The organism is Catenuloplanes niger, assembly GCF_031458255.1.
Lineage (GTDB): Bacteria > Actinomycetota > Actinomycetes > Mycobacteriales > Micromonosporaceae > Catenuloplanes > Catenuloplanes niger.
Genome location: NZ_JAVDYC010000001.1, coordinates 6,139,893 through 6,197,563, shown reverse-complemented (window position 1 = coordinate 6,197,563; position 57,671 = coordinate 6,139,893). Strand labels below are relative to the sequence as shown.

Sequence of the window (57,671 nt, the reverse complement as noted above, 5' to 3'; positions counted from 1 at the left end):
GTCGTCTTCGTCTCGAGCGTGCGCAGCGTGCGCTTGTCGTCGCCGGTGCCGGAGGCCCTGGTGACCGAGTATGCACGCGGTTCCGTGACCCGGTAGGCGATCAGCGGAGACAATCCGTCGTCGCGGTTGCGGCGGGCCAGTTCCTGAGCCGCCGGTACGGTGACCGCCCGGGTCAGCCACTTGTCGTCGGCGTCGGTGGCCTCGGAGTAGGTGAGTTCCTCGGCGATCCGGCCGGCGAACGGCTCCTCGTCCTTGGCGATCTCGACGCCCGCGGCGTCCTTGACCGAGACCGTGTTGCCCATGCCCCGGAAGAACCGGGTGACGGACTTGGTGGTCTTTCCCGCGAAGTCCGGTGCCTCGGTGCCGGTCAGGACCGTGACCTTCTCGAAACCGGCGAACTGCGAGTACGTCCGCGTCGCCTTCTTCGTGAACTCCTGCTCCGCGAGCTTCCAGCCGGCCTTGTCGTACTCGTAGCGGGTGACGGTGTTGGCCGTGCCGTCGACGTTCGGGAGTTCCTCGACCGACTCGACCACGTATTTGTGGAACCAGTCGATCTGTTCGGCCTCCGGGTCCGGGTGCCAGTAGTTCGGGTAGCACAGCCGCGTGTTGTTCTTCAGCGCGGCAGTGTCCGCCTTACCGGGCAATCCGGTGCCGGTGGCGCAGTCGCCCTCCGGCTTCCGGTAGTTGATGACCGTCTCGCCGCCGTACTCGTTGATCACGCGGCCGATGCGGAGACGGGAGAAGCCGGGGCGGTTGTCGTTCTTGACCCGGTTGGGCATGTCCTCGGTGTTGGACTCGAACTTGACCGCGTTGAGCGTGATGTGCTCGTTCGCGGCCGTGTTCAGGCCGTAACCGGTGCGCGTGATGGACTTCAGCCACAGCGCGGTGTTCGGGCCGGTCTTCAGGACCGGGAAGGTCTGGTCGAGCTTGTACTCGTCGACGACCTGCCGGGTGCCGCTGCCGGCCACCCGCAGCGCGGACGTGGTGATCTTGTCCAGGCGCTTGGTGGACCAGAAGGTCGGTGCGGCGTTCCAGCACATCTTCTTCGCCTCGCAGCGAAGGTCGGCCGGCGTGTCGTACCAGATGCGGTATTTGCCGGGGTCCTTGGATTTGAAGTTCTCCGCGGAGCAGGTGAGGCTGCCCTCGGCGTAGCACCGCTCGGAGACGCTGAACGACACGCTGGCCGGCGCGGTCGCCGTGAAGATGGAGTCCTTGCGCTGGCCGTAGTCGATGCGCGACAGGTAGCCGGCGCGGTCGTAGGAGACCGGGGCCTTCCAGTTGAAGTTACGGGCGTAGTAGCCCTTGTCCTCCTTGGTCCACCAGAAGCTCATCGCGTTGCCCTGGAGGTCCTCGACGTAGTCGAGCGACCAGCGCCACGCCTCGGTGCACCAGGACTTCGTCCACTCGCTGTTGTAGCAGGGCTCGCCGGCGTGGTTGCTGTAGACCGGCATGGTCAGCACCGAGTTGGTGACCGCCTTGCCGTCGGTCCAGCCGGGGAGCTTGTTCAGGCCGAAGTGGTAGCGGGTGCCGTCGCGGGTGGTGACGATCCAGTACTCGCCGTTCTTGTCACCGTTGCCGCGGGTCGTGTCGAACTTCTGCTCGATCTTGGAGCCGTCGCCGTTCGCCGTGGTCCAGGTGTTGTTCGCCCAGACCAGCTCGGTGGTGGTGCCGCCGAGCGAGAGCGTGGCGTTCTGCGAGCCCCAGCACATGTCGCCGGTCTTGTGCTTGGCGTTGTTGGAGCCGGCCTTCTTGGAGTCGTGCCGGCAGCCCGCGTACGTGCGGGTGATCTGGCCGGCGCTGTAGTCCCAGCCGTCGCCGATCCAGGAGGCCTGGTTGTTCGTCGACGAGGTGCGGCCGTCGACCGACTGCGACGAGTAGCCCAGGTTGATCTGCGGCGCCATGCCGCCACCGGTCTGCGGGACCGTGACCTGGTACGAGTAGGTGAACGCACCGGACGACGAGCCCGCGGCCCAGGAGCCGGAGGACAGCAGCGGCGTCGCGGTGAAGTCGCCGGAGACCGAGGCGCCGGTGTCCAGCGCGCCGACCACCCCACCGGCGTCGGCCGCGGTGGCGGCGCGGGCACCGGCGTCGGGCGCGGGCGTGCCGAGCAGGCCGGCGACGGGCACGCTGCCGGTCACGATCCGGCGCTCCCCGGCGGAGGCGGCGCGCGCGTTCGATCCCGAGGCGGCCCGCTCGACCGTGACCTCGCTGGAGAGCAGCTGAGACGGGTCGGCCGGCTCCTCCTCACCCTCGCTGGGGGCGCAGTCGCCGGTGCCGACCGCGTCGTAGACGCAGTCGGGCAGCAGCATCAGGCCGAAGCGGTCGGCGGCCTGCGGTCCGTACAGGTCGGCGAAGGTGGTGTAGTCGACGCTCAGCGCGACGGACGCCGCCGGGTCCGCCGTGACCGGCGGTGAAAGCTTCATGATCAGGCCGGGTACGCCGGCGTCCTGCGACGCCTCGGGCGCGGCCAGGTCGACGGTCCACTGCCCGTCCAGCGCCTCGGGCTCGGCGCCCTCCGGGACACCCAGCGACACCGGCAGGTCCGCGACCTTGACCAGCTCGCCCGGGTTGACGTCGGTCAGGTCGACCGTGCCGGTGCCCTCGCTCCACGGCGCGACGTTGGTCGGCGCGTACGGGTCGACCGGCACCTCGGGCGCCGGCTCGAGCGTCTGGTCCGCGGACTCGTCCTGGTCGACCGGCGCGGTCTCCGGCAACGGCGGCAGGTCGACCTGCTGATTGCGGTCGGCGCCGGACGGCGGCACCGCCAGTCCCTGCGTTCCCGTCCCGGCGACCACCAGTGTGGTCGAGAGCAACGCGATCAGTGTCGCGCGTGCCGGCCGTGACCAGCGTCGGCCGCGTTTACGCGGCCACAACGGACCCATACCACCATGCATCGGTGCGTCTCCCCGTGTAGGCACCACAAACGACACGCCACTCAAGGCGCGTGCCTGGGCACTGTGCGACATGGCGATCATCCGGACAAGTACACGGAGGGTCACCGACCGTTGCGTCGAGAGATTTAGATCACACGATGTTTGGCTTCAAAGTCAGACCCTCCAGACAGAAAAGACATAGAGGGCACTCAACGTTGTACGCGCAAATCCCACGCACAAAACGGTCAGAGCGGATACAACCGGGCGTCACGCAATCGATTCATGGAGCTACATAACGGCCTGATAACACCCTGGGAACACCCTGGGTATGCGATCGTGTGCCCGCTCTCTGCCCCGCGGACCCGGCCGGGACCGCTCGGGCTGTCCAATGTCGTCGCCTGGCCCCTGGGGAGTAAAACGCTGTGACCGTCCCTTTCGTGCGCACGCGCACGCGGCGAACGTTGACCGCGGGCGCGCTCGCCGCGGTGCTCATCGCCGCCCTGTCACCACTGTGGATACATCGAGACGAGACGCCGGTGGCCGCGCCGCCGGCACCACCGGTCCCCGCGCCCCGCGACGAGCAGGCCGCGATGACGGAGGCGGCCAGCACCGGCGCTGACGTCCTGGTCGAGACCGCGACCACGCAGACCTCGCAGACCTGGGCGCTGCCGACCGGCAAGCTGCGCACCGACATCACCGCGCTGCCGACCCGGGCGAGGAACGCGTCCGGCGACTGGGCGCCGATCGACATCACGCTGGCGAGCTCCGGCGGCGCCGTCCGGCCCGCGAACGCGCCGGCCCCGGTGCGCTTCGCCGAGGGCGGTACCAGCGGTAAGGAGAGTGTGCTCGCCGAGGCGGAGGTCGGCGAGCACACCATCACGTACACCTGGCCCGGTCCCCTGCCGAAGGCGGTGCTGGACGGACCGCGGGCGCTCTACCCCGAGGTGCTGCCGGGCGCGGACCTGCTGCTGGTGGCGCGCGAGGAGGGCGGGTTCGCGAACCTGCTGATCGTCAAGACGCCCGAGGCCGCGAAGCAGGCGGCGGTGCGCACCGTCACGTACGGCCTGCGCTCGACGACCGCGGTCTTCCGGGCCGACAAGGTCACCGGCGGCGTGCAGGTGCTGGACAAGGCCGGCAAGGAGATCACCGCGATCCCGACGCCGTTCGGCTGGGACTCGGCCGGTGCCGACCCGGAGCTGCCGCCCGGCACCCCGGCCCGCACCTCCGTGGCGACCAGCGCGGACGTGCTGCGTCTCTCCGGCCTCAGCGGCATCGAGCCGGGCGCGAAGTCGGCGCAACTGCCGATGAAGCTGGACGGTGAGAACACCGGCGACGCCGTGCTCCGGCTCGACGCGGGCGCGACCGGGCTGCTCACCGGCAAGGACGTGCGCTTCCCGGTCTTCCTCGACCCGACCATGAACAGCGGCGTGCTGGCCTGGACGTTCGTCTCCAAGCAGCACCCGAACAGCAACTTCAACAACGGCACGAACTTCAACAACGGTACGTCCGAGGCGCGCGTCGGCCACGAGGACGAGACCGGCATGACCACCCGCTCGTTCTGGCGGATGGGCTTCGACACCGCGATCAAGGGCGCGACCATCGAGTCCGCCACGTTCAAGGTGCTCAACATCCACTCCTGGTCGTGCACCACGCGCCAGTTCGAGCTGTTCTGGACCGGCCCGATCTCCACGGCCACCACCTGGAACAAGCAGCCGACCTGGAACACCAGCCCCGGTTCGAACAAGCGCAACTTCGCGCACGGCCGCGACGCCTGCAAGGACGACTACGCCTCGTTCGACGCGCGGGCGTTCGCGCAGAAGGCCGCGGACGCGGGCGCGAACAACCTGACCATGGGCATGCGGGCGACCAGCGAGGCGGACACGCAGACCTGGCGCAAGTTCACCGCCAAGTCGGCCACGCTGTCCGCGGTCTACAACCGCAAGCCGAACGCGCCGGGCACGCTCACCAGCGCGCCGGGCGGCGGCTGCTCCACCACCGGCATCACGGTCGCCCGTACCAACCTGGTGCTGACCGCGACCGCGAGCGACCCGGACGGCAACCTCAAGTCGCTGCACTTCCGGTTCTGGAAGTCCGGCGCCACCGTGCCGACGACCGGCACCGCGACCACCTCGCTGGCCAGCGGCAAGGGTTCGGTGACGATCGCGTCGACCACGCTGGTCGACAAGACCACCTACCTCTGGACCGTGTACGCGACGGACGCCGAGGGCCTGCTGTCCGCGGACTACCCGGCCACCACCGCGCCGTGCAAGCTGACCATCGACGCGTCCGGCCCGCCGGCCCCGGCGGTCACCAGCGTGGACTTCCCGGAGGCGACCGACGACGGCGCCACCTGGGCCACGAAGCCGTTCGGTCAGGTCGGCACGGCCACGTTCACCTCGCAGGGCGCGGCCCGGTTCACGTACGCGTTCGAGGGTGTCACCGAGGTCTCCAAGACCTCGGCCAACGCGGTCACCGTCACCGACCTGAAGCCGCCGCACGCCGGGCCGATCAACATGATCGTCAAGGCGTACGACTCGGTGGGCAACGTCAGCCAGCCGACGGTCTACTCGTTCTACGTGCCGCCGCGCCCGGAGGCGGACGGCCCCGGTGACGTCAGCGGCGACGGCCGCGCCGACCTGCTGGCCATCGACGGCGCCGGCAACCTGCGCAGCTACCCCGGCGGCATGACCGGCGAGCTGGACCTGTCGCTGGCCGCGGGCTACCGCAACGGCACCCAGCTCAACCCGACCGGGCACTGGACCGACTCGGCCGGCAAGGCCGCGCTGATCGCCAAGTTCGGCGACGCGTACCCCGGCGACGGCGTCACCGATGTGTTCGCCCGGACGCCGGACGGCCGGTTCTGGCTCTACCCCGGCGACGGGTACGGCAGCTTCGACGTCGACGACCGGATCTCGGTGATGCTGCCGTCCGGCACGCCAGCGCCGTCCACCTGGACGCAGCTCAAGGCGGTCGGTGACGTCACCGGCGACGGCCGCCCCGATCTGTTCGTCCGGTCCGGGACCGCGTTCTGGGCGCTCACCGGGTACACCGGCGCGAGCTTCGCCGAGGCCGTGCAGATGGAGACGACCGGCTGGGACCGCCGGGAGATCGTCAACGTCGCGGACATCGACCTCGACGGCACGCCCGACCTGCTCTTCCGCCACCTGGACACCGGCATCATGTCGCTGCGGCACGGCAAGCCCGGCACGATCGCGAAGAGCGTCGACCTGGCCTCGCTGAAGTCCGCCGCCGCGTCCCGCCAGGGCGACGTGCAGTACGGCACCGGCTGGTCCGAGGCCGCGATCACCGCGGTCGTCTCGGTCCCGGACCAGAACGGCGACGCGATCCCGGACCTGTGGGTCCGCCGGGCAACCGACGGTCAGGTGCGCGTCTACTACCCCAGCAAGGTCAACACCAACGGTGAGGTCAAGATCGTCCTCCCGGTGAACGTGAGCGCGTTCAAGGCACTCGCCTGACCCTGTTCCGCTACGGGCCCGGTGGCGCTGCCGCCGGGCCCGTTCCGTTCCGCGCAAGGAGAACCGCCGTGCGAAGACTGGCCGTACTGCTGGCCGCCGTCCTGACCGCCGTGCTCGCGCCCGCCGCCGCGGCGTCGGCCGCCCCGAAGAACCTGCAGGTCATGTCGTGGAACATGTGCGGCTCGCTGAACTGGGGCTGTGACGCGTACGGCGGGCCGCAGGACAAGATCGACGTGGTGAAGCACCACGTCGAGACGAACTACGTGCACGCCGCGCTGCTGCAGGAGGTCTGCGAGAACGACCTCACGCTGCTGATGAACCAGCTGGGCAGCGGCTGGAGCACGTCGTTCGCGCCGTACCGGTACTCGACGGACGGCGTGCGCCGCACCAGCGTCTGCGGCGGCACCCGGACCGACCGGATCGGCACCGCGATCGTGGTCAAGGCCGGCTTGTCCAGCCCGCAGAACTACGAGATCACGCACGCCTGGAACGGCCTCGCCCGGCCGTTCCACTGCGTGACCGCCACCTACTGGGACGCGCGGCTCTGCAACGTGCACCTCGACCCGTCCAAGAACAACCCCGACCACCCCGACTGGGAGTACGCCGACGACCAGATGAAGGACATCCAGAACATCGTCCAGGCCTTCCCCACGCTGGTGATCGGCGGCGACTTCAACGTGCAGCCCCAGGACCGGCCCGGCAACGCCCGCGAATGGCTGTGGGCCGACGGGTTCTGGGCGACCGGGGCCGGCACGCCCGGTTACCGCGAGTGCGACCAGACCGGCGCGGTCCGCGACGGCCGGGACACCTGGACCGGCAGCGGCCTCAGCGGCAAGCTCGACTACGTGTTCAGCACGGAGGCGAAGCGCTGGTGCGCGGTCGGCGACTCCGCCTACTCCGACCACCACGTGGTGATCTACAGCGTCTCGGTCGACTGACGTTTCACCCTGTCGGGATGTGGCGTGTCGTGCCCGCCCTGCTACCACGGTGCGCCACATTGAGAGCGGACCCGACGATGGGAGTCGCACGATGTGCACCGAGGAATGCCTGCGCCACGCCGCATCCCCACAGGCCGCGGTGTCCCGCCGCGCCGCGCTGACCGGCCTCGCCGCGGCCGCGCTCACCGTCGGCCCGGCCCGGCCGGCCGCCGCCGCAGCCGCCGTGCCGGGCCGGCACACGGTGCGGGACCTGACGCACCCGTTCACCACGACGTTCCCCACGTTCGCGCCCGGTGAGGAGGCGCGCCGCGGCCCGTACAAGGCCATCCCGGACGACGGCTACTACATGCAGGAGTGGCGGATCGTCGAACACACCGGCACGCACGTCGACGCCCCGGTCCACTTCGTCCCCGGCGGCCGCACCGCCACCCAGCTCACCCCGGACGAACTGGTCCTGCCCGCCGTCACGATCAGCGTCGCGCGCCGCGCCGCCGGCGACCCCGACACCGTGCTCACGGTCGCCGACCTGCGCGCCTGGGAACGCGAGTGGGGCCGCATCCCCACCGGCGCCGCCGTCCTGCTGCACACCGGCTGGGACCGCCACGCCGCCAACCAGCGCTACCGCAACGCCGACGCCCAGGGCACCATGCACTTCCCCGGCTTCGGCGCGGACGCCTGCGAATGGCTGCTCAGCGCCCGCCACATCCGCTGCCTCGGCATCGACACGCTCAGCCTCGACCCGGGCCGTTCCACCGACTACCCGGTCCACTTCACCCTGCTCGGCGCCGACCGCTACGGCATCGAGAACCTGACGCGCCTGCGCACCGTCCCGGCCCGCGGCGCCACCCTCGTGGTCGGCCTCGTCCCCTGGGAACAGGGCTCCGGCGGCCCGGCCCGCATCCTCGCCCTGGCCTGACTCCTCGGCGGGAGAGCAACTCCTCACGGCTGAGCCGCCACCGGCCTGAGCCGGAATCCGGCGGGTGACCCACGTCTCAGCTGCCACCGGGCGTACCGCCGGCCGGGTCTTCGGTTTGTGAAACGGGTGAAGGATCCGCTGTGGGCGCGGCTGTTGCTGGGCTTCGGGCTGGTGCTGTCGGTGGGGAGCGGGAGCACGCTGGCCGTCACCCGGACGCTGATCAGTCAGGCCGAGGAGTCGATCACGCAGACGGACCTGATCGGGGGTACGGGGGACGCGGCGCGGCCGGCGGGCAACGATATCGACGGGGCGGTCAACATGCTGCTGGTCGGCATCGACGCGCGGGAGGGCGACCAGGATTTCCGGGCTGACACGATCATTGTGTTGCACGTTCCGGAGACGCACGACCAGGCCTATCTGATCTCGATCCCGCGGGACTGGATGGTGGACATCCCGGCGAACGACGAGTTCGGCTTTCCCGGCGCCACGGAGAAGATCAACGCTGCGTTCTACTACGGCTCGCGGCTTCCCGGCACGGACCTGGAGAAGCGGGGGCGCGGCACCGAGGTGCTCGCCGCGACGCTGCGGAAGCACACCGGGATCGAGTTCAACGGCGCGGCGGTGATCGACTTCGGTGGGTTCCACAGCATCGTGCACGCGCTCGGCGGTGTCGACATGTGCGTCGCGGAACCGGCCGAGTCGGTTCACCTGGGCGTCGACGCGAAGGGCAAGCTGGTCCAGGGCTGGTACAACGACCAGGTCGATCCGCCCCGGCTGGAAGGGCTGCCGCCGGGCAGCGTGCCGCTGGTGCACGAGCCGGGGTGTCGTTCGATGGACGCCACCCGGGCGCTGGACTACGCGCGGATCCGGAAGAGCCTGGACAACGGCGACTACGGGCGGCAGCAGCACCAGCAGCAGCTGATCAAGGCGATCGTCAGGAAGGCGACCTCGTCCGGCGTGCTGACCGACCTGGGCAAGCTGAACGAGCTGGTCGCGGCGGCCGGTGAGGCGTTCATCCTGGACACCCGTGGCACGCCGGTGGCCGACTTCTTCTTCACGCTCAAGGGCGTGGCCGCGAACGACCTGACCCTGATCAAGACCAACGCGGGTACGTTCAACACGTCCGCCGAGACCGGCGCCGAGCAGCTGGACGCGGAGTCGCTGCGGATGCTCGCGGCCGCGAAGGACGGCACACTGGCCACGTTCCTGATCGAGCATCCGCAATTCATCGCGAACTCGCGCTGAGCCGCGAGCCATCGATGGACGGGAATGACCGGGCCGGCCGTGCCGTGGCAGCATGACCGCCATGATCAGACCAGGTTCGGCGGCACGGGGGCTGTCGGCCAGGGTCGCGGCGTTCGGTGTCGCGCTCCTCGCCGCGGTCGTCGTTCCCGCCTCCGGCGCGCACGCCGCGACGCAGTTCGAGGCCGAGACGCTCACCGTCGACCCGGCGTACGGGTCCGCCTACCGGGATCGGGCCGCGTCCGGCGGCTGGGCGCTCGCGATCTGGAACAACGCGGCCGCGACCGGCGGCTTCACCGCGGCCGCGCCGTTCACCACGCTGTCGGTGAGCGCGATGGGCGGCGTCTGCGGCAGCACGGACGCGGCGCCGCGGATGGAGGTCGCGGTCGACGGCACGGTGGTCGGCCGGACCGCGGTGACCGGCGCGTGGCGCGACTACCGGTGGACCGGGTCGTGGGGCGCGGGCAGTCATTCGATCTCGTTCCGCTTCCTCAACGAGTACGGCGACGGCGGCTGCGACCGGTTCCTGGAGGTGGACACGTACCGGATCGGCGGGGGTCCGGGTTTCGTCACCCGTTCCGGCTCGCGGCTGATGCTCGGCGGGCGCCCCTTCACGTTCGCCGGCCTCAACGCGTTCGGCATGAGCGGCTGCGACAACGGCGGCGTGCCGTGGACCGACGCGCAGCTGGACTCCTATTTCGCGCAGCTCGCGCCGAACACGGTGACCAGGACCTGGGCGTTCCGGCCGTACGGGCTGCCGGTGCTGGACCGGATCGTGGCCGACGCGATCATCAAGGCGTTCTTCGACGAGGCCGCGGCCGCGGTCAAGGCCGCGGACCCGAACCATCTGGTCGCGACCGGCACGATGTACCAGGCGTTCTACGGCACGTCCGACTTCGCCTACCTGCACGCCGGTCCGGAGGTCGACATCGCGTCGATCCACGAGTACGAGTACGACTGGCAGAACAGCAACGCGATCGTGACCGGGCACCTCGCCCCGGTGCTCGCGCGGATGCAGTCGATCGGCAAGCCCCTGATCATCGGCGAGTCCGGGCTGCGGGCCGCGGCGTCCGGCTGCCGCACCACGCTCACCGGCCGGGCCTCGGTGATCACCCAGAAACTGGACGCGTACCTGGCCCGCCCCGGCGTGGCCGGCGTCAACGTCTGGGGCGTGGTGCTCCACGACCCGGTGTCCGCGCAGGATCCGTGCCCGTTGGAGGGCCGCCTGACCGACCCGATGTTCGCCGCGATCCGGGCGAAACAGACCGCGCTCAACGGGTGATCTTCACCGGGGGCACCGGCGGCACCGGCCCCGGGGAGGGCTAAGGTCGCGGCCATGCGCCGATTGATGTCGATAGCCGTCACCGTCGGAGTGGCCGCGGGTGCGCTCGCCACCGGCCCTCTGATGACCGCGGACGCCGCGGTCGCCGGTGACCCGTTCGCGATCACGAACGGGCTGTTCGTCAATCCCGCGTCGCCGTCCGCGCGCTGGGTCGCCGCCAACCCCACGCATCCGGACGCCGCGTCGATCCGGGCGAACATCGCCGGCGCGCCGATGGCCCGCTGGTTCACCGGCACCAGCGACGCGCGGATCGGCCCGGCCGTCGCGGCCTACACCGGCACCGCGGCCGACGCCGGCGACCGGCTGCCGGTACTGGTCGCGTACAACCTGCCCGGCCGGGACGCGTGCGGCGAGGAGTCGGCCGGCGGCGCCGCGAACGCCGCGGCGTACATGGAGTGGATCTCGACGTTCGCGGCCGCGATCGGTGACCGCCCGGCGATCGTGGTCATCGAGCCGGACTCGCTCGGCGACTTCGAGTGCATGACCGCGGCCCAGATCGCGGAGCGGAACACGCTGCTCAACTTCGCCGGCCGGATGTTCGCCGAGAAGGCGCCGAACACCTGGGCGTACCTGGACGCGGCGAACCCGAAGTGGGTGACGCCGACCGTCATCGCGCAGCGGCTGAAGGCGGCCGGGATCACCCGGGTCCGTGGCTTCGCGGTCAACGTCTCCAACTACGTCGACACCGCGTGGGCCACGGACTACGCCGGCATGATCCAGGATCGGCTCGGCACCGCGGCGCCGTACGTGATCGACACCAGCCGCAACGGCAACGGCTCCGGGGACGGCTGGTGCAATCCGGCCGGCCGCCGCGTCGGCGCCCGCGCGACCACCGACCGCGCGGCCCTGCAACTCTGGATCAAGAACCCGGGCAACTCCGACGGTACATGCGGCGTCGCCCCGGCGACGCCGGCCGGCACGTTCGACCCGGCCCTCGCGAAACACCTGATCACCGGCGCCTGACCGGTACGGGCCCGCCCGCGCCCACGGGCCCGTACCGGCCGCGCGGGTCAGTCCATCGCCAGCGCGACGGTCGGGCTGACCCGGGCGGCGCGGCGGGCGGGGAGGACGCCCGACACGGCGGTGAGCAGGCCCAGGACGAGGATCACCAGCGCCAGCTGACCCCAGGGCAGCGCGAGCGGCGCGTCCAGCCCGGCCGCGGTGAGCATCAGCCACGCGAACGGGACCGCCAGCGCCAGGCCGAGCAGCGCGCCGACCACGCCGTAGAGCGAGGCCTCCAGCAGCAGCGTCGCCCGCAGCCGCCCGCGGCTCATGCCGACCGCCCGCAGCAGGCCGGCCTCGCGCAGCCGTTCCACGACGGACAGCGCGGTGGTGGTGCCCACCCCGACCACCGCCACCAGCACGGTCATCCCGACCAGGCCGAGCGCGGCCGCGGTGATCAGCAGCAGCTGCGCCGCGAGGTCGTCGCGCTCGTCCGCGAGCACGGTGACACCGCCGCCCGGGACGATCGCCCGCGCGGCCCGGACCGCGGCGCTGCGATCGCCGGCCGCGTCGGCCAGCACCACGGTCGGCTCCGGCGCCGTGCCGAGCGCGGTCAGGTCGGCCGGGTCGAGCAGCAGCATCGACTCCATCGGCAGCCCGCCGACGGTCGCCACCACGGTCACGGTCACGCTCCTGCCGTTCCGGCTCAGCGTGATCTCCTGGCCGTACCCGGCCTCGAGGAAACCCGCCGACCAGTCCGACGCGATCGCCCGCCCCGGCCCGGCGTCGCCCAGCGCGCCCCGCGTGACCCGGATGTCGTCGCTGGTCGGCAGCGACGCCAGCGGCAGGTCGGCCACGGTGAACGTCGACGGGCCGGACGCCACCTCGGCCACCCGGAACGGCAGCACGCCGGTCAGCTCCGGTGCGGTCTCGAGCGCGCCGACCGGGATCGACGCCCCCTCCGGCGCCGCGATCTGCAGGTCCGCGGGCGCGCTCAACGCCAGCTCCTGGTCCATGGTGATCCGCGTGGTGGACAGCGCGATCAGCGCGGCCGCGGTCAGCGTCACCGCGAGCGCGACCACGACGCTGACCGACGCGGCCCGTCTCGGCGCGCCGCCGACCCCGCCGACCGCGAGCCGCCCGGCCGGGCCGAACGCGCGCAGCGGCAGGCCGACCAGCCACAGCACCGGCCGCAGGATCGTCGGGCCGAGCACGATCAGCGAGAAGAACGCGAGCGTGCCGGCCGCGACGGTCGCGGTCATCGCCAGCTCCGGGCTGCCGCTGTCCGGCACGTCCGGCGTGGGCAGGCTCGCGATCGCGAGCCCGAGCAGCAGCACCGCCAGCACCGTGAGGACCAGGCCGAACGCCCACCGGCCCCGGCCGAGCGCGCTCCGCGCCCCGGTGACGGACGCGCTGCGCAGCGCCTCCAGCGGCGACACCCGGCCGGCGTTCACGGCCGGGGACAGCACCGCGACCAGCGCGATCAGCGTCGTGCCGAGGACGACCAGCAGCGCGGGTACGGCCGGCAGGCCCGGCGACGCGATCTCGGCGTCCAGGAACACGCGCGCCGCCGGCCCGGCCGCGAGACCGAGCAGGTAGGCGATCAGCACGCCGGTCCCGCCCGCGACCAGGCCGGTGAGCGCGCCCTCGACCGCGAGAGCCCGGGTCAGCGCGCCGCGCCCGGCACCGATCGCGCGCAGCAGCGCCAACTGCCGCATGCGCTGCGCGAACACGATCCGGAACGTGGCCGTGGCGACCAGCGCGGCCGCCGCGGCCGCGATCGCGACGAACAGGCCGACCAGGTAGAACAGCTCGTCCATCGAGGCGGCGGCGTCCCGGGCCTCCCGGTCGCGCAGCTCGGCGCCGAGCACCACATCCGGCGTGACCAGCGTGGACGACTGCTGCCCGCCCGCGGTCAGCGTCCCACCGCCGCCCTGGTCCGGCACCCGTGGCAGGGTGCGGCGCAGCTCGCCGGCGACCGTGGCCGGGTCGGCGCCGGGTGCGAGGTGCACCTCGATCCGGCTGGACATGGACGCCGCGCCGTCGGCCGTGAGCATCGCGTCGACCAGGTCGCTCGTGGTGTAGGCGCGGCCGGCGAAGCCCTCGCCGGCCGCGGGCCGCACGATGCCGGTGACGGTGAGCGTGCGCGGCGGCGCCGTCGAGTCGGCCCGGACCTGCACCGTGCCGCCGACGACCAGCCCCATCCGTTCGGCCGTGCGGGACGTGACCGCGATCTGGCCCGGCGCCGCTGGATAGGTCCCCTCGGCGAGCGTGACCTCGGACAGCGGCCCGCTCCCGGGGTCGCCGGTGACCGTCAGCCAGGAGCCGGACGCCGCGGGTACGTCGTAGAACGCCTCGTTGCGCGCCGTGGCCGACTCGACGCCGCGCGTCCGCCGCACCACGTCCAGCGCCGCCGCCGACGTGCCGGTCCCGTCGCCGACCACGATGTCCGCGGCGGCGGACGTGCCACTGAAGGTGTCCAGGATGGTCTGGTGGGTGATGCGTTGGGCGAGGACGGTGCCGAAGACGACGGTGGCGGCGACGATCAGTGCGAGGCCGGTGAGGAGGAGGCGGGCGGGGCGGCGGGTGAGGCCGGCGAGTTGGGTGCGCAGGACGGTCATCGGGCGCCGGCCAGGTGGTGGAGGGCGTCGGTGACGGATTCGCGGGTGGGGTGCAGGATCTCGCCGGAGATGCGGCCGTCGGCGAGCATGACGACGCGGTCGGCGTAGGAGGCGGCGATGGGGTCGTGGGTGACCATGACGACGGTTTGGCCGTATTCGCGGACGGCGTTGCGGAGGAAGGAGAGGACTTCGGTGCCGGTGCGGGAGTCGAGGTTGCCGGTGGGTTCGTCGGCGAAGACGGCTTCGGGGCGGGAGACGAGGGCGCGGGCGAGTGCGACGCGTTGTTGCTGGCCGCCGGAGAGTTCGCTGGGGCGGTGGCGGAGGCGGTCGCGGAGGCCGAGGACGTCGACGAGGCGGCCGAACAGTGCCGGGTCGGGTGTGGTGCCGGACAGGTCGAGGGGGAGGGTGATGTTCTGGGCGGCGGTGAGTTGGGGGAGCAGGTTGAAGGCTTGGAAGACGAATCCGATCCGTTCCCGGCGTACCTTGGTGAGGATCTTGTCGGGTTGGCGGGTGAGGTCCACGTCGCCGAGCATCACGGCGCCGCTGGTGGCCCGGTCGAGGCCGGCCAGGCAGTGCATCAGCGTCGACTTCCCGGAACCGGACGGGCCCATGATCGCGGTGAACTCGGCGCGGCCGAACCCTACGGAGACGCCGTCCAGTGCGCGGACGGCGGTGTCGCCGCGGCCGTAGACCTTCACCAGGTCACGTGCCTCGCAGGCGAGAATCATCGTCGACTTTCCCTTCGGTGGCGGTGCGTCGGTGGTGCATCCGGTCGCTCGGTAGCGGGCGTCCGGCGGCGAAGCATCGTGGGCGCGGCGGCCGGGCCGCATCACCCCACGGGGCCAGAAACCGGCCGGGCCGCCTCTGCCGAAAGTCGGAGCGCGGGCTCACCCGTACCGCCGGGGCGGTCCCTCCGGTCGATCGGGCCCGTTTCCGCCGGGCCGGCGTCATACCCGGGTATGACTACCGGAGTGCCACGACGCCGCCGGGGCCGGCGGATACTCTGCGCACGTGCCCGCGACACCCGCACCCCGGCGCAGGCTCACCCCGCTGCGCGACCTCGCCCGGTTGCTGGCCGGCGCCGACTTCCCCACCGCGGCCCCCGCACCGGGCACGCTGCCGGCCCGGCTGCAGCCCTGGCTCGCACCGCCGGGTGTGCTGGCGATCGCGGTCCTGACCGTCGTCTGCGTGGCCGACTTCCAGACGAGCCGCGCACCCTTCGGCGCGGCCGAGGCGACGCTGCTGTCCCTGGGGGCCACGGCGCCGCTGCTGTTCGTCCTGTGGCGCCCGCTGATCGCGTGGCGGATCGCCTACGCCGGCGCGTTCACCAGCACGCTGTGGCTGGACCGCACATCCGGCGCGTGGCCCTGGCCGGTGATCCAGATGGCGGTGGTCGTGCTGGTCCTCGGCGTGGCCGCCGCACGCACCTCCGCCGGCATCACGGCGTGGATCGCCGTGCTCGCCGCGCTCCCCTGCCTCCTGCACGCGCCGGGCGGCACCGGCATCCAGGTCTGGCTGCCGCTGGCCGGGGTCCTGCTCCTCGGCGACCAGGTGCGCCGCCGCACCCGCGTCGAGCGGATCCTGGAGGCGCAGGAGGAGATCACCGACCTCGCCCGCGCCCAGCGTGCCGTCCTCGAGGAACGCACCCGGATCGCCCGGGAGATGCACGACGTGGTCGCCCACCACATGTCCATGATCGCCGTCCGTGCCGAGACCGCCCCGTACCGACTCGCCGCGCTCCCCGGCCCGGCCCGGGACGAGTTCACCGCGATCGCCGACGCCGCCCGCGACACCCTCACCGACATGCGCCGCCTGCTCGGCGTCCTCCGCACCAACCGCGACGACCCGCAGCGCGCGCCCCAGCCCACCCTGGCCGACCTGCCCACGCTGATCGCCACCGCGGCCGACGCCGGCATGCCGATCACGCTGGACACGGGCGCGGCGGACCCGGCCCCGCCGGAGCCGGTCTCGCTGGCCGCGTACCGCATCGTCCAGGAGGCCGTCGCCAACGCCGGCCGGCACGCGCCCGGCGCGGCGGTGCGGGTCAGCGTGCGGTCCGCCGAGGACAGCCTGCACGTCACGGTCGCCAACGGCCCCGCGCCCGCGCCGCACACCGCACCGGCCCGCGGCCCCGGCCACGGACTGCTGGGCATGCGGGAACGGGCCCAGGCGCTCGGCGGCACCTTCACCGCCACGCCGTCCGACGGCGGCGGTTTCACGGTCGCGGCCCGGCTGCCCACACGCTCCGGCCCACCGGTCCGCCCGTAGAGCGGTCTCCCCCGGCCATGACCGTGCGCGGCGGTGATCAGCGGAGTGGCCCGGGTGCCACCACCAGCTCTGTCGCGCGGTCGTGCGGCAGCCGCGGCGTGCCCGAGACGATCGCCGCCGCCCGCTCCCACGGTCGCTGCGCCGCCTGGAAGGGCAGCTCGGCCGCCATCCACTCGTGCCAGAAGGCGATCGCCTCGGCGGTGCCGCCGTCCCGCGCGATGCCGCGCCGCTCCGCCTCGACGAGGTCGGACTGCACCCACACCACGGTGTCGACCAGGCCGGCCAGCTCCCGGCGCCCGGCGCCGACCCCCTCGACGACGAGGAGCGGGCAGCCGGCCGGCACCGCGATCGCGCCCGGCCGGTCCCGCGCGTCCCAGGCCGGTGGACGGCACGCCACCGGCTCCCCGCGCCGGGCCGGGGCGAGCACCCCACCGGCCAGCAGGTTCGCCCAGTCGAAGAAGGAATGGTGCCAGGCCACGTCATCGGTGTGCACCACCACCGCACCGGGCACGCACGCGGCCACGGTGGCGGCCAGCGTGCTCTTGCCCGCGCCACTGCGCCCGTCCACGGCGACCACCCACGGCCGCCCGGCCGGCGACACCGCGCCGTGATGCCGCGCGTCGTGGCTCAGCCCGTCGTGGCCCGGCGCATCGTGGCCTGGCGTGTCGTGGCCTGGCGTGTCGTGGCGCAGCGCGTCGTGGCGCAGCGCGTCGTGGCGCAGCGCGGACACGACGTCGGCCACGGCCCGCACCCGCCACGGGCCGGCGGCGGGCTCACCGGCGGCCAGGACCATCGCGCTCATGACAGCGATGATCGCAGATCCGGCCGGTGCGGAGCCGCGCCCCGGCCCCGCACCGGCCGGCGTTCAGGAGCGGTCGCCGGCGGTCTTCCCGCCCGGCCCGTACGGGCTCGCCTGCCCCGCCGGCACCGGCCGGTCGCCCGACCTGTCGTGGGCACCGCCCGGTGCCTCGACCGGGTCGGCATCCTGGTTCCGCTGCGTGGTGGTCGCGGTCTCCCCGCTGCGCCGCAGTTCCGGCTGCTGGACGTTCGTCATCATGCGCTCCCTCCTCGTGGCACCGTGACGTCTCGCGTACCCCGCGGATCTCCGGATGTGTATCGCGGGTGCTCACGTCGCACCGGTCGGCGACTCCGCGAGAGCAGCGCCGGCGCCCGGGCCGGACGTCGCCGCCCGCGGGATGCCGCCGCGGTGTCTACGATGCGGCGCACGGGATTCCCGCGCCGGCCGCCGCTTCGCTCCCGTCGCACCGGCCCGATCGCCGTGATGGCCGACGGCCTCGCGCGCTCGTGCGGCGATGACGGCGACCGCCGGCGTCCGCAGCCGGAGCCGCCCTCCCGGGCGCGAAAGGCTTACCGCCGGTCTCCGCAGCCGGAAGCGGTCTCCCGGGCGCGAAAGGCTTACCGCCGGTATCCGCAGCCGGAGCCGGTCTCCCGGGCGCGAAAGGCTTCACGGGGCCGGACGGCGTCGCTCCGGGAGAGGACCAGCGGCCGGCCGCAACGGTTCTTCGGCGCGCTCGCCGTACGGTCGCCGCCGGTCCTCCGTGCGAACGGCACCGACCGCACCCTTCGACCGCGGCCGGTGGCCCCGTTCCGCACCGCGGTGGCGCGGGTGACGGCAATCCCGCGTCGCCGCGGTTGCGGGCCCGTCCGACCCCGGCGGGACCGCGCCGTCCGTCCCGGTCCGACGCTTCGTCGAGCCCACCGACGGCATGCTTCCGCCGCGCGACCTGTACCGCGGACCTGGTCGAGGCGTTGTGCACCGCCGCCGCACCCGGGGCCGCTCGCACCGGCGCGGTGGCGTCCCGGCCCGGTCCGCGCGCGTGCGACGTGGCCGTCGGCGTACTGATCGACCGGCGGCAATTGGTGCGACACACCGAAGGCTAGGGAGTTCCCTAGGACTCATGGGGAAATCGCGCTCCGCGCCCGGCCGGGAGCGGAGCTCAGCCCGCGAGGCGGTGGAGCCTGCCGGAAAGCCGACTCCGAGCAGGCGGAACGAGCACCGCACCGGGCGGGGGAGCGTCACGGGCAAATCGGCATCTTCCGGACGCACCGTGATCGCCGGACGAGCGTTATGCGATCTTCAATGGCCGAGGCGATCATAGGTCGACGTCTGTCCAAGGAAGACACCGGAGGGGACGATCGGTTAGTCTGATGGCACGTCCGGTCACCGTGCCACCACGATCGGACAGGTCAGCGGTGCATTCACCACTGGCAATCTGGGGTGTTTCAGGTGACACGGGGTGTACTTTCTCATGAAACACGTGCGACATGCTTGCTGACCAATATGAATAGCGCTTGCATGCGCCCCACGTGCGGTGATCACGTGTAGAGCTTCCCATCGTACGGGAGCCACCGAGCTCGTTCCGTACGCCTCGGCCCATGACGGTCCGACTGGCGGGAATGCTTCACAAGAATATCTTCTCGGGCAACGGTGCGCCGTGCCCGGTCCCGCCATGCCGGCGACATTTGAAAGGTGAGGTGGAACCACCATGAATAAGTGCGCCATGGGTTGACATATTGCGACATTGATCGTCACGAGGGATGGAGACCAGGCTGTGAGCTTTAAACTGTCGCTATCCGAACTGGATGCTCGCATCATCGAGAGCATCGCCGCCGGCGAACGGACCGTGCACATCGCGAACAAGGTGTATCTGAGTCGCCAGGGCGTCGAATACCACGTCAGTAAACTGCTGCAGAACCTGCGCGTCCCCAATCGGCCCGCCCTCATCGCCAAGGTCTATTCTCTTGGCATCCTCACCGTCGGCACCTGGCCGCCGGAGGTCCGCCGCGAAACGCTCGAATGAGCCGCACCGCGGCCGTCCGTCCAGCTGTTCGTATCACCTGAGTACCTACATTCATGGGCAAGGGACGATTCGAGGCCACATGGAACAGAGGAAATCAGAGCCGGCCGACCTCCCGATGGTGGTGGCGATCTGCGCCTTCCACGTCGAGAACGTACGCAAGCACCTGCACCACAACCTGGCTCAGTTGTCCGGCGACGAGTACTTCGTCCAGCTGGACCGGCCGGTCACCCCGGCGGCGGAGGAGGTCGCGGCCGAGGTCGGCGCGGCCGGTGGGACGATGCACGTGCTCGGCGCCACCGGCGGCCTGTCCGCGTCGCGCAATCTCATGCTGGCCCGCTGGCCGCATCACCACGTGATGTTCGTCGACGACGACGTGCGGCTCGACGCCAAGGCCGTCACCGCGGTCCGGGAGAGCCTGCGCGCGGGGGCGCACGTCGTCGGCGCCCGCCTCGCCCGCCCACCGCTCCCGCTGCCGTGGTACGTGACGTCCGGCCAGTTCCATCTGCTCGGCTGGCACCGGGACGACCGCGACATCAAGATCTGGGGCGCCTGCATGGCCGTGGACACCGCGTTCGCGCACGCCAACGGCCTCTCGTTCGACATGGCGCTGAGCCGCACCGGCGGCAACCTCCAGTCCGGCGAGGACACCACCTTCATCAAGATGATGAAGGACGCGGGAGCCCGGGAGCAGCTGTTGCCGGACTACTCCGTGACGCATGACGTCGACCCCGCCCGGCTGACCCTGCGTTACCTGCTGCGGCGGGCGTACTGGCAGGGCCGGTGCGAGGCCGGGCGGGACCAGGCGCGGGCCGGTCTGCGCAAGGAGTGGGACCGCCACCGGAGCGCGCCGGAGTCCCGCCTGCGCCTGCCGCTCGCCTGCCTCTACGGCGCGGTGACCGGCTGGGGCGTGCTGCACGGCCTGCTGCTGCGGGGCTGGGCGCGGTACCGCCGCTCAGCGGTGCCGGCCGGCTGAGGCCGGCACCGCCGTCACCGGCCGGCCCGCTCGTCGAGCAGGTGCCGCCAGCACTCGCGCACGCCGTCGGTCAGCCCGATCTGCGCCTTCCAGCCCAGCGTGGCGTGGGCCAGCGAGGAGTCCAGCCAGTTCCCGCGCCGGTCGAACTGGCGGCCGCCCTCGCGCACCACCTCGATCCGCCGGTCGACCACCGTGGACACGATGCCGAGCAGGTCGTTGAGCGAGGTCGGTGCGCCGGAGCCCACGTTGAGCACGGCCGGGATGCCGTCCAGGCCGGTGTCGGCGGTGCGGCGGTGCAGCGTGGTGAGGATGCCGGCGACGTCGTCCACGTGCACGTAGTCGCGCACCACGTCCGGATCGCCGAAGACCCTGATCGGCTGCCGCCTGGCCGCGGCGTCCAGCCAGTGCGACAGCACGCCGTACCCGTGGGCGGGCCGCTGGCCCGGACCGTAGACGTTGCTGAGCCGCAGGATCACCGGGCGGACGTGCGCGGCGTGGTCCAGCAGCTCCCGTTCCAACCGGAGTTTGGCCCGGCCGTACGCCGACGTGGGCCGGGTCAGCGCCGACTCCGCGTACGGCGGCCACACGTCCGGTGAGTAGACCGTGCCGCCCGAGCTGGCCAGCACGAACACCGGGGACCTGCCGGACCGCCGGAGAACCTCCAGCACGTCGATGAGCAGCTTCCGCTCGGCGGCGATCTGCTCCGGGTGCCGCTCCGCGAGTGCCGGGCTCAGCCGCGCCGCGAGGAACAGGACTATCTCGGCGTCGCAGAGGCCGGGAGCCGCCCGCCCGCCGACCACCGGTGGATGCGCCTGGTTGAACCGGGCGACCGGATGCCCGGAGCTGGTCAGCTCGGCGACGAGCCGGGAACCGATGAACCCGGTGGCGCCGATCACCGCCGCCGCGCACTGCCGCACCCGCACCGTGGTCACGACGCCTCGGCACGGGTGATCGGGAGCGGGCCGGCCACCGGCCGACGGCTCAGGGCGGCCAGCGCCGGGACCGTGCGCAGCCACGCGTCGCCGTCGGCCGGTGGCGCGGTCCGGACGGCCCGGAGGGACGTGTACGCCCGCTCCAGGTCGGGGTGCACCCCGGGCGGCGTCCGGTAACCGGGGTCGGCGAGGACGAACGCGACCGGGCAGCCGAGCGCGCGTGCCGGCACCACGTCGTGGTCCACCCGGTTGCCGACGACCAGCAGATCGGCCGGGTGGACGCCGAGGTGGTCCAGGGCCAGGCGCAACAGCGCCGGGTCGGGTTTGGCGACGCCGGTCAGCGAGTCCAGGAAGACCGCGGCACAGGCCTCGGTCAGTCCCCAGGCGTCCAGCACCCGCATGCACTCCGGCGGCTGGTTGGCCACGATCACCACCGGCACCGCCCGGGCCAGCTCGGTCGCGGCCCGGACCGCGCCCGGCATCTGTTGGGCGAGCTCGGTCCAGGCCAGCCGGACCCGTGCCCAGGCGTCCGCGCCGGCCGGCGAGTGCAGCAGCGGCCGGCCGGCGGGATCGCCCGCCGGGTCGCGGTAGAAGCGCTCCACCTGCTCGATGAAGACGGACCGGGTGATCGCCCGATCGGCGGCGTGGAGCAGGTCGTACGTCGCCTGCAGCCAGGCCAGCTCGAATGGCTCGTCGTAGTAGATCACCCCGCCGACATCCAGCGCCACGGCGCCGTATTCGGTCATGGCCAATCACTCCCGTGTCGTCGGCGATATCCGGGCGATCCTCGCACGGTGAGTGATGGGCGATCGAGCCTTTCAACGAGCATCCGGCATCTCACCAGTCATCACTAGGTTTTTCCCTATTCTCGCTCGTCGACTCGCGTTCGGACAGTCGCCGGTCGCGTATCGTCTCGCACAAAGTCGCCATTCCGGGAGGCAAGCGAATGCGCAGTGAAACCCTGGACTTCGAGATCGACGAACACCAGATCGAGGCCTATCGGAGGGATGGCTTCCTCACTCTTCCGCGGCTCGCCGACGACCCGGAAGTCGCCTGGCTGCGTAGCGTCTACGACAAGTTGTTCGCGGATTACGCGGTTCCCGAGACCGGCGACTACCGGGACATCGCGGGCCGCGACGACGCCGGTGAACCGGCCAAGCTCCCCCAGATCATCAAGCCGGAGAAATACGCTCCTGAATTGCTCGACAGTGCGCACTTCGCGCGATGCCGTGCGATCGCCTCCACGTTCCTGGACATTCCCGCGGACGAGCTCGACTTCTACGGGCACGCGATCCTCAAGCCGCCGCGGTACGGCGCACCGACGCCGTGGCACCAGGACGAGGCGTACATGGACCCGAAGTGGAAGTGGCGGGGGCTGAGCATCTGGACGCCGCTGGACGGCGCCACCGTGGAGAGCGGGTGCCTGCAGTACATCCCGGGCGGCCACCTGAACCCGGTGCTGCCGCACCACCACATCGACCACGACGACCGGATCGAAGGGCTGATGACGGACGAGGTCGACGACTCGGCCGCGGTCGCCTGCCCGCTGGCGGCCGGCGAGGCGGTCATCCACGACTTCCGGGCGCCGCACTACGCCGGCCCGAACCAGACCGATCAACCGCGCCGGGCGTACGTGCTGGTCTTCATGGGTCGGCCGGCCGAGGTCGCCGATCCGGAGCCGCGCCCCTGGCTGAAGACGGCCTGATCGTCCGCGGGGCCGCCGGCCACCGGTGGCCCCGCACCGGCCCCGAGGTCACGGCTCGCCGCGCACCGGCTCCCGGGCCTCGATCCACCTGTAGACCTTGGTGATCCCCTCGGCCAGTGCGGTCCGGGCGGTCCAGCCCAGTTCCCGGCCGGCCCGGGTCACGTCGAGCGCGGAGTGCTGGAGCTCGCCGAGGCGGGCGGCCGCGAACACCGGCTGGACGGTCTGGTCCGCGGTCCGCCCGATGGCCTCCAGCAGCTCCAAGATCGTGGTGGAGACGCCGGTGCCGATGTTCCAGACGCCCGCGCCGCCGTGGTCGGCCGCGCGCAGGAACGCGTCCACGACGTCGCCGACGTAGACGTAGTCGCGGGTCTGCTTGCCGTCGCCGAACACGGTGGGCCGCCGCCCCGCCAGCACGGCACCGCAGAAGATCGAGACCACCCCGGCCTCGCCGGCCGGATCCTGACGGGGCCCGTAGACGTTGCCCAGCCGCAGGACCGCGTGCGCCGTGCCGTACAGCCGGTTGTAGAGGCCGAGGTACTGCTCCGCGCAGTACTTGGCGGCACCGTACGGCGCCGCCGGCTCGGGCCGGGCGTTCTCCGGGGACGGCACCGCGTCGATCGCGCCGTACAGCGCTCCGCCGGTGGAGGCGAAGACCACCCGGGCGCCGACGGCGCGCGCCGCCTCCAGCACGCTGACCGTGCCGAGGATGTTCACCCCGGTGTCCCCCGCGACGTCCGCGACCGAGATCCGGACGTCGGCCTGTGCGGCGAGGTGACAGATCAGGTCCGGGCGGACCCGGCGGGCCAGCGCGGTCAGCGCGGCCGCCTCCATGATCGACTCTCGGCACAGGCCGGCGCCGGCGGCCAGCCGGCCGTCCCGCCCGGTGGAGAGGTCGTCCACCACCGTCACGGTGTCGCCGCGGGCCAGCAGCGCGTCGACCAGGTGCGAGCCGATGAAACCGGCACCGCCCGTCACGAGGACCCGCATGCCGACCCCTTCGCCACCAGGTCCTCGAGCACGCCGACGACCGCGCCGGGCAGCGGCATGCCGGCGATCTCCGCCGCGAGCGCGGCGGCCGCGTCGGCGTACGACGCCTCGGTGAGCAGCGACTTGCCGGCGCCGGCCAGCAGCTCCGGGTCGGCCTCACCGGGCCGCAGCGTGATCGCGGTCCCCAGGACGGCGAGGTTCTGCGCCCAGCCGATGAACCGGCTCTCCTGCGGCACGATGAGCTGCGGCACACCGGCGTGCAGCGCGGTCAGCGCCGTCATCGTGCCGGAGTGGTGCACGATCAGGTCACAGGTGGGCATGATCAGGTCCAGCGGGACCCAGCCGGCGTGCAGCACGCCGGGCTCGTCGCGCAGCGCGGCGCCGACGTCCTCCGGGGCGGCGATGACCAGGTCGACGTCGAGCGCGGCGAACGTGCGGGCCAGACCGCTCAGGAACGCGAAGTTGTGCGTCCGGGTCACCAGGCTGCCGGCCGTGACGAGGACGCGACGGCGCGCGCCGCGGGTCAGCATCCACGGTTCCGCCGGGCCCTGCTGGTTCGTCGGGATCCACTGCATCGGGCACACCGGCTGGCCGGGTGTCACCGCGTCGATCCGGGTGCTCGCCGGGAAGATGTCGATCGCCAGGTCGAAGCCGGGGACCCGGTCGAGGCCGAGGCCGGCCAGTTCGGGCCGCAGCTCATCGTCCACGCCCGGATGCGTACCCTCGCGGTCGATGGTGTTGCCGGTGAGCAGGTGACGCACGCTGGGCACGCCGAACTCCGCGGCGAGCAGCGGTGCGGCGTAGGCATGCGGGCCGCCGACGATCAGATCCGGGCGCCAGCCCGTCGCCAGGTCCCGCAGCGCGGGCAGCCCGGCGGCGGTGAGCCGCCCGAACATGTGGCCGACGAACGTGCTCAGTTCCGCCTCGTCCGCCGGGATCCGCAGGGACTCGCCGTCCCGGCCCACCGTCATCAGGTGGGTGAACGACAACGGTGTCATCGGGAAGGCCGGCAGGCCGATGCCGAGCGCGGTCGGCACGACCTCCGCGGTGGAGGCCATGACGACGCGATGGCCACCGGTGCGGGCGGCGATCGCGAGTGGTGCCAGCCCGAATAGGCTGGACTTCGTCGGCCCTGCGATAAACAGAATCTTCACGAGAACCTCCGTGCCGTGTCGGCCGAATGTATATCGATCCGAGTCGACGACACAGGCGTGATCACGCTTCCTTAGGCGTACCCCCGGTCTAGGATCGTCCGCTGTGGCCGGAGAGAAGCGGTACGGCCGGGCCGCGCGGGACAGCCGGGCGGCGCGGGGCACGGTGCCGGACCGGGTGGCGATCGGCGTGCTGGTCACGCGGTTCCCGCCGGCGCTGGTGGATCGGGTGATCGACGCCGCGGGCGCGCGGGAGCGGCGGAGACGGGCGCTGCCCGCGCGGCTCACCGTCTACCTCACCATGGCGATGTGGCTGTGGCGCGACCACGGCTACGAGGACGTGCTGCTCCGGCTGACCGACGGGTTGCACTGGTCGGGCACGGGGCCGGACACCGCGGACACGGCCTGGTCCGGCTCGATCGCGAAGGCCCGGGCGCGGCTGGGCAGCGAGCCGTTGCGGTTGCTGTTCGCCGCGGCCGCCGACCCGGCCACCGGGCCGCGAACGCCGGGCGCGCGGTGGCACGGGCTGCGGTTGACCGCCGTCGACGGCGCCATGGTCGAGGTGCCCGGCAGCCCGGCCAACCGGGCCGGGTTCGGCGCCCCGCCGGCCGGCGCGGGGCCGGCCGCGAACCCGCGGGTCCGGCTGCTGGCGCACGCGGACTGCGGCACCGGAGCCCTGCTGAACGCCGGTTTCGACGGTGACCGGACCGGGCCGGCCGAGCTCGCGGACCGGCTGCTCGGCTCGTTCGGCCCGGGCATGCTCGTGCTCGCGGGCCCGGACGTGCTGTCCTGGCGGCTGTGGCGCGCCGCCGTCGCGACCGGGGCCGAGCTGGCGTGGCACGCCGGTGACGCGATCGTCCTGCCGGTCGGGGAGCGCCTGCCCGACGGCAGCTACCTGTCGGTTCTGCGTCCGCCGCGGCCCGGCGACGGCGAGCCGGTCACCGTGCGTGTGATCGAGCGGGAACCGGTCCGCCTGGTCACCACGCTGCTCGACGCGCGGGCCCGGCCGGCCGCGGAGTTCGCGGCGGTGCGGCACGGCCGCTGGCGTGCGGAGCGGGTGCTCGACGCGGTGCGGCCCGGGCCGCGCGGCACCACCGTGCCGGCCCGTTCGCAGAGCCCCGACGGCGTCCGGCAGGAGATCTGGGCGCTGCTCTGCCTCTATCAGGCGCTGGCCCCGCTCACGACGCAGCCTTAAGGAAGCGATGTCCGGTACCGACCGGAAAGGGTCGCGAATAAAGCTCGAGTGATACGCCTAGACTTCCCCGCCACGTCCACTGTGCGGCGTTACGCTGGCCGGCACACACCCATTTACGGTCCACTGTGTGTCGATGCCGTTCCCGAATGCCCGGCCGCGCAATGGCGGCTTCGGTAACGCGTACGTGACGTGGACCGGAATAGCGCGAACGGAAGCGGGCGATGGCTAAAGAAACGGCGCACTCGCCGGTGGCGGGCGACCTGCGGGCACCGATCACACCGGCGGGCCACACCATGCTCGGCCTGCTGACCGGCGTCCTCCCGCAGATCCGGTCGGAGGCCGGGGACAACGACCGGGACAGCACGTTCCCGGTGGAGGTGTTCGGGCAGTTCGCCAAGCTCGGCCTGATGGGCGCGACCGTGCCCGCCGAGCTCGGCGGCCTCGGCGTCGACCGGCTGTACGACGTGGCCGTGGCCCTGATGCGGCTGGCCGAGGCGGACGCCTCGACCGCGCTGGCCCTGCACGTCCAGCTCAGCCGCGGGCTCACGCTGACCTACGAGTGGCAGCACGGCACCCCGCCGGTGCGGGCGCTGGCCGAGCGGTTGCTGCGCGCCATGGCGACCGGGGAGGCCGCGGTCTGCGGCGGCCTGAAGGACGCGCCGGGCGTCGTCACCGAGCTGACCGCGGACGGTGCCGGCGGCTGGCTGCTCAACGGCCGCAAGATCCTGGTCAGCATGGCGCCGGTCGGCACCCACTTCTTCGTGCACGCCCAGCGCCGGGCGGCCGACGGCACCGTGCTGCTGGCCGTTCCCGTGGTGCACCGCGACACACCCGGGCTGAGCGTGGCCGAGCACTGGGACGGTCTCGGCATGCGGGCGTCCGGCACGCTCGACGTCAGCTTCCACGACTGCCCGGTCGCCGCCGACGACGTCCTGGAGCGCGGTCCGGCCGGTGCGCGCCGGGACGCCGTCCTCGCCGGGCAGACCGTCAGCTCGATCACCATGCTGGGCATCTACGCGGGTGTCGCGCAGGCCGCGCGGGACATCGCCGTGGAGATGTGCGCGCGCCGCCGGTCGGAGCCGCCGGCCGGGGTTCGCACGCTGGTGGCCGGCATCGACACCCGGCTCTATACGCTCCGCGCCGTCGCGGGAACCGCGCTGATCAACGCGGATACGCTCTCCGCCGACCTCAGCGGCGACCTCGACGAGCGTGGGCGCGGGATGATGACCCCGTTCCAGTACGCCAAGATGACCGTCAATCAGCTGGCCCCGGCGATCGTCGACGACTGCCTGTCGCTGGCCGGAGGGCAGGCGTACGCCGGGCAGCACCCGCTGGCGCGCCTCTACCGCGACGTCCGGGCCGGCGGCTTCATGCAGCCGTACAGCTATGTGGACGGTGTCGAGTACCTGAGCGGCCAGGCGCTGGGTGCCGACCGGGACAACGACTACATGAGCGTGCGCGCGCTCCGCTCCCGAACCCCGGCATGAGAAGGGCGAACATGACCATCCGAGTGTGGGACTACCTGCCGGAGTACGAGAAGGAGCGCACCGACCTGCTCGACGCGGTGGAGACGGTCTTCGAGTCCGGCAACCTGGTGCTCGGGCGCAGCGTGCGCGGCTTCGAGAGCGAGTTCGCCGGCTACCACGGCGTGCCGCACTGCGTCACGGTGGACAACGGGACGAACGCGATCAAGCTCGCGCTGCAGGCGCTCGGTGTGGGGCCCGGCGACGAGGTGATCACGGTCGCCAACACGGCGGCACCGACGGTCCTCGCGATCGACGCGGTCGGCGCCACCCCGGTCTTCGTCGACGTCCGCGCGGACGACTACCTGATGGACACCGCCCGGGTGGCCGACGCGATCACGCCGGCGACCAGGGCACTGCTCCCGGTCCACCTGTACGGGCAGTGCGTGGAGATGGCGCCGCTGGAACGGCTGGCGCGCGAGCACGGGCTGCTGGTGCTGGAGGACTGCGCGCAGTCGCACGGCGCCCGGCACCGGGGACGGCTCGCCGGGACGATGGGTGACGCGTCCGCCTTCTCCTTCTACCCCACCAAGGTGCTCGGCGCGTACGGCGACGGCGGCGCGGTGCTCACCCACGGCGAGGCCGTGGACCGGGAGCTGCGCCGGCTGCGCTACTACGGCATGGAGGACGTCTACTACGTCGTGCAGACGCCCGGCCACAACAGCCGGCTGGACGAGGTGCAGGCGGAGATCCTCCGGCGCAAGCTGGGTCGGCTCGACGAGTACATCGCCGGGCGCCGCGCGGTGGCCGAGCGCTACGCCGCGGGGCTGGCCGACGTGGCGGCCGCGACCGGGCTGGTCCTGCCCGCGCTCGCCGACGGCAACGACCACGTCTACTACCTCTACGTCGTCCGCCATCCGCAGCGGGACACCATCATGGCCCAGCTGAGCCGGCGCGGGATCACCCTCAACATCAGCTATCCGTGGCCGGTGCACACCATGACCGGCTTCTCGAAGCTCGGCTACGCCGCCGGGTCGCTGCCGGTCACCGAGCGGCTGGCCGGCGAGATCTTCTCTCTGCCGATGTACCCGTCGCTGCCGGTCGACGTGCAGGACACGGTGATCGGCGCGTTGCGCGACGTACTGACGGCACTCTGAGCCACCGCACTGGAGGAGAACCACCGATGACCAACCCAGTACGGCCACGAGGCACCTGCCGGGTCTGCGGCGGCACCGTCGTACAGTTCCTCGACCTCGGCCGGCAGCCACTGTCCGACCGCTTCCGGACCGGGTCGGAGACCGAGCCGGAGTACTTCTTCGACCTCGCGGTCGGCACCTGCGAGTCGTGCACCATGGTGCAGCTGATGCACGAGGTGCCACGGGAGCGGATGTTCCACGAGGACTACCCCTACTACTCGTCCGGCTCCGCGGTCATGCAGAAGCACTTCGCGGACACCGCGCGGCGGCTGCTGGAGACGGAGGCCACCGGCCCGGACCCGTTCGTGGTCGAGATCGGCTGCAACGACGGGGTGATGCTGCGGACCGTGCACGAGGCCGGCGTCCGGCACCTGGGCTTCGAACCGTCGGGCAAGGTCGCGGCGGCCGCGCGCGCGGCGGGCCTGCGGGTGCGCGGCGACTTCTTCGAGGAGTCCACCGCGCGGGCGGTCCGGGACAGCGACGGCCCGGCCGACGTGATCTACGCGGCGAACACCATCTGCCACATCCCCTACCTGCACTCGATCCTGCGGGGCGTGGACGCGCTGCTGGCGCCGGACGGTGTCTTCGTCTTCGAGGACCCGTACCTGGGCGACATCCTGGCGAAGACGTCGTTCGACCAGATCTACGACGAGCACTTCTTCCTCTTCTCCGCGCGTTCGGTACGGGCGATGGCCGCGTCGTCCGGCTTCGAGCTGGTCGACGTGGAGCGGCTGCCCGTGCACGGCGGCGAGGTCCGGTACACGCTGGCCCGCGCGGGTGCGCGCCGCCCGGCGGACCGGGTCGCCGCGCTGATCGCGGAGGAGGACGCGACCGGGGTCACCACGCTCGCCCGGCTGGACCGGTTCGCCACCGAGGTCGGCCGGATCCGCGACGACCTGCGGGCACTGCTCGAACGGCTGCGGGCCGAGGGACGGCGGGTGGCCGGGTACGGCGCGACCGCGAAGAGCGCGACCGTGACGAACCTCTGCGGCATCGGCCCGGACCTGGTCTCCTGCGTGTACGACACGACGCCGGCCAAGCAGGGCCGCCTGACCCCCGGTACGCACATCCCGGTGCGGCCGGCGGACGAGTTCGCGGACGCCGAGGTGGACTACGCGCTGCTGTTCGCCTGGAACCACGCCGACGAGATCATGGCCAAGGAGCAGGCGTTCCGTCAGGCCGGCGGGGCATGGATCCAGTACGTTCCGCACGTGCACGTGCGGAAGTGAGCGCGCCCGTGCACACCGCAGCGGAGCTGGCCGTCGAAGGATCGTACGTCTTCACCCCGCGCGTCTTCCCGGACGCGCGGGGGGTCTTCCTCTCCCCGTACCTGGACTCGACCTTCATCGAGACGCTCGGGTATCCCCTGTTCCCGGTGGCGCAGACCAGTTACAGCGTCTCCCGCCGGGGCGTCGTCCGCGGACTGCACTACACGGCGACGCCGCCCGGGACGGCGAAGTTCGTCTCCTGCCCGCACGGCCGGGTGCTCGACCTGGTGCTCGACGTCCGGGTCGGCTCGCCCACCTTCGGGCGCTGGGACAGCGTGGTGCTCGACTCCCGCGACTTCAGATCGGTGTACCTGCCGACCGGGGTCGCGCACATGTTCGTGGCGCTGGAGGACGACACGGTGATGTCGTACATCCTCTCCACGGAGTACGTGTTCGAGAACGAGCGGGCGCTCGCCCCGCTCGACCCCGCGCTGGGCCTGCCCGTCCCGGCGGACATCACGCCGATCCTGTCCGAGCGGGACCGGACCGCGGTCACCTTCGCGGAGGCCCGGGCGGCCGGCCTACTCCCCCGGTACGAGACCTGCGCCGAGATCGAGGCCGGCTTCTGCCCGGCCAAGCGCCCGCACGGTGCGGCGTAGCCCTTCACCGAGGCTCACCCGGGGACGCCAGCCGGTCACGGCGGTGAAGGCGGACGCGTCGACCACCATGCTGTGGAAGTCGCTCGGCCGGGCGGCGGCCGGTGGCGGGACGGAGACGACCGGCACCGGCGGGCGCCCGGTCTCCGCCGCGACCAGCGCCGCGATCGTCCGGAACAGATCGCCGACCGGTTCGCCGTGCCGGTCGCCGAGCGGCCAGTGCCGGCCGGCGAGCGCGTCCGCGTGGCCGAGCGCGGCGACGAACGCGGCCGCCACGTCGTCGACGTGCAGCAGCTCCCGCCGTACGGTGCCGTCGTGCCACATGGTCAGCGGCTCACCGGCGAACGCGCGACGGATCATGGTCGACACGACGCCGCGGTCGGCGCCGCCGCCCGGCCGGGCCGCCCCGAAGACGGTGGGCAGGCGCAGCGTGACGCCGCGCACCGTACCGTCGGCGCTGGCCCGTTCGAGCAGCGTCTCGGCGGCCAGTTTCTGCCGGTCGTACGCGGTCTCCGGGTGGTCCGGCTCGGTACCGTCGACCGGCAGCCGACCGGCCCGGCCCACCTGCGACGCCGAACCGGCGAAAACGATCACCGGCGCGCCGCTCCGGCACCGCGCCGCGGCGTCGACCAGGTCTCGGACCACGCCCACGATCACCCGCTCGGCCGCGCCGCCGCCGTCCGCGCCGCGCCACCCGGCGGTGTCGAGCACCAGGTTGATCACGGCGTGCGCACCGTCCACCGCGTCCGCGACCGCGCCGGCCGCGGTGAGATCCGCGGTGACCGGCTCGAACGTCGCGACCCCGGCGGCCGGGATCGTGCTGGGCCGGCGGGACACCGCGCGCACCGTGACCGGGCGGTCGGCCAGCGCGGACAGCACGGCGGAGCCCACGAAACCGGCGGCGCCGAGCACCGCGACCAGTGGCCGGTCCGTCATCGCCCGGAGGCCCCGGACCGGTAGAGCGCCTGCCAATAGAAGCTCCACGGCACGGTCCTCGCGTCGGCGAGCAGCGTCCAGCCGGGACCGGGACGGTAGGCGTCGAGGAACCGGCGGGACTGCGCCGCCACGGCGCGGTTGTCGTGGATGTCCACGATGTCGCGCAGCAGCCCGGTCCGCAGCGCCAGCTCGACCACCTCGTCGCCCTGGGAGTGCCCGTCCAGGCTCTTGTCCAGGTACTTGCCGACCGGGTTGTTGACGTAGAGGTGAGCGGCGTGGCCGTCGATCAGGTCCAGGTAGGCGCGCACGGTCCCGGGCGTCATCTCCGCGAACGAGTCGATGTTGACGGCCAGGTCGAAGCGGAGCGCGCGCAGCGCCCCACCGTCCTCCGCCTCCGACACGCCGTGGAAGTGCACCCGGTCGAGCTGCTCCGCGGTCAGCACCGCGGCGAGGTAGCGGCGGGCCAGGTCGAGCGAGTTCTCCAGGTCGACGATGTGGTACGCGGCGACGTCGTGATTGGACAGCATCGCGTGGCAGGTCCGGCCGTAGCCGGCGCCGATCTCCAGGACGCGGGCACCGGCGAGCTCCAGCCGGCTCTCGATGAACTCCAGCTCCAGCACGGCCTGCAGGTAGTCCAGGCAGACCGGCTCGCCGTCGTAGGTGATCGAGAACGGGTCGCCGACGTCGCGGTGCGCGATCCGGCGCAGGCGGGCCCAGTTCGCCGGGCTGAGACCGGCCGCGAGGTTGAAGACCAGCGTCTTCAGGTAGCGCACGCCGTTGACCCGGGGGTCCCAGAGCGCCAGCTTGAAGTTGACGTCGCCGGACTTGAAGCCGGCCAGCTCGGCGACGGCCTCCTTGGTGACCTGGGTGTCGTTGTAACGCTCCCAGAGCGGGCTGCGGCCGTACGTCTGGCTCATCTGCTCCCCTGCCGGCTCGACGTCGATCGATGGTCACCGTACCGGCCGGGTGGTTAGCGCTTCGCCTAGATTCCGGCCGCGCCGCTGGTGGCGGCCGCGAACCGGAGAGCTGTGGGGAAAACACTAGTCCGCTGCCGCGGGCGGCTCGATAGTGTCGCTGTCAGGTGCGACACGGCGCGATTCCCCGTGCTCCCGGCAGGTTCGGCCGGTGCGGGGCCGTGGCCGATCACCCTGCACGGCGAGGCGGTCCCGGGACGCCGGACAGCGCGGAACGCTGTGTCGCCGGCCTGCGCCGAGAGGTCGGGCGCAGCCGATGACCGGGTCGTGCAGGACCCCGCCGCGCGGGTCGGGCGGTTCCGGACGGACGGCGTCGTACGGGCCGGCCGGTACTCGGCGCGGACGTGACCGACCGGCTCCGGGCCGGTGCCGCGCGGCGATCCGTCTCGAGCCCTGACCCGTCCCCAGCTGGAGGAGACAAGCATGCAGACGCTCACCGCACGCATCCGTGGCGCGCACCCGTGGAGGGCCGCATGACGGACCCGATCGTCCGGCGCCTGATCGCCGCGGCCGGCGCGCCCGACGCCGGCGCGTTGCTCATGGCCGAGGAGCCGGACGCCGTCGTGGCCACGGCGCTCGCCGAGGTCGCCGGCCGCACGATCCTCCACCCGGGCCCGGGGACGCCGGTGACCGTCCTGTTCGAGGTCGGCGTCGCGGCCGGCGGGCAGCTGCCGTACCTGCTGACGGTCGGCCCGGACGGCCCCCGGGTGCGGCCCGGCCGGATCGACGACCCGTGGGTGCACGTCCGCTACGACCTGACGGCGCTCGTCCGGGACGTGTTCGGGCCGGCCGGGCCGTGGACCGGCAGCGGCCGCGACGTGACCATGAAGGACGAGCCCGGCCCGGTGGAGTACAAGCCGGACGACCCGTGGATGGTGCAGCGGGACGAGGCCACCCGGGCGGCGCACCAGGTGCTCGCGGCCTGCGGGCCGTACCGTGGCGATCTGAGCGCGCTGGCGCTGCGGTTCGGCTCGGACAAGTGGGGCGGGCACTGGTACACACCGCACTACGAGCGGCATCTGGGCGGCTTCCGGGACCAGCCGGTCACCGTACTGGAGATCGGCATCGGCGGTTACCACGAGCCGGACGCCGGCGGCGCCTCGCTGCGCATGTGGAAGCACTACTTCGGCCGCGGCCTGGTGTACGGGCTCGACGTCTACGACAAGTCGGTGCTGGACGAGCCGCGGCTCACCACGGTCCGCGGCGACCAGGCCGATCCGGACTTCCTGGACGACCTGGCCCGGCGGTACGGCCCGTTCGACATCGTGATCGACGACGGCAGCCACGTCAGCAGCCACGTGATCACCGCGTTCCACGCCCTCTTCCCGCACGTCCGCCCGGGCGGCATGTACGTCGTCGAGGACCTGCACACCTCGTACTGGCCGGAGTGGGGCGGGAACGGCACCGACCTGGCCGACCCGGCCACGTCGGTCGGGTTCCTGAAGACGCTCGTCGACGGTCTGCACCACCGCGACCGGATCCACGAGCACACCTACGAGCCGTCCTATGCGGACCGGCACGTGACGGGGCTGCACCTGTACCACAACCTCGCGTTCGTCGAGAAGGGCCGCAACACGGAGCAGGCGAACGCCGCGTGGCGGCCGCGGCACGATCCGATGGCCGACCTGCCGGCACCGCACCGCGTCACGGAGGAGTGAGGGACACATGCGCGTCGCACTGGTGACCATGGCGCTGCGGCTGCCGACCGACCAGAGTCGCTGGATCACGGTCCCGCCGCAGGGCTACGCCGGCATCCACTGGGTGGTGTCCAACCAGTTGGACGGCCTGCTCGCGCTCGGCCACGAGGTGTTCCTGCTCGGCGCCCCGGGCACCGTCCCGGCCTCGCCCGCGGTCACCGTGGTGGACGCCGGGGAGATCGAGGACATGCACGCCTGGCTCAACGGCCCGGGGGCGTCCGTGGTCGACGTCGTGCACGACTTCTCCTGCGGGCAGATCGACCCGGACCGGCTCCCCGAGGGCATGGCGTACCTGTCCACCCACCACCTCACCGGCCGGCCGAAGTACCCGCGCAACTGCGTGTACGCCTCCTACGCACAGCGCGCCCAGGCCGGGAACGACGTCGCGCCGGTGGTGCGCATCTCGGTGAACCCGGCGCGCTACACGTTCCGCGCCGAGAAGGACGACTACCTGCTCTACCTGGGCCGGATCTCGGAGTGGAAGGGCGCCTACCAGGCCGCCGCGTTCGCCGCCGCCGCCGGGCGCCGCCTCGTCGTGGCCGGCCCGTCCTGGGAGGAGGACTACCTGGCCCGCATCCTGCGGGACTTCGGGGACACCGTCGACGTCGTCGGCGAGGTGGGCGCGGAGCGACGGCTCGACCTGATCTCCCGGGCCACCGCGATGACGGTCCTGTCGCAGAGCACGATGGGGCCGTGGGGCGTGGTCTGGTGCGAGCCCGGCTCGACCGTGGTGTCGGAGGCCGCGGTCTGCGGCACGCCCGTCATCGGCTCGCCCAACGGCTGCCTGGCCGAGATCGTGCCGCACGTAGGGACGGTCGTGCCGGAGGGCTCGGCGTTCACCCGGGAGCAGGCCCGCGGCGTGGTGGCCGGCCTGCCCGGCCCGCACGCGGTCCGGGCCGCCGCGCTGGAGCAGTGGGACCACGTCGTGCTGGCCAAGGAGTTCGAGGCGATCTACCACGACGTGCTCGCCGGCCGGACCTGGACGTGACCGTGCGGGGCACCCCGGCCGGGGTGCCCCGCACGCGTCTGATCAGCCGAAGAAGGCCAGCAGGTTCCGCAGCACCTGGGGGTAGCTGTACCGCGCCCGCACCCGGTCCTGGATCCGGCCGACGATCCGGGCATGCCGCTCGAAGTCCGTGACGAGGCGGTCCAGCGTCGCGGCCGGGTCCGCGCCGAGCAGCAGGTGCTCGCTCTCGTCGCCGTAGACCGCGGCGAGGAACTCCGCGTCGGCGGAGAGCACCGGCAGGCTCCCGGACGCCAGCGTCTCGAACATCCGTGGCGTCAGCAGGCTCGTGCCCGCCACCAGCGGCCGGACCAGGATCGGCGAGATCAGCGACCGGCCCATCTCCGGGATCACCTGTCCGAACGGCACCGGTGGGCAGACCTCGACGCCACGCTCGGCCAGCCAGCCCGGCACGCTCGTGGTCGCGTCCTCGAAGCCGGGAGAGACGGCACCGCCGTCCCAGAAGCGACCGCAGACCCGGAAGCGCGGTACCGGATCCAGCGTCGCCGCCGCCTCCACCAGCGCGGTGAGCGGCTTCCACCGCCACCAGTTGCTGCCGATGTACTGCACGCCGTAGTCCCGCTCCGGGCCGAGCTCCGACGGGTGCCGCACGGTCTCCGGCATGCCGTAGCACTGGAAGAACTCCACGCCCGGCGGCATCGCGCCGGAGATCCTCGGTTGCAGCACCAGATCGCTCAGCGCGCCGTACAGCGTGCGCCAGCTCTCGGCGGTGTACCGGCCCGCGGTGCCGTCCACCCCCAGCTCCGGCTGCTCGTCCGCGCCGTGCAGATCGAAGTCGACGACCAGCCGGCGGGACCGGGGGAACGTGCCGGCCAGCTCGATCTGCTCCGGGGTCAGGAACTGCCGGGCCTCGAACATCACCACGAGGTGCGTGCCCCAGCCGATATCCGGCTCGACCGGCAGCAGCCGCGGCACCTCACCGTCCATCCGGGACAGTGGGCCGCTGATCCGGACCTCGCAGCCGGCCTCGCGGGCGGCCCGGACGTAGCCGGCCACGGTGTGGCTGAACCCGGCGTTCCAGTGGAAGTTGCCGGAGATCAGGAGGCGGGGCCCGGTCATGACGCCACCTCCGCCCGCACGGCCGGCCGGGCCGCGCGCAGGCCGCGGTGGCGCTGCCGGCGCGCCACGATCGTCGGTGCCTGGCCGGCGAGCCAGCGCATCGCCGCCACGGTCTCCCGGGCGCCGGTCATCGGCGGGATCCGGCCGACCACGCTCCGGCCGCGCAGGTCCGCCACGAGCCAGCGGGCGGCCAGCCGGGCCGCCTTGACCGGGCTCCAGTCCACGTCCGTGAGCAGGCAGTAGTAGCGGTTACGCCGCATGTGCACCCGGGTGTAGGTGCTGCGCGTGGCCGCGCCGCCACCGCCGTGGTGCTGGATGCCCTCGTCGAGCAGCAGGGCCACCCGCCAGCCCGCCCACCGGGCGCGCCGGCAGAGGTCCACCTCCTCGTAGTAGGTGTGGAAGACCTCGTCCAGGATGCCGATCGCGCGCAGCGTGGCCGCGCGTGCGAACAGGGCCGCCCCCTGGACGTAGGCGTGCTCCAGCGTCCGGGGTGCGCGGCCGGCCGGACTGCCGGCCGGGGACGGATGATCCAGCCGGTCGCCCGCGAACGCGTGCTGCTCGCCCAGCCACAGCGCGGTGCTGGTCCAGTCGTTGAACTCGCGGAGCTCGGCCGAGCCGGCGTCGTAGCGGTACTGCAGCGGGCCGATGATCCCGTACTCCGGCCACCGCTCGGCGAACTCGACCATCGCCCGGACCAGCCCGGGTGGGGACCAGGTGTCCGGGTTGACGAGGAAGACGTAGTCCGCGCCGTCGGCGAGCGCGGCCCGGATGCCCACGTTGTTGGCGCCGGTGAACCCGAGGTTCACCCGGTTGCGGATGATTCGCACGCCGGGGAACTCCCGGGCGACCAGGTCCGCGCCGCCGTCCGTCGATGCGTTGTCGACCAGGTACACGTCCAGGTCGAAGCCCTCGGTGTCGCTGCCGGTCAGCGCCGCGAAGCAGCGGCGCAGCCAGCCGGCCTCGTCGGTGCTCACCGTGATCGTCGCCACCCGAGGGCGTCTCGATGCCATCACGTCGCGTCCCATCGCGGCTACCGCAGCACCGCACGGATCGCGCCGACGAGCCCGCCGGCGTCGGGCAGCAGCGCGTGGTCCAGGTTCAGCGCGTACGGGATCACCGCACCGTCCGGCCGGGAGAGCCGCACCGGCGGCACCGTCAGCCCGAACTCCTCGACCGCGGTCGCCGCGATCTCGGAGCCGAACCCGCACATCCGGTTCGAGTCGTCGATCACGACCAGCCGGCCGGTCCGGGTGATCGACTTGCCGAGCGTTTCCCAGTCGACCGGATAGACCGTGCGCGGATCGATGACCTCGATCGACGCCTCCCCGGCCAGCGCGGCGGCCACCTGGAGCGCGATCGGGACCAGGTGGCCGACCGCGACCACGGTGACGTCCGTACCCTCGCGGCACACCCGGGCGCTGCCCAGCGGCACGGCCTCGAGGTCGCCGTCGTCGATCTCCTCGGACGCGCCCATCAGCAGCGTCGGCGCGAACACGGCGACCGGGTCCGGCTCCCGGATCGCGGACAGCAGCAGTCCGTACGCGTCGCTCGGCGTGGCCGGCACCGCGGTCTTGATGCCCACGTGCGCGAGCAGGCTGTACGGGTGGTCGGAGTGCTGCCCGGCCATGCCGGACCGGGATCCGGAGCCGGGGAAGAGGTAGGTGACCGGGACGCTGGCCTGCCCGCCGGTCATCAGTGAGAACTTGTGCGCCTGGTTCGCGATCTGCTCGAACACCAGGTACAGCAGCGACGGGATCTGGAACTCCACGACCGGCCGCTGACCCGCGATCGCGGCCCCGGTGGCCAGGCTGGTGAACGCCTGCTCGGACAGCGGCATGTCCACCACCCGGCCGGTGCCGTACACGTCGGCCAGGCCCTTGGTGAGGCCGGTGATGCCCTGGCTCACGTCCTCGCCGAGGACGCACACGCGCTCGTCACGGGCCATCTCGTCGCGCAGCGCCCGGTTCACCGCCGCGACGTAGGAAAGGCTGGGCATCGGCTCACGCTCCCGGTCGCGCCGGCACCGTGCCGGCGTAGAGGTAGTCCAGGGCATCCCGCGGGTCGGATCCCGGGCTGGAACTGGCGAACGCCTCCGCCTCGGCGATCAGCGCGGCGATCTCGGCGTCGACGGCGTCGGCGGCCTCCGGTGCGAGCCGGGCACGCTGCCGGGTCAGCGGATCGCGCGCCCGCGCACCGGCCACCTCGTCGTCGTCGCGGTACTTGGTGCCCATCAGGTGTTCCACGGTGTGATGGCCGTGGAACCGGTACGTCGCGCACTCGAGGAAGTGCGGTCCCGCGCCGGCCCGGCAGGCGGCCACCGCCCGGCCGGCCGCCTCGGCCACCGCCTCCACGTCCATCCCGTCCACCGCCGCCGCGGTCAGGCCGAAGCCGGCCGCGCGGCGCACCGGGTCGCCCGCCAGTCCGCGGTCGACCGGCAGGCTGGTGGCGTAACCGTTGTTCTCGCAGACGAACAGCACCGGCAGCGACCACAGCGCGGCCATGTTGAAGGCCTCCAGGACCACGCCCTGGCTGAGTGCGCCGTCGCCGAAGAACGCGACGGCCACCCGGTCGTCGTGGCCCGCGCGCCGGGCCGCCCAGGCCGCGCCCACCGCGATCGGCGCGCCCGCGCCCACGATCCCGTTCGCGCCGTAGATGCCCAGTCCCACGTCGGCCGCGTGCATCGAGCCGCCGCGTCCGCGGTTCAGGCCGGTGCTGGCGCCGTACAGCTCGGCCAGCGCCCGTTTCGGGTCCGCGCCCTTGGCGAGCACGTGCCCGTGCCCGCGGTGGGTGCTGGTGATGACGTCGTCCGTCCGCAGGTGCGCACTGACGCCGACCGCGACGGCCTCCTGCCCGATGTAGGGATGGATGCCACCGACGATCGTCCCGGTGAGGGCCTTCTCGAGGCAGTGCTCCTCGAACTCTCGGATCAGGCGCATCTGTCGGTAGAGGTGACGGGATCGATCCGGCGCGGTCGTCACATGCACGCCCCTTTCTTCGCCGGTGCGGACGGAACCGGTGCGGACGGAAACTGCGTCGACTGTAGGGCGGCACGATCCGGGAAAACCCCAGTCATGACCGCGTCCGCACGACCGGTCTAGCGCTCCCACTAGACCATCGCCGGAATCGTTGAATGCCCTTTTTGATCCGCCGTACGGTGATGCTCGCCAATGTCACGACAGTCAGTCCCCTTTTCCGTGGATGGGAGCCTCATGGTCAGCACGGTATTGGTCATCGGTGGTGGTCCCGCTGGGTCGACCGCCGCGGCGCTGCTCGCGCGTGCGGGACTGTCGGTCACCCTGCTGGAGAAAGAGACCTTCCCCCGGTACCACATCGGCGAGTCCATCGCCTCCTCGTGCCGGACCATCGTCGACTTCGTCGGCGCGCTGGACGAGATCGACGCCCGCGGCTACACCGAGAAGAACGGTGTCCTGCTGCGGTGGGGCAAGGAGGACTGGGCCATCGACTGGACCGAGATCTTCGGTCCCGGTGTGCGGTCCTGGCAGGTGGACCGGGACGACTTCGATCACGTGCTGCTGACCAACGCCGCCAAGCAGGGCGCCACGGTGATCGAGGGTGCCGAGGTCAAGCGGGTGCTCTTCGACGGCGACCGCGCGGTGGGCGCGGAGTGGGCCGAGCCCCGCACCGGGGAGCGTCGGACCGGCACGTTCGACTTCGTGGTGGACGCCTCCGGCCGGGCCGGCCTGATCCCGGCGCGGCACTTCAAGCACCGGCGGGCCAATGAGACCTTCAAGAACGTCGCCATCTGGGGCTACTGGGACGGCGGCGCGCTGCTGCCCAGCTCGCCGCAGGGCGGGATCAACGTGATCGGCGCGCCGGACGGCTGGTACTGGGTGATCCCGCTGCGCGACAACCGCTTCAGCGTCGGGTTCGTCTGCCACCAGACGCGGTTCCTGGAGCGGCGCAAGGACCACGAGTCGCTGGAGGCCATGCTGGCCGCGCTGGTCGAGGAGTCCCCGACCGTACGTGGTCTGATGGCGAACGGTACGTACCAGCCGGGCGTCCGCGTCGAGCAGGACTTCTCGTACGTCTCCGACAGCTTCTGCGGCCCCGGCTACTTCGCCGCGGGCGACAGCGCGTGCTTCCTGGACCCGCTGCTGTCGACCGGCGTGCACCTGGCGTTCTACAGCGGCCTGCTCGCGTCCGCGTCGATCCTGGCGATCATCAACGAGGACGTCACCGAGGAGCAGGCCTGCGGGTTCTACGAGACGCTCTACCGCAACGCGTTCGAGCGGCTGTTCACGCTGGTCGCGGCCGTCTACCAGCAGCAGGCCGGCAAGGCCAACTACTTCGCGCTGGCCGACCGGCTGGTCGGGGAGCACGACGAGGCCGAGTACGAACGGGTCGACGGCGCCAAGGCGTTCGCCCAGCTGATCGCCGGGCTCGCCGACGTCGGCGACGCCATGGCCGGCCGCAACGTACCGCCGCAGATGCCGGCGTCCGACGAGGGCAATTCGGTCGGCCAGCTGTTCGTCGCGGCCGAGCAGGCCCGCCGGATGGCCGAGGCCGGCGTGCCGAAGGCGCCGGTCAGTGAGGCGCTCAACAAGGTCGACGGTCTCGAGCTGTTCGACCCGGAGACCGGCCTGTACCTGATGACGAACCCCCGGCTCGGCATCGGACGGACCCGGTCGGCGTGAGCGATCAGCAGGTGGCCGACGCCACCCGGCGCAACGACGACTACGACCGGCTCACCGTCGAGATCATCGAGCGGGTCTGCGGGCCGGCCGCGGTCACCGTCGACCTCGGCGCCGGCGTCGGTGAGATCACCCGGCACCTGGTGCGGGTGGCGCCGCGGGGTACCCACTTCGCGGTGGAGCCGCTGCCCGATCTGGCCGACGAGCTGGCCGACCGGCTGCCGTCGGTCACGGTGATCAGGGCGGCGGCCGCCGACACCTCGGGCCCGCGCGCCTACGTGCACGTCGTGTCCAACCCCGGCTACAGCGGCCTGCGGCGGCGCCCGTACGACCGGCCGGACGAGAGCCTGCGTGAGATCACCGTGGAGACGGTCCGGCTGGACGACGTCATCCCCGCGGACCTGCGCGTCGACCTGATCAAGATCGACGTGGAGGGCGGCGAGGTCGTGGCCCTGCGCGGCGCGGCCGACACGCTGCGGCGCGGCGGGCCGGTGGTCGTGTTCGAGCACGGCGGCGACCGGGTCATGCGCGAGTACGGCACGACCACCGACGACCTGTGGTCGCTGCTGGTGGACGAGCTGGGATACCGGGTGTTCACCCTGCCGGCCTGGCTGGCCGGCGAGCCCGCGCTGGATCGGGCCGCGCTCACCGCGGCGCTGACGCGGGACTGGTACTTCGTCGCGGACCGCACCGCCGGGTCCACGACCGACGAACAGAAGGGTTTTGGTCGATGAACTCCGTCACCGAGACGCCCGTCGCGGCCCGGATCGCGGAATGCGACATCCGGCGCACCGGGCTGTTGCCCGAGCACGTCACCGCGTTCCGCCGGCAGGGTGTGCTGGCCGTGCGCGGACTGCTCACCCCGCAGGAACTGGCCGACGTGCAGGAGGCCGGCCGCACGCTCATCGACCGGGCGTGGTCGGCCCGTTCCATGGACGACACCGTCTGGACGCTGGAGCCCGACCAGCCGGACGCCGCGCCGGTGCGGATCGAGTACGTGGTGGACAAGTCCCGGCAGATCGCGATGCTGGCCGGTCACCCGCTGCTGCTGCAGATCATGGAGCAGCTGGTCGGCCCCAACCTGATCCCGACCTGGGACAGCATGGTGTTCAAGACGCCGGCCGGCGCGCCGCGGCTCCCCTGGCACCGCGACGCCGGGCTGTACGACCACGCGGTCGGCATCACCGGCATGGGCCGGGTCATCGACGCCGGCATCTACCTCGACCCCGCGCCCGAGGACAACTGCGTCTGGTGCATCCCGGAGTCGAACTACTGGGACGACGAGCGGGTCACCGCGACCGCCGACCGCCTCAACGCCACGGAGTGGGACACCACCGGCGCGATACCGGCCGTGATGCAGCCGGGAGATCTGCTGCTGCACAACATCCTCACGCTGCACGGCGCGCCCGCGGTGGTCGGCAAGCAGCGCCGGGTCATCTACTTCGAGTACCGGCCGGCCGAGGTGGAGTGGCAGCTGGGACCGCACACCGAGGACTACATCGGCCTCAAGCAGCAGGCGCTGCGCTCCTGCGTCCGGATGCGGGCGGAGGACCCGCGGTTCGCCGGCGAGGAGCCGTTCGACTACCGGCCCGCCGAGACGCTCCGGCGCTGGGCCGGCCGGCCGGACGTCGACACGCTGCGGTTCGCGCACGAGGACCACTGGCGATGGTGAGCCGGGGCGGGACCCGATGAGCGAATCGGCCGGCCGGCACGGCCCTCCGCACAGGGCGGCCGCGGAGACCGCGTGCGTGCTGCCGTGGATCCACCTCTGCGCCTCCATCGACGGCGTCTACGGCCGCTGCTGCGTCGACGACTCCATGTACCACAACGCGCTCTACGACGAGAGCGAGGAGCCGGTGTTCGCGCTGAACGACGACGCGATCGGCTGCTCGCCCGGCTCGCGGTACGCCAAGGACAACCCGGACCGGGTGATGGGCCTCGAGGAGGCGTTCAACAGCCCGAACATGAAGCGCACCAGGCTCGCCATGCTGAACGGTGAGCGCGTGGCGGCCTGCCAGTACTGCTACTTCCGCGAGGACCACGCCGCCCAGTCCTACCGGCAGAACGTCAACCGCCGGTTCGCGCAGGAGTTCGACCTGGAGGCGCTGGCCGCCCGCACCGCCGCGGACGGCACCGTCGAGGAGTTCCCTTTCTTCCTCGACATCCGATTCGGCAACACCTGCAACCTGCGGTGCGTCATGTGTACGTACCCGGTGAGCTCCTCCTGGGGGGCCAAGCAGCGCCCGAAGTGGTCGTCCGCGGTCATCGACCCCTACCGCGCGGACGAGGAGCTGTGGACCACGCTCCGGGAGAACGCGCACCTGATCCGCCGGCTGTACTTCGCCGGCGGCGAACCGTTCCTGCAGCCCGGTCACTTCGCCATGCTGGAGCTGCTGGTGGAGACCGGTAACGCGGGCAACGTCGACATCGCGTACAACTCCAACCTGACCGTCTCCCCGGAACGGGCGATGAAGCTCTTCCCGCACTTCAAAAGCGTGGGGATCGGGGCGTCCTGCGACGGCGTCGGCGAGGTCTTCGAGTTCATCCGGGCCGGCGGCAAGTGGGCCGACTTCGTGGCCAACCTGCGGCTGCTCCGGTCCGAGGTGGACGTCTGGCTCCAGGTGTCGCCGCAGCGGCACAACCTGTGGGACCTGCGCAACGTGCTCGAGTTCGCGCGCGCCGAGGGCCTGGAGGTGGATCTGGCCAACGTCGTGCAGTGGCCGGCCGACTTCTCCGTGACCAGCCTGCCGGCCGACGAGAAGGCGCGCGCGACCGAGGAGCTGACCGACCTGATCGCCTGGTGCACCGAGCTGGGCTGGGACAAGCCCGCGGTGCACCTCGGCGCCCTGCGCTCGTTCATGAACTCGCTCGACCCGATCAGCCTCGTTGACGAAGGGGCGTCCTGACCGGCGCCCGCGGTGTGCGCCACCGCGGCGCGAGGGGAGATTCCGTTGCGAATTCTGTTCACCGTGTCCAACTGGGCCGGACACTACATGTGCATGGTGCCGCTGGCCTGGGCGTTCCGGGCGGCGGGTCACGAAGTCCGGGTGGCCTGCCCGTCGCAGCAGGTGCAGGGCGTCATCTCGACCGGGCTGATGCCGGTCTCGGTCCTCGACGCGGCCGACATGATGGAGAGCGCGCGCCTGGCCTACTGGTCGCTGGCGATCAACACGCCGCCGCAGAGCGGTGAGATGCCGCTGCCGCTGCACCCGTTCACCGGCGAGGCGCTCGACTCGGTGCGCGACTTCGACACCGGCATGCTCAGCGACTTCTGGAAGAAGACCATCACCGCGGTGCAGCGCAGCTTCGACAACGCCGTCGACTTCGCCGCCTCGTGGCGGCCGGACCTCGTCGTGCACGACATCATGGCGATCGAGGGCGCGCTGGTCGGGGTGCTGAACAACGTGCCGAGCGTCTACTACGGCCCCGGGTTCATCGGCACCGTGGAGACGGAGCCGGGGCTCAACCTGATGGCCGGGGACCCGCTGTCCTGCTTCGAGAAGTACGGCGTGGACTGGACCCGGCGCGACATCAGGTACGCGGTCGACCCGTCACCGGACGCGGCCGTGCCACCGATGGGCGACGCGCTGCGGATACCCATCCGGTACCACCCGTACAACGGCAACCAGGACGTCGACCCGTGGCTGCTCGGCCCGGTCCGCGGCAAGCGCGTCTGCGTGGTGTGGGGCAACTCGGCCACCGGCGTCTTCGGCGAGCGGCTGCCGGCGTTGCGCCGGGCGGTGGAGACCGCGGCCCAGCTGGCCGCGGAGGTGGTGCTGACCGCCGCGCTCTCCGAGGTGGAGGCGATGGGCTCGCTGCCGCCGAACGTCCGGGTGCTGCGCAACTGCCCGCTCGAGCTGATCCTGCCCGGCTGCGATCTCCTCATCCACCACGGCAGCGCGAACTGCCTGATGAACGGCATCGTGACGGGCATACCGCAGCTGTCCCTGGCCCTGAACTTCGACGGCCAGATCTACGGCAGGCGGCTCGACCCGCAGGGCGCGACCAAGACGCTGCCCGCACTGATGATCGGCGCCGAGGAGATCGACAAGGCGATCGCCGAGGTGCTGTTCGACCACCGGTACAAGCGCCGCGCGGCCGAGCTGAGCGCGTCCGTGGCCGCCGCACCGACCGCCGTGCAGGTCGCCGACCTGCTCGTCACGCTGGCCAGGACCGGCGAGCTGACCGCCGGCGACGTCGCCGGTCTGGTGGCCGGCCGGGGCCAGCACCACAGGGAAATCACCCGGGACACCGTGAGCGAGGTTCGATGAGCAACGCACAGGAAACGCCGACCGCCACGCCCAAGCCGCCGCTGCGCAGCATGGGCGATCTCAACCTGGTGTGGGAGTGGAACACACCGGACGAGATGCAGATCCAGCTCGCCGGCACCCAGCCGCGGGACGAGTACCTGCAGGACCGCGTCGACCGGGCGAACTGGATCGCCGACCGGCTCCGGCTCACCCCGGAATCGTCGGTCTTCGAGATCGGCAGCGGCGAGGGGGTGATGGCCGACGTCCTCGCGCCCCGGGTGGGCCGGCTGCTGTGCACGGACGTCAGCCGCTCGTTCCTGGACAAGGCGCGGGTCACCTGCCGGGAGCACACCAACGTCGACTACCACCACATCGACAACGACTTCCTGGCCGCGCTGCCGTCCGCGGCGTTCGACGGCGGGTTCTCCCTCAACGTCTTCATCCACCTGAACGTGTTCGAGTTCTTCCACTACTTCCGCCAGATCGCCCGGATCCTGCGGCCCGGCGGCCACTTCGGGGTGAACTTCCTCGACATCGGCGGCGCGACCCGCAGCTTCTTCCACTTCTACGCGGAGCGCTACCTGGGGGCGAACCCGATCGAGTTCAAGGGCTTCCTGTCCTTCCACGGCGTGGACGTGATCGCGGCGATAGCGGTCGAGGCCGGCCTGACACCGCTGCTCGACGAGTTCGTCAACGAGGACGGGGTCTGCTACCTGATCCTCCGGCGCGACGAGAAGCCCGCGGCGTGAACCGTCTCCCACTCGGCGCCGACGGTCCCCGGGTGTCCCGGCTCTGCCTGGGCACCTGGCCGCTCAGCGGGCTGTGGGGCGGTGGGATCGAGCCCGCGGTGCACGCGGTGCGCCGCGCGTTCGACCTCGGGGTGAACTTCTTCGACACCGCCCGCGCCTACGGCGACGGTGCCGCGGAGGCCGCGCTCGCCCGCGGGCTCGGCGACCTGGTCCGTACCCACCGCTCGGAGTTGGTCATCGTCACCAAGGGCGGGCTGCGGATCCAGGGGAACTCCGTGGTGCGCGACTGCGACCCGGAGGTTCTCCGCTCCGGCCTGGTGGCCAGCCTCAGCGCGCTGGGCACCGACTACGTGGACCTGTTCCTGGTGCACTGGCCGGACCCGACCATCCCGCTGGCCGAGACCGCGGGCGTGCTCGCCGGGTTCGTCGAGGAGGGACTGGTCCGCCGGACCGGCGTCTCCAACTTCACGGCCGGGCAGATGGCCGAGTTCGGGCCGGCGGCGGTCGCCCAGGTCCCGTACAGCCTGCTGGCCCGCGGGGTCGAGCGGGACGTCCTGCCGTACTGCCGCGCGGCCGGCGTCCCGGTGATGGGCTGGGCCTCGCTGGCCCACGGCCTGCTGACCGGCGCGCTGCGGCCGGGGCACACGTTCGCGCCGGACGACTGGCGCGCCTACTCCCCGGTCTTCCGAGGTGAGCGCCTCGCCGCGGTGGCGACCGCGGTGGACCGGCTCGCCGCGGTCGCCGCGGACCGGGGCATCAGCGTGGCCCAGCTCGCGCTCGCCTGGGTGCTGCACCAGCCGGCCGGCGTGGTGCCGATCTTCGGCGCCCAGGAGCCCGAGCACGTCGAGGACAGCGTGCGGGCGCTCGAGGTGCGGCTCGACGAGGCCGAACTGGCCGAGCTCGGCCGGCTGGTCGAGGGGGCGCCGCCGGTGCTGCCCGACACGGAGCCGCCGCACCGGGCACCGGCCGGCGTCTGAACCGGGCCGTTCCAGGAGAGGAAGCCAGTGACTGAACACGTGATCGACCGGCGGCCGCCGGGCCCGGAGGCCGCCGCCCGCGAGGCCGCCGCCGCGGCGCACGCCGGTGCGGCGATCGTCATGGCCGGGCTGGCCAAGCGGTTCGGCGACGTCGCCGCGCTGGACGGCGTCGACCTGGTCGTCCCGCGGGGCGCGGTCTGCGGCCTGCTCGGCCCCAACGGCGCCGGGAAGACCACCGCGGTACGGATCCTGAGCACGCTGACCCGCCCGGACTCGGGCACCGCGCTCGTCGGTGGCGTCGACGTGACCCGGAACCCGGACGAGGTGCGCCGCCGGATCGGGGTCACCGGCCAGCGGACCACGGTCGACGACATCCTCACCGGCCGGGAGAACCTGGAGACCTGGGGCCGGCTCTACCACATCGGGGTACGGACCGCCCGGCGCCGGGCCGACGAGCTGCTGGAGCAGTTCGGCCTGACCGACGCGGCCACCCGCATGGTCAAGCACTACTCCGGCGGGATGCGCCGCCGGCTCGACCTCGCGGTGGGCTTCCTGCTCCGGCCGCAGGTGCTGTTCCTGGACGAGCCGACCACCGCGCTGGACCCGCACAGCCGCAACGAGGTCTGGCAGGTTGTCGCGTCGATGGCCGCGCAGGGCACCACCGTGCTGCTCACCACGCAGTACCTGGAGGAGGCCGACCGGCTGGCGAGCCAGATCGCCGTGCTCGACCACGGCCGGGTGATCGCCGAGGGCACACCGGACCAGCTCAAGTCGAGGATCGGCGGCCACCGGATCGACGTGGTGCTGCGCGGCGCCGGCGCGGTCGCCCGGACCGCGCTCGGCCTGGCCGGCGTGGTGGGCGCGGAGCCGAAGGTCGACGCGGAGGCGTCACGGATCAGCGTGCCGGTGCGCGACCAGGTCACCACGCTGCACGACGTCATGCGCTGGCTGCACGACAACGAGGTCGAGGTCGAGGACGTGGCGGTCCGCCGGCCGACGCTGGACGACGTCTTCCTCAGCGTGACCGGGCACGGAGCGAGCGCGGGACGGGCGGCCGCATGACCACGACGATGATCACGGTGCCACCCCGGCCCACGAACCCGCTGGACCGGCTGCGGTGGGCGCTGATCGACGGCTGGGTGGTCGGCCGCACCAACCTGTACCACTGGCGGCGCAACCCCGGGCTGATCACCCAGTGCCTGATGTACCCCGTGATGACCGTGGTCTTCGGCTTCGTCTTCGGCAGCGCCATGGTGGTGGCCGGCGGTGGGTCGTACCGCGAGTTCCTGATGCCGGGCCTGTTCGGCCAGACCATGATGTTCGGGATCATCACCACGATGATGGTCACCAGCTCGGCCACGGCGAAGGGCATGACCGACCGGTTCCGGACGATGCCGATGGCGCAGACCGGCGTGGCGCTCGGCCGCTGCGTCGCCGACGTGGTCACCTCGGTGTTCGAGCTGACCATCCTGGTCGTCTGCGCGCTGCTGGTGGGCTGGCGCTTCCATGACGGCATCGGGCCCGCGCTCGGCGCGCTCGGCCTGCTGCTGCTGTTCCGGTTCGCGCTGGTCTGGGCCGGCATCTTCTTCGGGCTGATCCTGCCGGTGGAGGCGGTCGGCGCCGGTTACGTACCGTTGCTGCCGCTGACCATGCTGGCCAACACGTTCGTCTCGCCCACCCAGATGCCACCGTGGCTCGGCGCGATCGCGGAGTGGAACCCGGTCTCCGCGACGGTGGCGGCCTGCCGCGAGCTGTTCGGCAACCCCGGCGTGGTCGGCGATTCCTGGGCGGCCCGGCACGCGATGCTGCTGGCGTTCGCCTGGCCCGCGGTGATCATGCTGGTCTTCGTGCCGCTCTCGGTCTGGCGGTACCGGAACCTCGAACGCTAGGTCCGGTGCCGCCGGGCGCGTCCACGTCGACGCCGCGCCCGGCGGCACCGCCGTTCGTGGTCATGGCTGGAACTCGACGTCGCGGCCCCGAGGCGGGACCGCCCGGGCCGGTCAGCCCGCCCAGGGCGGCGACTCGAGGACCTCGACGACGGCGCAGGACAGCACGACGCCCGGTGCGGTGCCGAGCATCAGCATGTGGTCGCCCGGGCCGAGCTCCCCGTTCCGGAGCAGGTGGTCGAACGACAGGATGGGGTCGCTGGCGCCGCAGTGCCCGATCCCGCGGCCGTACTCCCAGGTCGACCGCGACAGCGGCAGGTCCCACATGGCCATCACCCGCTGCTCGACCACCTCGCGGGAGTAGTTCATGAAAGCCACCCGGGTGATGTCGCCGACGCCGATGCCGGCCTCGGCCAGCGCCCGGTCGACCAGGTCCACCGTCCACTGAGGCATGTCCGCCATGGCCACGGAGGCCGCGCTGCGGGTGGCGAACTGCTGGCCGATCCGGGCGCTGAAGTCGGTGGTCCGGCCGGCCGTGATGCTCGGCGGGAACAGCGGCTCGTCGCCGCGGTGCAGCGACTCCGCGGCCGTGATCGTCCGGGAGCACACCGAGCGCAGGCGGGCGAACCCCGGCTGCTTGGTCAGCACGATCGCGGACGCTGCGTCACCGCCGATGAACCCGGGTCCCATCGACCAGCGGTCGATCAGCGGCGTACCGTAGTTGTCCGCCGCGACCAGCAGCGCACTCGTCCGCTCCGGGACGGCGGCGAGGTGGCCGGCGGCGAGCTCCATGCCGCTGAACAGCCCGTTGCAGCCCTGCCGGATCTCCAGCGCGAGCAGGTCCCCGCCGACCAGATGCCGTTGCAGGTAGGACTGCGGCGGCCAGCCGTCCGGCCCCTGGTGCCAGGTGCTGGCGTACAGCAACAGGTCGAACTCCTCCGGGGAGCCGCCCCACCGCTTCACCGCCTGCTGGGCCGCCCGCAGCGCCATCTCGGGCGCGGGCAGGTCACCCGCGATGGCGACGCCGCCGAGCTCGTGGGTCTCCGCGTCCGCGGCCGGATAGAGACCGCGCGCGACCGCCCATTCGACGCTGACCCGCGGTGGAATGAACGTCCCGATGCCGGCGATGAACATGTCCGGTGTCCGCACGAAGTCGTCTCCTCGATAGCATGACGATCACCGTCGTCGATCGGCGCACGGTCATTACCCGACCACCGAGTTCGGCCGTCGGCCGCCCGGAATCCATTTCGCCGTACCGCAACTCTATGATGGTCGGAGCGAGACAGGATTGGCATTTCACCTAGATATCGCGCGGTTCCCCAGATGGATTTCCGCCGACGGGAGGATACGGCCGGTGGCGGTGCGTTTGCTGGCGAGAACCCTGCGCGGGCTCGAGGAGGTCGCCGCCGCGGAGGTGACCGGGCGCGGCCTCGGCCGGGTCGACCGCAGCCGTCATCGCGAGGTGTGGTTCACCGCGGACCGGGCCGATCCCCACCTGCTGGACCTGCGCACCGTCGACGACCTGTTCCTGCTGGCCGCGTCCGTCGACGACGTCGGGCACACCAAGGCCGACCTGGCCCGGTTCACCGCCGCCGCCCGTGCGGTCGACCCGGGTGAGCTGCTGCGGCAACGCGCGCTCCTCGGCTTCGGCGCGGCCGCGACCGGCGTGGACGTCGCCGCGTCGTTCCTCGGCAAGCGCAACTACAACCGCTACGACATCGAGGACGCGGCCGGCCTCGAGCTGGCGCGCGCGACCGGCCTGCCGTATCACTCGCGGCGCGGTGGTGACGCCCCGCCGGAGGGCACGCTGTCGTTCCGGGTCACGGTCGAGGGCACCCGGGCCGCGCTGGCCCTGCGCGCCGGCGACCGGCCGCTGCACCGCCGGAGCTACAAGCAGGCGTCGACGCCGGGCACGCTGCACCCGCCGCTGGCCGCCGCCATGGCGCTGCTGGCGGACATCCGGCCGGCGGACACCGTGCTGGACCCGTGCTGCGGCACCGGCACCATCCTGATCGAGGCCGCCGGCCTGGTCCCGGGCGCGCGGCTGATCGGCATGGACCACGACCCGCGCGCGCTCGCCGCGGCCACGGCGAACGCGGCGCTCACCGAGACGGACGCGACCTGGCTCCGCGGGGACGCGGCCCGGCTGCCGATCGGCACCGGCCGGATCGACCGGGTGGTGAGCAACCCGCCGTGGGACCGTCAGGTGCCCGCCCGGGGCACGCTGGCCGGCCGGCCGACGCGGCTCTACCGGGAGATCCGCCGGGTGCTGCCCGCCGGGGGACGCGCCGTCCTGCTGCTGCACGAGGCGGAGGAGCAGCTCACCGCGGTGAAGGCGGCCGAGCTGCGGGTGCGCGAGGTCCGGCCGCTGAGCCTGTTCGGCAGCCACCCGTCGATCGTCACGCTCACCGGCTGACCACGTCCGTCCCGTCGGGACGGTCACCATGACAACTACGCTGCGATGCTCGCCACCGGTCCGGGAGAGGCCTCAACCATGTCCAAGATCAAGAATGACTCGCGGAGCCGTGGCACAGAGCTCCGGGTGGAGCGCCGCAACGCCCGGTTCCAGCAGTGGGAGGCGCTGCTGACCAACCGGAACACCCGGCACCGGCTGGGCGAGTTCCTGGTGCAGGGCGTGCGCCCGATCAACGAGGCGGTCGCCCGCGGCTGGCCGATCCGGGCGTTGCTGCACGACGGGAACCTGCGGTCGCACTGGGCCCGCGACCTGGTCGCCGGGCGGGTCGCCGACGAGGTGGTCCGGCTCTCCCCCGAGCTGCTGCGCGACCTCACCGAGAAGGACGAGGACACCGTCGAGCTGACCGCCGTCGTCGCGATCCCGCCGGACGACCTCAGCCGGATCCGGCCCCGCCCGGACGGCGTCGTCGTCGTGCTCGACCGTCCGATCAGCCCGGGGAACGTGGGCTCGCTGCTGCGCTCGGCCGACGCGCTGGGCGCGGACGGCGTGGTCGTCGCGGGCCGGGCCGCCGACCTCTACGACCCGAAGACGGTCCGGGCCAGCCGCGGGTCGCTGTTCGCGGTCCCGGCGGTCCGGGCGGACACGCCGGCCGCGGTGCTGGAGTGGCTGCGGGCGACCGGCACGATGACGCTGGTCGGGACGAGCGAGGACGCGGTCACCGACATCTGGGACCACGACTTCACCGGGCCGACCGCGATCGTGGTCGGCAACGAGACCAGCGGGATGAGCAGCTTCTGGGCGCAGAACTGCGACGCCGTCATCCGCATCCCGATGGTCGGGTCGGCGAGCTCGTTCAACGCGACCGTCGCCGCGTCCATCACGCTGTACGAGATCAGCCGCCAGCGCGCGTGATCGTCTCTCTGGGGAGACCGCTAGTCTTCGGCCGGATCCGTCCTCCATCGGCCGCCATCGGTATATAACCGGTCGGCAGAGTCCGATGAGGAGGCACGCATGCTGACCGCCGAGCACATCGAGAGCTTCGTCGCCGACGGCTTCGTCCGGGTGCCGAACGCGTTTTCCGCCGAGCTCGCCGCCGAGTGCCGCGATCTGCTCTGGAAACAGCTGGACATGGACCCGGACGACCGGTCGACCTGGACCAGGGAGGTCATCCGGCTCGGCGTGCGCACCGACGAGGCGTTCGTGCGCAGCGCCAACACCCCGGTGCTGACCGAGGCGTACGACCAGCTCGTCGGCCCGGGACGGTGGCGTCCGCTGGACGCGATCGGGACCTTCCCGGTGCGCTTCCCGGCCGACCGGGCACCCGACCAGGCGGAGGACTACGGCTGGCACATCGACGCCAGCTTCCTCAGCCCGGAGGGTGAGGCCGCCATCGGCGCCGGTGACTGGGAGGGCGAGCTCGCGCTCGTCCCGCCGGACTACGACAAGATCTTCCGCTGCAACGTGACCTCCCGCGGGCGGGGACTGCTGGTGCTGCTGCTCTACTCCGACACCGGCGAGCGGGACGCGCCCACGCTGATCAGGTCCGGCTCGCACCTGGACGTACCGCCGCTGCTCGAGCCCTACGGCCCCGAGGGCACCTACCTCGACTGCGGCAGCGTGGGGGCGGACCGGCCGCACGCGCTGGCCACCGGCCGGGCCGGCGACGCCTACCTGTGCCACCCGTTCCTGGTGCACACCCCGATCACCAACACCGGCACCGCTCCGCGGTTCATGGCGCAGCCGTCGTTGCAACTGGCCGGTGAGTTCGACCTGGACCGCGCGGACGGCCGGTACGTCCCGGTCGAGCGGGCGATCAGGGCGGGACTCGGCCGTGGATAGTGCCGCGGCCAGCCCCTGGGCGGCCGTGCTGCGGCTGGTGTTCGGCGGGATGGCCACGCACGTGGTCGCGCTCGCCGTCCGGCTCCGGCTGCCCGACACGATCGGCGACGGTGAACGGGACGCGGCCGGGCTCGCCGCGGAGTTCGGCTTCCAGGAGGGGCCGATGCTCCGCCTGCTGCGCGGGCTCGCCGCGCTGGGCGTGCTCGCCGAACCCCACCCCGGCCGCTTCACGGTCACCCCGGTCGGCGCGCTGCTGCGCGTCGACGCACCGGGGTCGATGTTCCCGCTCGCCCGGATGCTGACCGACCCGACGATGGCGAGGGCCTGGCAGAACCTGGAGTTCAGCCTGCGCACCGGCGGGCCGGCCTTCGACGAGGCGTTCGGCGTCGACTTCTTCGGCTACCTGGCGGCCCGGCCGGAGCTGTCCGAGATGTACAACGCGGCGATGAGCCAGGGCAGTCGCGGGGTCGCCGCGGTGCTGGCGGGCGCGTACGACTTCGGCCGGTTCGGGACGATCGTCGACGTCGGCGGCGGCGACGGGACGACGCTCGCCGCGATCCTGACCACGCACCCCGGACCGCGCGGCGTGGTCTACGACAGTCCGTCCGGTGTGGCGACGACCGCGCGGACCCTGCACGCGGCCGGGCTGACCGCGCGCTGCCGGGTCGAGACCGGTGACTTCTTCACCGGGGTCCCGGCCGGCGGCGACCTGTACCTGCTGAAGAGCGTCACGCACGGCTGGGACGACGAGCGGGCCGCGGTGATCCTGCGTAACTGCGCCCGCGACGCCGCGGCGCACGGCCGGATCCTGCTCGTCGAGCATCTGCTGCCGGACACCGTGCCGGCCGGCGAGAGCCCCACCACGTACCTCAGCGACCTGAATCTGCTCGTCAACGGGCAGGGACAGGAGCGGACCAGGGACGACTTCGCCGGTCTGTGCGCCAAGGCGGGCCTGCGGATCGCGGAGACCGGGGCGCTGCCGGCGACCGGCTTCCACTGGATCGAGATCCACCCCGGCTGACCACCGGAGAAAAGCGCGGGAGCCGATTACTAATGGCCTCCCTATATTCCATTCGCCATTGATGAGCACCGTATGAATGTCGCGTACCGTCAACGCCGACGAACCACATTCCTCTGGTGCGCGAATCGGTAAGAGACTCCTTATGCGCCGACGCGCTCACTGACGGACGCCCCGGCGCGCCGCCGCCGGTCCCGCGACAGAGCCGACCGAGCTGTGGTGAGCCCGCATCCCCAGCCACCGAAGGAAAGCGTGATGACCTCGGCCGATCTGGATACCCAAGGCGCAGCCACCACCCTTCTGCCCGGTGCGGGCGCGGAGTTCCGCTCCTGGTTCGCCGGCCGCACCCGCGCCACCACCTGCCGGGTGACCCGCACCCCACTCGCCGAGCTGCCCGGGTGGTCGATCGACGACGCCACCGGCAACCTGACGCACGACAGCGGCCGGTTCTTCACCATCGAAGGGCTGCACGTGCGGACCTCGTACGGCCCGGTCGGCGAGTGGAGTCAGCCGATCATCAACCAGCCGGAGATCGGCATCCTCGGGTTGCTGGTCAAGACCGTGGACGGTGTCCCGTACGGTCTGGTGCAGGCGAAGATGGAACCCGGCAACATCAACACGTTTCAGCTCTCGCCGACCGTGCAGGCGACCCGCAGCAACTACACGCGGGTGCACCGGGGCAGCCGGACGAAGTACCTGGAGTACTTCACCGAGGCGCGTCCCGGCAGCGTGCTGGCCGACGTGCTGCAGTCCGAGCAGGGGTCCTGGTTCCTGCGCAAGCGCAACCGCAACATGATCGTCCAGGTGGACGAGTCGGTGCCCGCCGCGGACGGGCACTACTGGATGCCGCTGGCCGAACTGCGCGGCCTGCTGCGGGTCGACGGACTGGTCAACATGGACACCCGGACGGTGCTGTCCTGCATGCCGGCCGCGTTCTTCGCCGCCGACCGGGATCTGCCGGCCGGTGACATGGCCGCGGCGCTGATCCGGTCCATCAGCGGCGCCGGCACGCCGCTGCACAGCGCGGAGACCGTGCTGAGCTGGTTCACCGCCGCCAAGAGCCGGCACGAGCTGGCGGTGCGCCGGGTGCCGCTGCGGCAGCTGCCCGGCTGGCACCACACGCCCGACGAGATCGCGCACGACGACGAGAAACATTTCAGCATCATCGGCGTCAGCGTCCGGACCGACGACCGGGAGGTCAGCGAGTGGCACCAGCCGCTGCTCTACCCGAGCGGGCAGGGCGTCGTGGCCTTCGTCGTGAAGGAGATCGACGGGGTGGCGCACCTGCTGGTCCACGCGCGGTACCAGGCGGGCCTGCTGGACGCGATGGAGATGGGGCCCACGGTCCAGTGCAACCCGGGCAACTACCCGGGCGGCGCGCCGGCGTTCCTCGACTACGTGCGGCACGCGCCGGCCGACCGCGTGCTGTACGACACGATCCTGACCGAGGAGGGCGGCCGCTTCTACCGCTCTCAGAACCGGTACCTGCTGGTGGACGCAGGTGACGACGTGCCGGTCGAGGTGCCGGGCGAGTTCTGCTGGGTGACCGCCCACCAGCTCTCCGGCCTGCTGCGGCACGGCTACTACGTCAACGTCGAGGCCCGCAGCCTGCTGGCCTGCCTGCACAGCCTGTGGTGACCGCCGTGCCGGAACCGACCCCGACCGTACGCCCGGTCCGCATCGGCCTGCTCGGCTGCGCGGACATCGCCCGGCGCCGCACCCTCCCGGCGCTCCTGCGGGAGCCCGGTGCCGAGCTCGTCGCGGTCGCGGCCCGGGACCGGGGCAAGGCCAGGCTGTTCGCGGACGAGTTCGGCGGTGCGGCCGTGCCCGACTACCGGTCGCTGCTGGAGTTCCCGGGCCTCGACGCCGTCTACATCGCGCTGCCCGCCGGGCTGCACCACGAGTGGACCGTGCGGGCCCTGCGCCGGGGCCGGCACGTGCTCGTCGAGAAGCCGTTGACCACCCGCTACCGCGACACCGCCGAGGTGCTCGACCTGGCGCGCGCCACCGGGCTGACGCTGACCGAGAACCTCACGTTCCTGCGGCACGGCCTGCACGCGACCGTGGCGAGGCTGGTGGACGCCGGCGAGATCGGGGAGCTGCGCTCGGTGCACGGCGTCTTCGGCTTCCCGCCGTTGCCCCCGGGCGACGTACGGTACCGGCCGGACCTCGGCGGCGGTGCGCTGCTGGACGCGGGGGTGTATCCGCTGGGCGTGGCCGGGCTCTTCCTCGGGCCCGAGCTGCGGGTGGTCGCCGCGACCCGCACGGAGGACCCGGAGCACGGCGTCGACGTGGCCGGCAGTGCGCTGCTGGCCACGCCGGACGGGCGGACCGCCCAGGTCGACTTCGGCTTCCGGCACGCCTACCGCTGTGAGTACACGCTGTGGGGCAGCACCGGCTCGATCGTCGTCGACCGGGCCTTCACCCCGCCGCCGTCCTGGCGGCCGACGGTCCGGCTGACGCGGCACGACGAGCCGGGCGACCTGGTGCTGCCGGAGGACGACCAGTTCGCCGCCACGCTGCGCGAGTTCGTCACCGCGGTCCGCACCGGCCGGGAGGTTCCCGGCCGGACCACGCAGATCCGGACGCTGGCCGGGCTGGTCGACCAGGTCCGGGACCGGGCGCGCCCGCTCCGGCCGGGTGAGCCGGCCCGGCTGGGCGGTCCCGAGCCGACGAGGAGGTACGGGTGAGCGACGGTCGTGTCGTGGTGGTCGGCGGCACCGGGTTCCTGGGCCGCCAGGTGGTCAAGGACCTGGTCGCCGCCGGCCGCGATGTGCTCGTCCTGGCGCGGCGCGCCCCCGCGGCCACGGCCGGGTTCCGGTTCCGCGCGGTCGACGTGTCCGGGGCGGGCGCGGCCGAGCTGGCCGCGGTGCTGGCCACGGAGCGCCCGGGGACGGTCGTCAACGCCACCGGCGGGAAGTGGGGCCTGTCCGGGCGCGGACTGCAGGCCAGCTGCGTCGGGGCGACCGAGGCGATCCTGACGGCGCTGGCGGCGACCTCGCTGGCGCCGCGATTCGTGCACCTCGGCTCGGTGCTGGAGTACGGGCTCGTCGCGCCGGACACCCCGGGTGCCACGCAGCGGTCGTCGCGGTCCGTCAGCGAGTACGACCGGTTCAAGCTGACCGCGACCGAGGCGGTGCTGGCCGCGGCCGCGGCCGGGACCGTGGACGCGGTGGTGCTGCGGCTGGCGAACGTCACCGGCCCGGGCGTGCCACCGGCCAGCCTGCTCGGCCTGGTCGCCGGCGCGCTGGTCACCGCGGCGGAGCGCGGCGGGCACGCGACGATCGA

49 protein-coding genes (2 of these 49 cut by a window edge) are annotated in these 57,671 nt (G+C 72.4%); 34 read left to right on the top strand and 15 right to left on the bottom strand.

The window, feature by feature from the left end:
• Positions 1 to 2,894, bottom strand: partial view of a ricin-type beta-trefoil lectin domain protein gene (locus J2S44_RS27520; RefSeq protein ID WP_374728022.1) — the beginning only. Its footprint begins 4,861 nt before the window's first position; 2,894 of the gene's 7,755 nt are visible here — the first part of the coding sequence; the start codon lies at positions 2,892 to 2,894; its stop codon lies off the left edge, out of view.
• Between the two features lie 416 nt (positions 2,895 to 3,310).
• On the opposite strand from J2S44_RS27520, the gene J2S44_RS27515 reads away from it, so the two are divergent.
• The 6 genes from J2S44_RS27515 (at position 3,311) to J2S44_RS27490 (ending at position 11,750) form a co-directional block, all read left to right on the top strand.
• Complete coding sequence (locus J2S44_RS27515) at positions 3,311 to 6,349, top strand: DNRLRE domain-containing protein (protein WP_310419818.1); 3,039 nt, start codon at positions 3,311 to 3,313, stop codon at positions 6,347 to 6,349.
• A gap of 68 nt (positions 6,350 to 6,417) precedes the next feature.
• On the top strand, positions 6,418 to 7,287 hold the full coding sequence (locus J2S44_RS27510; protein WP_310419817.1) for an endonuclease/exonuclease/phosphatase family protein: 870 nt from the start codon (positions 6,418 to 6,420) through the stop codon (positions 7,285 to 7,287).
• A 91-nt stretch (positions 7,288 to 7,378) separates the two neighbouring features.
• Positions 7,379 to 8,203 carry a cyclase family protein gene (locus J2S44_RS27505; protein ID WP_310419815.1) on the top strand — a complete coding sequence of 275 codons (825 nt, stop codon included), beginning with the start codon at positions 7,379 to 7,381 and terminating at the stop codon, positions 8,201 to 8,203.
• 126 nt (positions 8,204 to 8,329) lie between these two features.
• Positions 8,330 to 9,448 (top strand): LCP family protein, encoded by a 1,119-nt coding sequence (locus J2S44_RS27500; protein WP_310419813.1) that lies wholly within the window; start codon positions 8,330 to 8,332, stop codon positions 9,446 to 9,448.
• A 61-nt stretch (positions 9,449 to 9,509) separates the two neighbouring features.
• On the top strand, positions 9,510 to 10,727 hold the full coding sequence (locus tag J2S44_RS27495; protein WP_310419811.1) for a carbohydrate-binding domain-containing protein: 1,218 nt from the start codon (positions 9,510 to 9,512) through the stop codon (positions 10,725 to 10,727).
• 54 nt (positions 10,728 to 10,781) lie between these two features.
• The gene (locus tag J2S44_RS27490) at positions 10,782 to 11,750 is read left to right on the top strand and encodes a glycoside hydrolase family 6 protein (RefSeq protein ID WP_310419809.1); all 969 of its coding nucleotides are present in this window, start codon (positions 10,782 to 10,784) and stop codon (positions 11,748 to 11,750) included.
• Between the two features lie 47 nt (positions 11,751 to 11,797).
• Here J2S44_RS27490 and J2S44_RS27485 read toward each other — a convergent pair whose 3' ends face one another.
• Positions 11,798 to 14,350, bottom strand: coding sequence for an FtsX-like permease family protein (locus tag J2S44_RS27485; RefSeq protein WP_310419807.1), 2,553 nt, complete (start codon positions 14,348 to 14,350; stop codon positions 11,798 to 11,800).
• The gene (locus tag J2S44_RS27480) at positions 14,347 to 15,078 is read right to left on the bottom strand and encodes an ABC transporter ATP-binding protein (protein WP_310419805.1); all 732 of its coding nucleotides are present in this window, start codon (positions 15,076 to 15,078) and stop codon (positions 14,347 to 14,349) included. Before J2S44_RS27480 ends, J2S44_RS27485 begins: the two co-directional genes overlap by 4 nt.
• A 283-nt stretch (positions 15,079 to 15,361) precedes the next feature.
• On the opposite strand from J2S44_RS27480, the gene J2S44_RS27475 reads away from it, so the two are divergent.
• On the top strand, positions 15,362 to 16,618 hold the full coding sequence (locus J2S44_RS27475; protein ID WP_310419803.1) for a sensor histidine kinase: 1,257 nt from the start codon (positions 15,362 to 15,364) through the stop codon (positions 16,616 to 16,618).
• Positions 16,619 to 16,655: 37 nt separating this feature from the next.
• Here the strand turns inward: J2S44_RS27475 and J2S44_RS27470 are convergent, their stop codons facing one another.
• Complete coding sequence (locus J2S44_RS27470) at positions 16,656 to 17,420, bottom strand: uridine kinase family protein (RefSeq protein WP_310419801.1); 765 nt, start codon at positions 17,418 to 17,420, stop codon at positions 16,656 to 16,658.
• Between J2S44_RS27470 and J2S44_RS27465 the strand changes: the two genes are divergently transcribed.
• The 3 genes from J2S44_RS27465 to J2S44_RS27455 all read left to right on the top strand — a co-directional run bounded on the left by J2S44_RS27465 (position 17,419) and on the right by J2S44_RS27455 (position 20,413).
• Positions 17,419 to 17,700, top strand: coding sequence for a hypothetical protein (locus tag J2S44_RS27465; RefSeq protein ID WP_310419799.1), 282 nt, complete (start codon positions 17,419 to 17,421; stop codon positions 17,698 to 17,700). The genes J2S44_RS27470 and J2S44_RS27465 overlap by 2 nt on opposite strands.
• Before the next feature lie 1,491 nt (positions 17,701 to 19,191).
• Complete coding sequence (locus tag J2S44_RS27460; protein WP_310419797.1) at positions 19,192 to 19,440, top strand: LuxR C-terminal-related transcriptional regulator; 249 nt, start codon at positions 19,192 to 19,194, stop codon at positions 19,438 to 19,440.
• 79 nt (positions 19,441 to 19,519) lie between these two features.
• The gene (locus J2S44_RS27455) at positions 19,520 to 20,413 is read left to right on the top strand and encodes a glycosyl hydrolase (RefSeq protein WP_310419795.1); all 894 of its coding nucleotides are present in this window, start codon (positions 19,520 to 19,522) and stop codon (positions 20,411 to 20,413) included.
• 14 nt (positions 20,414 to 20,427) lie between these two features.
• Here the strand turns inward: J2S44_RS27455 and J2S44_RS27450 are convergent, their stop codons facing one another.
• Both J2S44_RS27450 and J2S44_RS27445 read right to left on the bottom strand, forming a co-directional pair.
• Positions 20,428 to 21,345 carry an NAD-dependent epimerase/dehydratase family protein gene (locus tag J2S44_RS27450; protein WP_310419793.1) on the bottom strand — a complete coding sequence of 306 codons (918 nt, stop codon included), beginning with the start codon at positions 21,343 to 21,345 and terminating at the stop codon, positions 20,428 to 20,430.
• Positions 21,342 to 22,091 carry an HAD family hydrolase gene (locus J2S44_RS27445; RefSeq protein ID WP_310419791.1) on the bottom strand — a complete coding sequence of 250 codons (750 nt, stop codon included), beginning with the start codon at positions 22,089 to 22,091 and terminating at the stop codon, positions 21,342 to 21,344. Before J2S44_RS27445 ends, J2S44_RS27450 begins: the two co-directional genes overlap by 4 nt.
• Before the next feature lie 200 nt (positions 22,092 to 22,291).
• Between J2S44_RS27445 and J2S44_RS27440 the strand changes: the two genes are divergently transcribed.
• Complete coding sequence (locus tag J2S44_RS27440; protein WP_310419789.1) at positions 22,292 to 23,050, top strand: phytanoyl-CoA dioxygenase family protein; 759 nt, start codon at positions 22,292 to 22,294, stop codon at positions 23,048 to 23,050.
• Positions 23,051 to 23,098: 48 nt separating this feature from the next.
• On the opposite strand, the gene J2S44_RS27435 is transcribed toward J2S44_RS27440, so the two are convergent.
• A complete protein-coding gene (locus tag J2S44_RS27435; protein WP_310419786.1) occupies positions 23,099 to 24,037 on the bottom strand; it encodes an NAD-dependent epimerase/dehydratase family protein in 939 nt (312 codons plus the stop codon).
• Positions 24,022 to 25,191 (bottom strand): nucleotide disphospho-sugar-binding domain-containing protein, encoded by a 1,170-nt coding sequence (locus J2S44_RS27430; protein WP_310419784.1) that lies wholly within the window; start codon positions 25,189 to 25,191, stop codon positions 24,022 to 24,024. The genes J2S44_RS27435 and J2S44_RS27430 overlap by 16 nt, the downstream gene beginning before the upstream one ends.
• Positions 25,192 to 25,294: 103 nt before the next feature.
• Between J2S44_RS27430 and J2S44_RS27425 the strand changes: the two genes are divergently transcribed.
• From J2S44_RS27425 to J2S44_RS27405, 5 genes are all read left to right on the top strand, one after another.
• Positions 25,295 to 26,383 carry a transposase domain-containing protein gene (locus tag J2S44_RS27425; RefSeq protein WP_310419782.1) on the top strand — a complete coding sequence of 363 codons (1,089 nt, stop codon included), beginning with the start codon at positions 25,295 to 25,297 and terminating at the stop codon, positions 26,381 to 26,383.
• Positions 26,384 to 26,604: 221 nt separating this feature from the next.
• Positions 26,605 to 27,870: an L-evernosamine nitrososynthase gene (gene evdC / locus J2S44_RS27420; protein WP_310419780.1), complete on the top strand. Its 1,266-nt coding sequence runs from the start codon at positions 26,605 to 26,607 to the stop codon at positions 27,868 to 27,870.
• Between the two features lie 11 nt (positions 27,871 to 27,881).
• A complete protein-coding gene (locus J2S44_RS27415; RefSeq protein WP_310419778.1) occupies positions 27,882 to 29,003 on the top strand; it encodes a DegT/DnrJ/EryC1/StrS family aminotransferase in 1,122 nt (373 codons plus the stop codon).
• A 26-nt stretch (positions 29,004 to 29,029) separates the two neighbouring features.
• The gene (locus tag J2S44_RS27410; RefSeq protein WP_310419776.1) at positions 29,030 to 30,271 is read left to right on the top strand and encodes a methyltransferase domain-containing protein; all 1,242 of its coding nucleotides are present in this window, start codon (positions 29,030 to 29,032) and stop codon (positions 30,269 to 30,271) included.
• Between the two features lie 8 nt (positions 30,272 to 30,279).
• Complete coding sequence (locus tag J2S44_RS27405; RefSeq protein WP_310419774.1) at positions 30,280 to 30,909, top strand: dTDP-4-dehydrorhamnose 3,5-epimerase family protein; 630 nt, start codon at positions 30,280 to 30,282, stop codon at positions 30,907 to 30,909.
• Here the strand turns inward: J2S44_RS27405 and J2S44_RS27400 are convergent.
• Together J2S44_RS27400 and J2S44_RS27395 are read right to left on the bottom strand one after the other, a co-directional pair.
• On the bottom strand, positions 30,832 to 31,842 hold the full coding sequence (locus J2S44_RS27400; protein ID WP_310419772.1) for an NAD-dependent epimerase/dehydratase family protein: 1,011 nt from the start codon (positions 31,840 to 31,842) through the stop codon (positions 30,832 to 30,834). The genes J2S44_RS27405 and J2S44_RS27400 overlap by 78 nt on opposite strands.
• The gene (locus J2S44_RS27395; protein WP_310419770.1) at positions 31,839 to 32,759 is read right to left on the bottom strand and encodes a putative sugar O-methyltransferase; all 921 of its coding nucleotides are present in this window, start codon (positions 32,757 to 32,759) and stop codon (positions 31,839 to 31,841) included. Before J2S44_RS27395 ends, J2S44_RS27400 begins: the two co-directional genes overlap by 4 nt.
• A gap of 530 nt (positions 32,760 to 33,289) precedes the next feature.
• Between J2S44_RS27395 and J2S44_RS27390 the strand changes: the two genes are divergently transcribed.
• Together J2S44_RS27390 and J2S44_RS27385 are read left to right on the top strand one after the other, a co-directional pair.
• Positions 33,290 to 34,474, top strand: coding sequence for a class I SAM-dependent methyltransferase (locus J2S44_RS27390; protein ID WP_310419769.1), 1,185 nt, complete (start codon positions 33,290 to 33,292; stop codon positions 34,472 to 34,474).
• 7 nt (positions 34,475 to 34,481) lie between these two features.
• Complete coding sequence (locus J2S44_RS27385) at positions 34,482 to 35,501, top strand: glycosyltransferase (protein ID WP_310419767.1); 1,020 nt, start codon at positions 34,482 to 34,484, stop codon at positions 35,499 to 35,501.
• Between the two features lie 42 nt (positions 35,502 to 35,543).
• On the opposite strand, the gene J2S44_RS27380 is transcribed toward J2S44_RS27385, so the two are convergent.
• The 4 genes from J2S44_RS27380 to J2S44_RS27365 are packed head-to-tail and all read right to left on the bottom strand — an operon-like array spanning position 35,544 to position 39,532.
• Positions 35,544 to 36,596 carry a glycosyltransferase family protein gene (locus J2S44_RS27380; RefSeq protein ID WP_310419765.1) on the bottom strand — a complete coding sequence of 351 codons (1,053 nt, stop codon included), beginning with the start codon at positions 36,594 to 36,596 and terminating at the stop codon, positions 35,544 to 35,546.
• A complete protein-coding gene (locus tag J2S44_RS27375; RefSeq protein ID WP_374728021.1) occupies positions 36,593 to 37,606 on the bottom strand; it encodes a glycosyltransferase family 2 protein in 1,014 nt (337 codons plus the stop codon). Before J2S44_RS27375 ends, J2S44_RS27380 begins: the two co-directional genes overlap by 4 nt.
• A gap of 20 nt (positions 37,607 to 37,626) precedes the next feature.
• Positions 37,627 to 38,592: an alpha-ketoacid dehydrogenase subunit beta gene (locus J2S44_RS27370; RefSeq protein WP_310419761.1), complete on the bottom strand. Its 966-nt coding sequence runs from the start codon at positions 38,590 to 38,592 to the stop codon at positions 37,627 to 37,629.
• Between the two features lie 4 nt (positions 38,593 to 38,596).
• The gene (locus tag J2S44_RS27365) at positions 38,597 to 39,532 is read right to left on the bottom strand and encodes a thiamine pyrophosphate-dependent dehydrogenase E1 component subunit alpha (RefSeq protein ID WP_310419759.1); all 936 of its coding nucleotides are present in this window, start codon (positions 39,530 to 39,532) and stop codon (positions 38,597 to 38,599) included.
• A 273-nt stretch (positions 39,533 to 39,805) separates the two neighbouring features.
• On the opposite strand from J2S44_RS27365, the gene J2S44_RS27360 reads away from it, so the two are divergent.
• From J2S44_RS27360 to J2S44_RS27320, 9 genes are all read left to right on the top strand, one after another.
• Positions 39,806 to 41,251 (top strand): NAD(P)/FAD-dependent oxidoreductase, encoded by a 1,446-nt coding sequence (locus J2S44_RS27360; protein ID WP_310419757.1) that lies wholly within the window; start codon positions 39,806 to 39,808, stop codon positions 41,249 to 41,251.
• Positions 41,248 to 41,982 (top strand): FkbM family methyltransferase, encoded by a 735-nt coding sequence (locus tag J2S44_RS27355; RefSeq protein ID WP_310419755.1) that lies wholly within the window; start codon positions 41,248 to 41,250, stop codon positions 41,980 to 41,982. The genes J2S44_RS27360 and J2S44_RS27355 overlap by 4 nt, the downstream gene beginning before the upstream one ends.
• The gene (locus J2S44_RS27350) at positions 41,979 to 42,920 is read left to right on the top strand and encodes a phytanoyl-CoA dioxygenase family protein (RefSeq protein WP_310419753.1); all 942 of its coding nucleotides are present in this window, start codon (positions 41,979 to 41,981) and stop codon (positions 42,918 to 42,920) included. The genes J2S44_RS27355 and J2S44_RS27350 overlap by 4 nt, the downstream gene beginning before the upstream one ends.
• Before the next feature lie 16 nt (positions 42,921 to 42,936).
• Entirely contained in the window at positions 42,937 to 44,154 is a 1,218-nt protein-coding gene (locus tag J2S44_RS27345) for a twitch domain-containing radical SAM protein (RefSeq protein WP_310419751.1), read from the top strand.
• 45 nt (positions 44,155 to 44,199) lie between these two features.
• Complete coding sequence (locus J2S44_RS27340; RefSeq protein WP_310419749.1) at positions 44,200 to 45,519, top strand: nucleotide disphospho-sugar-binding domain-containing protein; 1,320 nt, start codon at positions 44,200 to 44,202, stop codon at positions 45,517 to 45,519.
• Positions 45,516 to 46,247, top strand: a complete 732-nt coding sequence (locus J2S44_RS27335; protein ID WP_310419747.1) for a class I SAM-dependent methyltransferase — start codon at positions 45,516 to 45,518, stop codon at positions 46,245 to 46,247. Before J2S44_RS27340 ends, J2S44_RS27335 begins: the two co-directional genes overlap by 4 nt.
• Entirely contained in the window at positions 46,244 to 47,224 is a 981-nt protein-coding gene (locus tag J2S44_RS27330) for an aldo/keto reductase (RefSeq protein WP_310419745.1), read from the top strand. The genes J2S44_RS27335 and J2S44_RS27330 overlap by 4 nt, the downstream gene beginning before the upstream one ends.
• A gap of 120 nt (positions 47,225 to 47,344) precedes the next feature.
• Positions 47,345 to 48,286, top strand: a complete 942-nt coding sequence (locus tag J2S44_RS27325) for an ATP-binding cassette domain-containing protein (protein ID WP_310429961.1) — start codon at positions 47,345 to 47,347, stop codon at positions 48,284 to 48,286.
• Positions 48,283 to 49,113: an ABC transporter permease gene (locus tag J2S44_RS27320; RefSeq protein WP_310419743.1), complete on the top strand. Its 831-nt coding sequence runs from the start codon at positions 48,283 to 48,285 to the stop codon at positions 49,111 to 49,113. The genes J2S44_RS27325 and J2S44_RS27320 overlap by 4 nt, the downstream gene beginning before the upstream one ends.
• Before the next feature lie 111 nt (positions 49,114 to 49,224).
• Here J2S44_RS27320 and J2S44_RS27315 read toward each other — a convergent pair whose 3' ends face one another.
• Entirely contained in the window at positions 49,225 to 50,259 is a 1,035-nt protein-coding gene (locus tag J2S44_RS27315) for a ketoacyl-ACP synthase III family protein (RefSeq protein WP_310419741.1), read from the bottom strand.
• A gap of 205 nt (positions 50,260 to 50,464) precedes the next feature.
• Between J2S44_RS27315 and J2S44_RS27310 the strand changes: the two genes are divergently transcribed.
• The 7 genes from J2S44_RS27310 to J2S44_RS27280 all read left to right on the top strand — a co-directional run.
• Positions 50,465 to 51,526 carry a methyltransferase domain-containing protein gene (locus J2S44_RS27310; RefSeq protein ID WP_310419739.1) on the top strand — a complete coding sequence of 354 codons (1,062 nt, stop codon included), beginning with the start codon at positions 50,465 to 50,467 and terminating at the stop codon, positions 51,524 to 51,526.
• A 78-nt stretch (positions 51,527 to 51,604) separates the two neighbouring features.
• Positions 51,605 to 52,438: a TrmH family RNA methyltransferase gene (locus tag J2S44_RS27305; protein ID WP_310419737.1), complete on the top strand. Its 834-nt coding sequence runs from the start codon at positions 51,605 to 51,607 to the stop codon at positions 52,436 to 52,438.
• A 99-nt stretch (positions 52,439 to 52,537) separates the two neighbouring features.
• Positions 52,538 to 53,365, top strand: coding sequence for a phytanoyl-CoA dioxygenase (locus J2S44_RS27300; protein ID WP_310419735.1), 828 nt, complete (start codon positions 52,538 to 52,540; stop codon positions 53,363 to 53,365).
• Positions 53,358 to 54,386: a methyltransferase gene (locus tag J2S44_RS27295; protein ID WP_310419733.1), complete on the top strand. Its 1,029-nt coding sequence runs from the start codon at positions 53,358 to 53,360 to the stop codon at positions 54,384 to 54,386. The genes J2S44_RS27300 and J2S44_RS27295 overlap by 8 nt, the downstream gene beginning before the upstream one ends.
• Positions 54,387 to 54,638: 252 nt before the next feature.
• Positions 54,639 to 56,021 (top strand): NDP-hexose 2,3-dehydratase family protein, encoded by a 1,383-nt coding sequence (locus tag J2S44_RS27290; protein WP_310419731.1) that lies wholly within the window; start codon positions 54,639 to 54,641, stop codon positions 56,019 to 56,021.
• A gap of 5 nt (positions 56,022 to 56,026) precedes the next feature.
• Positions 56,027 to 57,073, top strand: coding sequence for a Gfo/Idh/MocA family protein (locus tag J2S44_RS27285; protein WP_310419729.1), 1,047 nt, complete (start codon positions 56,027 to 56,029; stop codon positions 57,071 to 57,073).
• Positions 57,070 to 57,671, top strand: the 5' portion of a protein-coding gene (locus tag J2S44_RS27280; protein WP_310419727.1) for an NAD-dependent epimerase/dehydratase family protein. 343 nt of this gene lie beyond the right edge of the window; the window shows 602 of its 945 coding nt (coding positions 1-602); the start codon lies at positions 57,070 to 57,072; the stop codon falls past the right edge of the window. The genes J2S44_RS27285 and J2S44_RS27280 overlap by 4 nt, the downstream gene beginning before the upstream one ends.

Excerpts from the sequence above, each read along its gene's own strand:
- J2S44_RS27320 (WP_310419743.1), top strand. The coding sequence starts at position 48,283 with ATGACCACGACGATGATCACGGTGCCACCCCGGCCCACGAACCCGCTG.
- J2S44_RS27440 (WP_310419789.1), top strand. The coding sequence starts at position 22,292 with ATGCGCAGTGAAACCCTGGACTTCGAGATCGACGAACACCAGATCGAG.
- J2S44_RS27400 (WP_310419772.1), bottom strand. The coding sequence starts at position 31,842 with ATGACGGACCGGCCACTGGTCGCGGTGCTCGGCGCCGCCGGTTTCGTG.
- evdC (WP_310419780.1), top strand. The coding sequence starts at position 26,605 with ATGGCTAAAGAAACGGCGCACTCGCCGGTGGCGGGCGACCTGCGGGCA.
- J2S44_RS27495 (WP_310419811.1), top strand. The coding sequence starts at position 9,510 with ATGATCAGACCAGGTTCGGCGGCACGGGGGCTGTCGGCCAGGGTCGCG.
- J2S44_RS27455 (WP_310419795.1), top strand. The coding sequence starts at position 19,520 with ATGGAACAGAGGAAATCAGAGCCGGCCGACCTCCCGATGGTGGTGGCG.
- J2S44_RS27335 (WP_310419747.1), top strand. The coding sequence starts at position 45,516 with ATGAGCAACGCACAGGAAACGCCGACCGCCACGCCCAAGCCGCCGCTG.
- J2S44_RS27305 (WP_310419737.1), top strand. The coding sequence starts at position 51,605 with ATGTCCAAGATCAAGAATGACTCGCGGAGCCGTGGCACAGAGCTCCGG.
- J2S44_RS27395 (WP_310419770.1), bottom strand. The coding sequence starts at position 32,759 with ATGAGCCAGACGTACGGCCGCAGCCCGCTCTGGGAGCGTTACAACGAC.
- J2S44_RS27325 (WP_310429961.1), top strand. The coding sequence starts at position 47,345 with ATGGCCGGGCTGGCCAAGCGGTTCGGCGACGTCGCCGCGCTGGACGGC.
- J2S44_RS27350 (WP_310419753.1), top strand. The coding sequence starts at position 41,979 with ATGAACTCCGTCACCGAGACGCCCGTCGCGGCCCGGATCGCGGAATGC.
- J2S44_RS27505 (WP_310419815.1), top strand. The coding sequence starts at position 7,379 with ATGTGCACCGAGGAATGCCTGCGCCACGCCGCATCCCCACAGGCCGCG.
- J2S44_RS27485 (WP_310419807.1), bottom strand. The coding sequence starts at position 14,350 with ATGACCGTCCTGCGCACCCAACTCGCCGGCCTCACCCGCCGCCCCGCC.
- J2S44_RS27360 (WP_310419757.1), top strand. The coding sequence starts at position 39,806 with ATGGTCAGCACGGTATTGGTCATCGGTGGTGGTCCCGCTGGGTCGACC.
- J2S44_RS27370 (WP_310419761.1), bottom strand. The coding sequence starts at position 38,592 with ATGCCCAGCCTTTCCTACGTCGCGGCGGTGAACCGGGCGCTGCGCGAC.
- J2S44_RS27470 (WP_310419801.1), bottom strand. The coding sequence starts at position 17,420 with ATGAGCGCGATGGTCCTGGCCGCCGGTGAGCCCGCCGCCGGCCCGTGG.
- J2S44_RS27365 (WP_310419759.1), bottom strand. The coding sequence starts at position 39,532 with ATGCGCCTGATCCGAGAGTTCGAGGAGCACTGCCTCGAGAAGGCCCTC.
- J2S44_RS27410 (WP_310419776.1), top strand. The coding sequence starts at position 29,030 with ATGACCAACCCAGTACGGCCACGAGGCACCTGCCGGGTCTGCGGCGGC.
- J2S44_RS27380 (WP_310419765.1), bottom strand. The coding sequence starts at position 36,596 with ATGACCGGGCCCCGCCTCCTGATCTCCGGCAACTTCCACTGGAACGCC.
- J2S44_RS27445 (WP_310419791.1), bottom strand. The coding sequence starts at position 22,091 with ATGACCGAATACGGCGCCGTGGCGCTGGATGTCGGCGGGGTGATCTAC.
- J2S44_RS27435 (WP_310419786.1), bottom strand. The coding sequence starts at position 24,037 with ATGCGGGTCCTCGTGACGGGCGGTGCCGGTTTCATCGGCTCGCACCTG.
- J2S44_RS27300 (WP_310419735.1), top strand. The coding sequence starts at position 52,538 with ATGCTGACCGCCGAGCACATCGAGAGCTTCGTCGCCGACGGCTTCGTC.
- J2S44_RS27385 (WP_310419767.1), top strand. The coding sequence starts at position 34,482 with ATGCGCGTCGCACTGGTGACCATGGCGCTGCGGCTGCCGACCGACCAG.
- J2S44_RS27290 (WP_310419731.1), top strand. The coding sequence starts at position 54,639 with ATGACCTCGGCCGATCTGGATACCCAAGGCGCAGCCACCACCCTTCTG.
- J2S44_RS27415 (WP_310419778.1), top strand. The coding sequence starts at position 27,882 with ATGACCATCCGAGTGTGGGACTACCTGCCGGAGTACGAGAAGGAGCGC.
- J2S44_RS27345 (WP_310419751.1), top strand. The coding sequence starts at position 42,937 with ATGAGCGAATCGGCCGGCCGGCACGGCCCTCCGCACAGGGCGGCCGCG.
- J2S44_RS27465 (WP_310419799.1), top strand. The coding sequence starts at position 17,419 with ATGACAGCGATGATCGCAGATCCGGCCGGTGCGGAGCCGCGCCCCGGC.
- J2S44_RS27490 (WP_310419809.1), top strand. The coding sequence starts at position 10,782 with ATGCGCCGATTGATGTCGATAGCCGTCACCGTCGGAGTGGCCGCGGGT.
- J2S44_RS27390 (WP_310419769.1), top strand. The coding sequence starts at position 33,290 with ATGACGGACCCGATCGTCCGGCGCCTGATCGCCGCGGCCGGCGCGCCC.
- J2S44_RS27375 (WP_374728021.1), bottom strand. The coding sequence starts at position 37,606 with ATGGCATCGAGACGCCCTCGGGTGGCGACGATCACGGTGAGCACCGAC.
- J2S44_RS27480 (WP_310419805.1), bottom strand. The coding sequence starts at position 15,078 with ATGATTCTCGCCTGCGAGGCACGTGACCTGGTGAAGGTCTACGGCCGC.